This window comes from Nocardia carnea NBRC 14403, from assembly GCF_000308515.1.
Classification (GTDB): Bacteria; Actinomycetota; Actinomycetes; order Mycobacteriales; family Mycobacteriaceae; genus Nocardia; species Nocardia carnea.
This window is the reverse complement of the sequence record NZ_BAFV01000051.1, coordinates 1-56098: the sequence shown is the minus strand read 5'-3', so window position 1 is coordinate 56098 and position 56098 is coordinate 1. Positions and strand designations below refer to the sequence as shown.

Annotated in this window: 58 protein-coding genes (1 of these 58 cut by a window edge); 30 read left to right on the top strand and 28 right to left on the bottom strand. The window is 67.7% G+C overall.

The genetic code is table 11. The features are described 5' to 3' along the window. Positions 1-563, top strand: the 3' portion of a protein-coding gene (locus ON22_RS17540; protein WP_033242208.1) for a phosphatidate cytidylyltransferase. The gene continues 421 nt to the left of window position 1, outside the view; only the last 563 of its 984 coding nucleotides appear in the window; its start codon lies off the left edge, out of view; it ends in the stop codon at positions 561-563. Between the two features lie 15 nt (positions 564-578). Here the strand turns inward: ON22_RS17540 and ON22_RS17535 are convergent, their stop codons facing one another. After that, complete coding sequence (locus tag ON22_RS17535; protein WP_033241388.1) at positions 579-968, bottom strand: LapA family protein; 390 nt, start codon at positions 966-968, stop codon at positions 579-581. A gap of 181 nt (positions 969-1149) precedes the next feature. Between ON22_RS17535 and rlmN the strand changes: the two genes are divergently transcribed. Beyond that, the gene (gene rlmN / locus ON22_RS17530) at positions 1150-2259 is read left to right on the top strand and encodes a dual-specificity RNA methyltransferase RlmN (RefSeq protein ID WP_033241389.1); all 1110 of its coding nucleotides are present in this window, start codon (positions 1150-1152) and stop codon (positions 2257-2259) included. A 277-nt stretch (positions 2260-2536) separates the two neighbouring features. Then, a complete protein-coding gene (gene lhgD / locus ON22_RS17525; RefSeq protein WP_033241390.1) occupies positions 2537-3748 on the top strand; it encodes an L-2-hydroxyglutarate dehydrogenase in 1212 nt (403 codons plus the stop codon). A gap of 51 nt (positions 3749-3799) precedes the next feature. Here the strand turns inward: lhgD and ON22_RS17520 are convergent, their stop codons facing one another. From ON22_RS17520 to dxr, 4 genes are all read right to left on the bottom strand, one after another. Beyond that, positions 3800-4294 (bottom strand): hypothetical protein, encoded by a 495-nt coding sequence (locus ON22_RS17520; RefSeq protein WP_033241391.1) that lies wholly within the window; start codon positions 4292-4294, stop codon positions 3800-3802. A 9-nt stretch (positions 4295-4303) separates the two neighbouring features. Then, entirely contained in the window at positions 4304-4447 is a 144-nt protein-coding gene (locus ON22_RS36740; protein WP_156052188.1) for a hypothetical protein, read from the bottom strand. A 251-nt stretch (positions 4448-4698) separates the two neighbouring features. Next, the gene (locus ON22_RS17510) at positions 4699-5901 is read right to left on the bottom strand and encodes a M50 family metallopeptidase (protein WP_033241393.1); all 1203 of its coding nucleotides are present in this window, start codon (positions 5899-5901) and stop codon (positions 4699-4701) included. Between the two features lie 125 nt (positions 5902-6026). Next, positions 6027-7166, bottom strand: coding sequence for a 1-deoxy-D-xylulose-5-phosphate reductoisomerase (gene dxr, locus ON22_RS17505; protein ID WP_033241394.1), 1140 nt, complete (start codon positions 7164-7166; stop codon positions 6027-6029). A 95-nt stretch (positions 7167-7261) separates the two neighbouring features. On the opposite strand from dxr, the gene ON22_RS17500 reads away from it, so the two are divergent. From ON22_RS17500 to ON22_RS17485, 4 genes are all read left to right on the top strand, one after another. After that, positions 7262-7525: a DUF2631 domain-containing protein gene (locus ON22_RS17500; protein WP_033241395.1), complete on the top strand. Its 264-nt coding sequence runs from the start codon at positions 7262-7264 to the stop codon at positions 7523-7525. Between the two features lie 169 nt (positions 7526-7694). After that, a complete protein-coding gene (gene ispG / locus ON22_RS17495) occupies positions 7695-8852 on the top strand; it encodes a flavodoxin-dependent (E)-4-hydroxy-3-methylbut-2-enyl-diphosphate synthase (RefSeq protein WP_033241396.1) in 1158 nt (385 codons plus the stop codon). 124 nt (positions 8853-8976) lie between these two features. Beyond that, positions 8977-9840: a GNAT family N-acetyltransferase gene (locus ON22_RS17490; protein WP_081595643.1), complete on the top strand. Its 864-nt coding sequence runs from the start codon at positions 8977-8979 to the stop codon at positions 9838-9840. Between the two features lie 85 nt (positions 9841-9925). Then, complete coding sequence (locus ON22_RS17485; protein ID WP_033242210.1) at positions 9926-11716, top strand: penicillin-binding transpeptidase domain-containing protein; 1791 nt, start codon at positions 9926-9928, stop codon at positions 11714-11716. A gap of 16 nt (positions 11717-11732) precedes the next feature. Here the strand turns inward: ON22_RS17485 and ON22_RS17480 are convergent, their stop codons facing one another. The 5 genes from ON22_RS17480 to ON22_RS17460 form a co-directional block, all read right to left on the bottom strand. Next, the gene (locus ON22_RS17480; RefSeq protein WP_033241397.1) at positions 11733-11945 is read right to left on the bottom strand and encodes a hypothetical protein; all 213 of its coding nucleotides are present in this window, start codon (positions 11943-11945) and stop codon (positions 11733-11735) included. A 214-nt stretch (positions 11946-12159) separates the two neighbouring features. Further along, the gene (locus ON22_RS17475) at positions 12160-12657 is read right to left on the bottom strand and encodes a peroxynitrite isomerase (protein WP_033241398.1); all 498 of its coding nucleotides are present in this window, start codon (positions 12655-12657) and stop codon (positions 12160-12162) included. 85 nt (positions 12658-12742) lie between these two features. Beyond that, a complete protein-coding gene (locus ON22_RS17470; protein WP_063820600.1) occupies positions 12743-13270 on the bottom strand; it encodes a hypothetical protein in 528 nt (175 codons plus the stop codon). Positions 13271-13350: 80 nt separating this feature from the next. After that, entirely contained in the window at positions 13351-14739 is a 1389-nt protein-coding gene (locus tag ON22_RS17465; RefSeq protein ID WP_033242211.1) for an APC family permease, read from the bottom strand. 116 nt (positions 14740-14855) lie between these two features. Beyond that, complete coding sequence (locus tag ON22_RS17460) at positions 14856-15716, bottom strand: helix-turn-helix domain-containing protein (protein ID WP_043740282.1); 861 nt, start codon at positions 15714-15716, stop codon at positions 14856-14858. A 905-nt stretch (positions 15717-16621) separates the two neighbouring features. On the opposite strand from ON22_RS17460, the gene ON22_RS17455 reads away from it, so the two are divergent. The 5 genes from ON22_RS17455 to ON22_RS17435 all read left to right on the top strand — a co-directional run bounded on the left by ON22_RS17455 (position 16622) and on the right by ON22_RS17435 (position 21165). Beyond that, positions 16622-16981, top strand: coding sequence for a DUF4254 domain-containing protein (locus ON22_RS17455; protein WP_033242212.1), 360 nt, complete (start codon positions 16622-16624; stop codon positions 16979-16981). 164 nt (positions 16982-17145) lie between these two features. Further along, entirely contained in the window at positions 17146-17913 is a 768-nt protein-coding gene (locus ON22_RS17450; protein ID WP_306306604.1) for a GntR family transcriptional regulator, read from the top strand. A gap of 80 nt (positions 17914-17993) precedes the next feature. Further along, positions 17994-18857 (top strand): type I methionyl aminopeptidase, encoded by an 864-nt coding sequence (gene map, locus ON22_RS17445; protein WP_033241401.1) that lies wholly within the window; start codon positions 17994-17996, stop codon positions 18855-18857. Then, entirely contained in the window at positions 18854-20491 is a 1638-nt protein-coding gene (locus ON22_RS17440) for a cobyric acid synthase (protein ID WP_033241402.1), read from the top strand. The genes map and ON22_RS17440 overlap by 4 nt, the downstream gene beginning before the upstream one ends. 110 nt (positions 20492-20601) lie before the next feature. Continuing rightward, positions 20602-21165, top strand: coding sequence for a hypothetical protein (locus tag ON22_RS17435; protein WP_033241403.1), 564 nt, complete (start codon positions 20602-20604; stop codon positions 21163-21165). Positions 21166-21187: 22 nt separating this feature from the next. Here ON22_RS17435 and ON22_RS17430 read toward each other — a convergent pair whose 3' ends face one another. Further along, positions 21188-22279, bottom strand: a complete 1092-nt coding sequence (locus ON22_RS17430) for an alpha/beta hydrolase (RefSeq protein ID WP_081595641.1) — start codon at positions 22277-22279, stop codon at positions 21188-21190. A 549-nt stretch (positions 22280-22828) separates the two neighbouring features. Here ON22_RS17430 and mqo point away from each other — a divergent pair. The 6 genes from mqo to ON22_RS17400 all read left to right on the top strand — a co-directional run bounded on the left by mqo (position 22829) and on the right by ON22_RS17400 (position 29760). After that, positions 22829-24346 carry a malate dehydrogenase (quinone) gene (mqo, locus tag ON22_RS17425; protein ID WP_033241404.1) on the top strand — a complete coding sequence of 506 codons (1518 nt, stop codon included), beginning with the start codon at positions 22829-22831 and terminating at the stop codon, positions 24344-24346. 134 nt (positions 24347-24480) lie between these two features. Beyond that, on the top strand, positions 24481-24930 hold the full coding sequence (locus tag ON22_RS17420; protein ID WP_033241405.1) for a GNAT family N-acetyltransferase: 450 nt from the start codon (positions 24481-24483) through the stop codon (positions 24928-24930). A 211-nt stretch (positions 24931-25141) separates the two neighbouring features. After that, positions 25142-27178: a magnesium chelatase subunit D family protein gene (locus ON22_RS17415; RefSeq protein ID WP_051157748.1), complete on the top strand. Its 2037-nt coding sequence runs from the start codon at positions 25142-25144 to the stop codon at positions 27176-27178. A 41-nt stretch (positions 27179-27219) separates the two neighbouring features. Continuing rightward, positions 27220-27834 (top strand): cob(I)yrinic acid a,c-diamide adenosyltransferase, encoded by a 615-nt coding sequence (cobO, locus tag ON22_RS17410; RefSeq protein ID WP_033241407.1) that lies wholly within the window; start codon positions 27220-27222, stop codon positions 27832-27834. A 46-nt stretch (positions 27835-27880) separates the two neighbouring features. After that, positions 27881-29371 (top strand): cobyrinic acid a,c-diamide synthase CobB, encoded by a 1491-nt coding sequence (locus ON22_RS17405; protein WP_033241408.1) that lies wholly within the window; start codon positions 27881-27883, stop codon positions 29369-29371. Next, a complete protein-coding gene (locus ON22_RS17400) occupies positions 29368-29760 on the top strand; it encodes a cobalamin biosynthesis protein (protein WP_051157739.1) in 393 nt (130 codons plus the stop codon). Before ON22_RS17405 ends, ON22_RS17400 begins: the two co-directional genes overlap by 4 nt. Position 29761: 1 nt before the next feature. Here ON22_RS17400 and ON22_RS17395 read toward each other — a convergent pair whose 3' ends face one another. The 4 genes from ON22_RS17395 to ON22_RS17380 form a co-directional block, all read right to left on the bottom strand. Then, complete coding sequence (locus tag ON22_RS17395) at positions 29762-30190, bottom strand: TA system VapC family ribonuclease toxin (protein ID WP_033241409.1); 429 nt, start codon at positions 30188-30190, stop codon at positions 29762-29764. Continuing rightward, positions 30187-30429, bottom strand: coding sequence for a CopG family transcriptional regulator (locus ON22_RS17390; RefSeq protein WP_033241410.1), 243 nt, complete (start codon positions 30427-30429; stop codon positions 30187-30189). Before ON22_RS17390 ends, ON22_RS17395 begins: the two co-directional genes overlap by 4 nt. A gap of 82 nt (positions 30430-30511) precedes the next feature. Then, on the bottom strand, positions 30512-31642 hold the full coding sequence (locus ON22_RS17385; RefSeq protein WP_051157738.1) for an Rv3169 family protein: 1131 nt from the start codon (positions 31640-31642) through the stop codon (positions 30512-30514). Beyond that, positions 31639-32775, bottom strand: coding sequence for a phosphotransferase family protein (locus ON22_RS17380; protein ID WP_033242217.1), 1137 nt, complete (start codon positions 32773-32775; stop codon positions 31639-31641). Before ON22_RS17380 ends, ON22_RS17385 begins: the two co-directional genes overlap by 4 nt. A gap of 249 nt (positions 32776-33024) precedes the next feature. Here ON22_RS17380 and ON22_RS17375 point away from each other — a divergent pair, with 249 nt between their 5' ends. Continuing rightward, entirely contained in the window at positions 33025-33711 is a 687-nt protein-coding gene (locus tag ON22_RS17375) for a DUF305 domain-containing protein (protein WP_033241411.1), read from the top strand. Between the two features lie 39 nt (positions 33712-33750). Then, complete coding sequence (locus ON22_RS17370) at positions 33751-34161, top strand: PPOX class F420-dependent oxidoreductase (RefSeq protein WP_033241412.1); 411 nt, start codon at positions 33751-33753, stop codon at positions 34159-34161. Between the two features lie 96 nt (positions 34162-34257). Here the strand turns inward: ON22_RS17370 and ON22_RS17365 are convergent, their stop codons facing one another. The 7 genes from ON22_RS17365 to ehuB all read right to left on the bottom strand — a co-directional run bounded on the left by ON22_RS17365 (position 34258) and on the right by ehuB (position 41163). Beyond that, positions 34258-35739, bottom strand: a complete 1482-nt coding sequence (locus tag ON22_RS17365; RefSeq protein WP_033241413.1) for an MFS transporter — start codon at positions 35737-35739, stop codon at positions 34258-34260. 6 nt (positions 35740-35745) lie between these two features. Further along, positions 35746-37017, bottom strand: a complete 1272-nt coding sequence (gene cobA, locus ON22_RS17360) for a uroporphyrinogen-III C-methyltransferase (RefSeq protein ID WP_033241414.1) — start codon at positions 37015-37017, stop codon at positions 35746-35748. 100 nt (positions 37018-37117) lie between these two features. Then, a complete protein-coding gene (yaaA, locus tag ON22_RS17355) occupies positions 37118-37861 on the bottom strand; it encodes a peroxide stress protein YaaA (RefSeq protein WP_033241415.1) in 744 nt (247 codons plus the stop codon). Between the two features lie 77 nt (positions 37862-37938). Continuing rightward, the gene (ehuA, locus tag ON22_RS17350) at positions 37939-38694 is read right to left on the bottom strand and encodes an ectoine/hydroxyectoine ABC transporter ATP-binding protein EhuA (RefSeq protein WP_033241416.1); all 756 of its coding nucleotides are present in this window, start codon (positions 38692-38694) and stop codon (positions 37939-37941) included. A gap of 46 nt (positions 38695-38740) precedes the next feature. Next, positions 38741-39388 carry an ectoine/hydroxyectoine ABC transporter permease subunit EhuD gene (ehuD, locus tag ON22_RS17345; protein ID WP_033241417.1) on the bottom strand — a complete coding sequence of 216 codons (648 nt, stop codon included), beginning with the start codon at positions 39386-39388 and terminating at the stop codon, positions 38741-38743. A 64-nt stretch (positions 39389-39452) separates the two neighbouring features. Beyond that, entirely contained in the window at positions 39453-40205 is a 753-nt protein-coding gene (gene ehuC / locus ON22_RS17340; RefSeq protein ID WP_051157737.1) for an ectoine/hydroxyectoine ABC transporter permease subunit EhuC, read from the bottom strand. A gap of 73 nt (positions 40206-40278) precedes the next feature. Continuing rightward, positions 40279-41163, bottom strand: a complete 885-nt coding sequence (gene ehuB, locus ON22_RS17335) for an ectoine/hydroxyectoine ABC transporter substrate-binding protein EhuB (RefSeq protein WP_033242219.1) — start codon at positions 41161-41163, stop codon at positions 40279-40281. 355 nt (positions 41164-41518) lie between these two features. Here ehuB and ON22_RS17330 point away from each other — a divergent pair, with 355 nt between their 5' ends. Then, positions 41519-43276 carry a proline--tRNA ligase gene (locus ON22_RS17330; RefSeq protein ID WP_033241418.1) on the top strand — a complete coding sequence of 586 codons (1758 nt, stop codon included), beginning with the start codon at positions 41519-41521 and terminating at the stop codon, positions 43274-43276. Positions 43277-43551: 275 nt separating this feature from the next. Here the strand turns inward: ON22_RS17330 and ON22_RS17325 are convergent, their stop codons facing one another. Then, positions 43552-44142 (bottom strand): TetR/AcrR family transcriptional regulator, encoded by a 591-nt coding sequence (locus tag ON22_RS17325; protein WP_033241419.1) that lies wholly within the window; start codon positions 44140-44142, stop codon positions 43552-43554. An 83-nt stretch (positions 44143-44225) separates the two neighbouring features. Here ON22_RS17325 and ON22_RS36735 point away from each other — a divergent pair, with 83 nt between their 5' ends. Next, positions 44226-44450 (top strand): hypothetical protein, encoded by a 225-nt coding sequence (locus ON22_RS36735; protein WP_156052189.1) that lies wholly within the window; start codon positions 44226-44228, stop codon positions 44448-44450. Here the strand turns inward: ON22_RS36735 and ON22_RS17320 are convergent. After that, positions 44405-45247, bottom strand: coding sequence for an SDR family NAD(P)-dependent oxidoreductase (locus tag ON22_RS17320; RefSeq protein ID WP_033241420.1), 843 nt, complete (start codon positions 45245-45247; stop codon positions 44405-44407). The genes ON22_RS36735 and ON22_RS17320 overlap by 46 nt on opposite strands. 126 nt (positions 45248-45373) lie before the next feature. Between ON22_RS17320 and ON22_RS17315 the strand changes: the two genes are divergently transcribed. Beyond that, the gene (locus ON22_RS17315; RefSeq protein WP_033241421.1) at positions 45374-46006 is read left to right on the top strand and encodes a TetR/AcrR family transcriptional regulator; all 633 of its coding nucleotides are present in this window, start codon (positions 45374-45376) and stop codon (positions 46004-46006) included. A gap of 288 nt (positions 46007-46294) precedes the next feature. On the opposite strand, the gene ON22_RS17310 is transcribed toward ON22_RS17315, so the two are convergent. Next, entirely contained in the window at positions 46295-47029 is a 735-nt protein-coding gene (locus ON22_RS17310; RefSeq protein WP_033241422.1) for a glucose 1-dehydrogenase, read from the bottom strand. A gap of 123 nt (positions 47030-47152) precedes the next feature. Between ON22_RS17310 and ON22_RS17305 the strand changes: the two genes are divergently transcribed. The 3 genes from ON22_RS17305 (at position 47153) to ON22_RS17295 (ending at position 50485) form a co-directional block, all read left to right on the top strand. Beyond that, positions 47153-48229 carry an NAD(P)H-dependent amine dehydrogenase family protein gene (locus tag ON22_RS17305; RefSeq protein WP_033241423.1) on the top strand — a complete coding sequence of 359 codons (1077 nt, stop codon included), beginning with the start codon at positions 47153-47155 and terminating at the stop codon, positions 48227-48229. A gap of 108 nt (positions 48230-48337) precedes the next feature. After that, on the top strand, positions 48338-48541 hold the full coding sequence (locus ON22_RS17300) for a hypothetical protein (protein WP_033241424.1): 204 nt from the start codon (positions 48338-48340) through the stop codon (positions 48539-48541). A gap of 51 nt (positions 48542-48592) precedes the next feature. Then, positions 48593-50485: a hypothetical protein gene (locus ON22_RS17295; RefSeq protein WP_231507914.1), complete on the top strand. Its 1893-nt coding sequence runs from the start codon at positions 48593-48595 to the stop codon at positions 50483-50485. 246 nt (positions 50486-50731) lie between these two features. Here ON22_RS17295 and ON22_RS17290 read toward each other — a convergent pair whose 3' ends face one another. The 3 genes from ON22_RS17290 to ON22_RS17280 form a co-directional block, all read right to left on the bottom strand. Beyond that, positions 50732-50938, bottom strand: coding sequence for a hypothetical protein (locus tag ON22_RS17290; protein ID WP_033241425.1), 207 nt, complete (start codon positions 50936-50938; stop codon positions 50732-50734). A 643-nt stretch (positions 50939-51581) separates the two neighbouring features. Next, the gene (locus ON22_RS17285; RefSeq protein WP_033241426.1) at positions 51582-52016 is read right to left on the bottom strand and encodes a ferritin-like domain-containing protein; all 435 of its coding nucleotides are present in this window, start codon (positions 52014-52016) and stop codon (positions 51582-51584) included. Further along, positions 52013-52579: a hypothetical protein gene (locus ON22_RS17280; RefSeq protein WP_231507915.1), complete on the bottom strand. Its 567-nt coding sequence runs from the start codon at positions 52577-52579 to the stop codon at positions 52013-52015. Before ON22_RS17280 ends, ON22_RS17285 begins: the two co-directional genes overlap by 4 nt. A gap of 439 nt (positions 52580-53018) precedes the next feature. Here ON22_RS17280 and rimP point away from each other — a divergent pair, with 439 nt between their 5' ends. The 4 genes from rimP to ON22_RS35730 form a co-directional block, all read left to right on the top strand. Continuing rightward, entirely contained in the window at positions 53019-53642 is a 624-nt protein-coding gene (gene rimP / locus ON22_RS17275) for a ribosome maturation factor RimP (RefSeq protein WP_033241427.1), read from the top strand. Next, positions 53639-54667: a transcription termination factor NusA gene (gene nusA, locus ON22_RS17270; protein ID WP_033241428.1), complete on the top strand. Its 1029-nt coding sequence runs from the start codon at positions 53639-53641 to the stop codon at positions 54665-54667. Before rimP ends, nusA begins: the two co-directional genes overlap by 4 nt. A gap of 266 nt (positions 54668-54933) precedes the next feature. Further along, positions 54934-55155, top strand: a complete 222-nt coding sequence (locus ON22_RS38015) for a YlxR family protein (protein ID WP_231507916.1) — start codon at positions 54934-54936, stop codon at positions 55153-55155. A 108-nt stretch (positions 55156-55263) separates the two neighbouring features. Beyond that, a partial coding sequence (locus ON22_RS35730) for a translation initiation factor IF-2 N-terminal domain-containing protein (RefSeq protein WP_043740280.1) occupies positions 55264-56098 on the top strand: 835 nt, incomplete at its 3' end.

Below are 56098 nucleotides of genomic sequence, written 5' to 3'. Positions count from 1 at the left end.
TCGCGGCGACAGTTCTGATCTGTATGGTGTGGCGCCTGTTCGACCACGGCCTGAACACCGCGCCACGCAATTTCCTGCGCGATACCGCGATCACGGTGTTCACGCTGGCGTGGATTCCGCTGCTGGCCTCGTTCGCGGTGCTGCTGCTCCTGGAGGATCCCGACGGCAATCTGCGGGTGCTGACCTTCATGATCCTGGTGGTGTGCTCCGATGTGGGCGGCTATGTGGCGGGCGTGCTGTTCGGCCGCCACCCCATGGTGCCCTCCATCAGTCCCAAGAAGTCCTGGGAGGGATTCTGCGGGTCGCTCGTGTTCGCGATCATCGGCGGTCTGCTCACCGTGACCCTGCTGCTGGAAGCCAACTCGATGATCGGGGTGGTGCTCGGTGTGGGCCTGGTGGTCGTCGCGACCCTGGGCGATCTGATCGAATCGCAGATCAAACGCGAACTGGGCATCAAGGATATGGGCACGATGCTGCCGGGGCACGGCGGCATCATGGACCGGCTCGATTCCATGTTGCCGTCGGCTTTCGTGTCCTGGCTGGTGCTCAGCACCCTGCTCTGAGGCCGCGCCGGCCGGTTACTTCTTGTGTACCGCGCGGCGCAACTGCATGATGCGGACACCGCCGACCAGCGCCATCACCAGGGCGCCTGCGATCACCGAGAGCAGAATCGTCACACCCAGCGGTAGCGAGAAGTTCCAGAAGAGCATTTCGACATCCGCGCTCTCCGAATTCTGGATGATGAAGATGAGCAGGATGATGCCGAGGACCGCCGCGATGATCAGCGCGATCCAGGCATTTCCCACTCGGGAACTGTCCGTGCTCTTGCGCCGGGTGGTCTTACCGGTCGATTTCCGGCCGGTGGGTGTGGGTGCGGTCTTACCGCCGAGGGGGTCGGCCATCCCGGGCGGAGACTGCCCGCCGGGCACCGCGCCGGTATCGGGAGTGCGGTCATCTGAGGTCGCCATATGTCGATGATTGCCGACAGCTATCGCCGACGCAGGGATTTCCGGTCGGTCCGTCTGCCGTGCCGTGCTGCGCCGGCCGGCACCCGGTGGCCACTCCCGGATGCGTCCGTACCGGTGTCATCGGCATCCGAGGGCGGCTTGTCGCTGGTCACATCGAGCGAGATGCCACACTGGTAGCACTATGACCGCCCCCTTGCCCTTGGTTTTCGACGCACCCCGCCGCGGGATGCCGCCCCGCCACCTCGCCGATCTCGACGCCGAGGGGCGCCGCGCCGCCATGGCGGAACTGGGTCTGCCGAAGTTCCGGGCCGATCAGATCGCCCGCCAGTACTACGGCCGGCTCCAAGCCGACCCCGCCGCGATGACCGATCTACCCGCCGCTGTGCGGGACACGATCGCCGGTGCACTCTTTCCCCCGCTGCTGACCCCGGTCCGGCATATCGCCTGCGACTCCGGAGAGACCCGGAAAACGCTGTGGCGCGCCGGTGACGGCACCTTGCTGGAGAGCGTGCTCATGCGCTACCCGGACCGCGCCACCTTGTGTATTTCGAGCCAGGCCGGTTGTGGTATGGCCTGCCCGTTCTGTGCCACTGGCCAGGGCGGGCTGGACCGCAACCTGTCGACCGCCGAAATCGTCGACCAGGTCCGCGCCGCCGCGGCCGATCTGCGCGATGGCGCGGTATCGGGCGGGGCCGGCCGCCTGTCCAATATCGTGTTCATGGGTATGGGGGAGCCGCTGGCGAACTACAAACGGGTGGTGAATGCCGTGCGGCGGATCACCTCGCCCGCGCCGGACGGGCTCGGAATCTCACAGCGCAACGTTGTGGTCTCCACGGTGGGCCTGGCCCCGGCGATCCGCAAACTCGCCGACGAGGGCCTGTCGGTGACACTCGCCGTTTCCCTGCACACCCCCGACGACGAACTCCGCGACACCCTCGTCCCGGTGAACAACCGGTGGCCGGTGGCGGAGGTTCTCGATGCTGCCCGCTACTACGCCGACAAGACGGGCCGCCGCATCTCGGTGGAATACGCGCTGATCCGCGATATCAACGATCACCCCTGGCGGGCGGATATGCTCGGCGCGAAACTGCACAAGGCGCTCGGGTCGCGCGTGCATGTGAATGTCATCCCGCTCAACCCGACACCGGGCAGCAAATGGGACGCCAGCCCGAAACCGGTCGAACGCGAGTTCGTGCGCCGGGTCGAGGCGCAGGGCGTCCCCTGCACAGTGCGCGATACCCGCGGCCAGGAAATCGCCGCCGCCTGCGGGCAGCTGGCCGCCGAGGGCTGAGTATTTCGGTCGTCTCCAGTGACGGGGCCGGTAAGCCGCCGACACCGTGACACTGCGGCCCGGACCGTGCCCGACAGGGTCCGGGATGAGCCGCCCGGGCGAGGAACTGTGCCCGACAGCTGTTCAGTTCGCAGGCGACGTCGCCGACTATCTCGGTGAGATCGCGATAGTCGACGGTGCTGTTGCTGAATGACCCCGTCGAGGCGACGATTCCCTTCGAGGCTCTGGGATAACACCGAGCCCACCGAATCGATAGTTCAGGCGTAGCAGGAGCGAGATGGCCGACCGGGTGATTGTCGTGGTGGGGGCCGGGATCGTGGGTCTGGCGGTGGCCCGGGAGATCGGTCGCCGGCGGCCGGGGGACCGGGTTGTGGTGCTGGAGAAGGAAGACCGGGTGGCGGTGCACCAGACCGGTCACAACTCGGGGGTCGTGCATGCCGGGATCTACTACCGGCCCGGGAGTTCGAAAGCGGTGCTGTGCGTGCGCGGGCGGGCCATGCTGCGCGACTACTGTGCGGAGCGCAGCTTGCCGTACGAGGAATGCGGCAAGCTCGTAATCGCCGTGGACGACCAGGAAATGGCTCGCCTGGATGCCCTGGAGGAGCGGGCGGGACACAATGCGGTACCCGGATTGCGTCGAGTCGATGCGGCCGGTATTCGCGATATCGAACCGTTCGCGGAGGGGATCGCGGCGCTGTATTCGCCGCATACCGCGATCACCGATTTCCGCCGAGTCGCCGAGGCGTTCGCCGCGGACGTCGTGGCGGCCGGTGGTGAGGTCAGGACATCGTCGCCGGTGGACCGGATCACCCGGACCGCTTCCGGTATCGAAATCGGTGTGGGAGAGCAGGTCCTGCATGCGGATCGGGTCGTTCTCTGTGCCGGATTGCAGGCGGATACGGTGGCCGGTCTGGCGGGTGGCGATCCCGGTCCGCGCATCGTCCCTTTCCGCGGCGAGTATATGGACGTTGTGCCGGAGAAAAAGGATCTCGTACGCGGCCTCGTCTATCCGGTCCCGGATCCGCGGTACCCGTTTCTGGGCGTACATTTCACGCGGCGCGTATCGGGGACCGTCGAGGTCGGGCCGAACGCGGTCCTGGCCTTTGCCCGGGAAGGATACCGGCGGGCCCATTTCGAACCCCGGGATATGGCGAGAACGCTGGCCTGGCCGGGTTTCCGGCGGATGGCTCGGCAGCATTGGCGCACGGGGCTCGAAGAAATGTACGGCTCGGTATCCGTCGCCGCGTACATGCGTAGGGCGCAGCGCTATATTCCCGCGATCGGGGCCGCGGATGTGGTGCGCGGGGGAGCGGGTGTCCGGGCGCAGGCGCTCGATGCCGACGGCACCCTGGTCGACGATTTCCGGATCGACCGCCTGGGTGCGGTCATCGCTGTCCGCAATGCACCCTCCCCGGCGGCGACGTCATCGCTCGCGATCGCCGAACACGTTGTGGATGTAATAGACAGCAAGCACGAGGACTCCCGCTGAATCACCCGGCACCCGGCTGTTCAACCAAGTCCTGCGGTACCAGGAACAAGCTCAGTGGTCGTGATCGAGCGGTGCGCCTGATGCTCCGCGGGACTGTTGTTCGATCATTTTCCGGAATTCGTCTGCGTGTGGTCCGCTCAGTTCGTAGGTGACCTCGGTGGGGGACGCGGGACCGATATCGTCCGGTGTCGGTCCTGGAACCCAGGCGAGGATCAAATCCCGATACTGCTCGAAGGTCAACGGTACGGTCACCCCTTGCCGAGCCTGCTGCAAAATTCCGTGGCTCAACGGTTTTGCCGCCCCGTCGGCAGTGGCGTACATAATTCGGGAGCTGCCCGGATTGCGGCTGAACCGTGGGCCGTGGGGACGCGGCCACCACAGTGGCGCCGCCTCCTCGCGAGCGATCATCGCCGCATGCAGGTCGTCGATGCCGATCGAACGGCGGCCATGGTCGGCCGCCAGCTGAGCTGCCTTCCGAAGCAGGACAACTACCGAGGGCGCGACCCCGTCGACGATCACGCGACATTCGTCCCGTTCGGCTGCCATGCGGAAAGTCTAAACGTCGAGGCCGACGCAGTGCACCGGCCACGGGGCGCCGCCGACGTCGGCGATATGGGGTCCGAACACCTGCATGCCGTCGTACATCGGATCGTTGCGGCAGGTACACACCGCTCGCGTCGAGTCGTTGGGATCGATCACGATATCTACGAAACCGCCATGCGATTCACACTGCTCAGGCGTCACTGCGGCGGCGGCGCCTGTACCGATGAGCACGCCGGTACAGGCTGCCACGGCAACCGTCCCGAGTCGAAAGAGTAACTGTCGCATGGATTCCCCCTGGTGGCCCTGGCCGATCTGCCCAGTCTATGCCCACGAACATCGGTTCGCCGGAGAATCTGCAGAAGCCGCTCGCGGCTCAGGGGCGCACGAGATCCGGTCTGGGCAACTTGTCAGGGGAAGAGCTGAATCGGGTTCACGATGTCCGCGGCCAGGGTCAGCAGCATATATGCGCCTCCGACGACCACTGCGACGTAGGTGAGTGGGAGTAGCTTCATGTAGTCGACGGGGGCGCCGGGCGCCAGGCCTCGCCGGCCGCGGATGCTGTTGCGGATCTTCTCGTAGAGGACCACTGCGATATGACCGCCATCGAGCGGCAGCAGCGGCAGAATATTGAATGCGCCGAGGAAGAAATTCAGGCTGGCCAGAATCAGGATGAAGGCGTTCCAGTAGCCGCCCTCGGCGGCCTCACCGCCGATCTTGCTGGCGCCGTACACACTGACCGGAGTGTCCACGTCACGCTGCCCGCCGGTCACAGCGTCCCATAGTGAGGCAACCTTCGCCGGCATCTGGGCCAGCGACTGGAAAGTGCGGATGAACATGTCTCCGGTGAATGCAGCCGAGGCAGGAATTGCACCGAGGAAGTCGTACTGGACAGGCTCGTAGTACTCCTGGCCGACCCCGACCACGCCGACTTCCCGGCCCGGACCACCTTCGCTGGGGTAGCGCATCGTCTGCTCGGGCACGACCTCGATATCCATCGTCTGCCCGCCGCGTTCGAGGGTGTAGGTGAACGGGCCGTCCTGCTGCTGGGTGAGGGTCTGGAATTCTTTCCACGTGTCCACGGGCTCGCCGTCGACCGCGGTCACCACGTCACCGCGTTGCAGACCGGCGCGCTGGGCGGGGCCCTCTCCGGTGCAGGTGCCGACGGTGCCGTCGGGGTTCTGCGGCGCGACGCAGCTCATATCACCGAGGGCGGTTTCGGGCGGCTGGTTCAGGTTGGGGAGCCCCCAGCCGACCGCCAGCACCACGATGAGGAGGAAGCCGAGCAGGAAGTTCATCGCGATTCCACCGGACATCACGACGAGGCGTTTCCAGGCGGCCTGCCGGTACATGGCGCGCTCGACTTCCTCGGGTTCGAGTTCGTCGAGCGCGGTCATTCCGGCGATATCGCAGAAACCGCCGAGCGGCAGCCATTTGACCCCGTATTCGGTTTCTCCGCGCCGGAAGGAGAATATTTTCGGGCCGAAACCGATGTAGTACCGGCGGACCTTCATTCCGGTCGCCTGCGCGGTCCACATATGCCCGCATTCGTGCAATGCGATCGAAATCGTGATGCCGAGGGCGAACAGCACGAACCCCAACACGAACAGCATGTGGTCTACAGCCCTCCTGCAGTGCGCAGATCAAATCTCTCGGCCCGCACGGAGACCGGAGCGGCCGCGAGCACGTGTCCACAGTAACCGCCCGCGTGCCGGGCCTCGACCATCTGGGACATGGATTACCGGTGTACCAGTGTGCGGGCGCGGTCACGGGCCCATTCGTCGGCCGCCAGGACTTCGGCGAGTTCGCCCGGTTCGGCGCGCCACTGTCCGGCGTCGCGGACCACCCGGGCGACGGTGCGCACGATATCGGGGAACCGGATCCGTCCGTCGAGAAATGCCTGTACCGCGACCTCGTTGGCCGCGTTGTACACCGCGGTGACGCAACCGCCGGCGGTCCCGGCTTCGCGGGCCAGTTCCACGGCCGGGAACACCGCATCGTCGACGGGCTCGAACGTCCAGGTGGCGGCTGTACCGAAATCACAGGCTGTGGCCGCGCCGGGGACCCGGTCCGGCCAGCCCAGCGCCAGCGCGATGGGCAGTTTCATATCCGGCGGGCTGGCCTGCGCCAGCGTGGAGCCGTCGGTGAAGGTGACCATGGAATGCACGATCGACTGCGGGTGCACCGTGACCTCGATGCGGTCGTAGGGGATCCCGAACAGCAGATGCGTTTCGATCAACTCCAGGCCCTTGTTCACCAGCGAGGCCGAGTTCAACGTGTTCATCGGGCCCATGGACCAGGTGGGATGGGTTTTCGCCTCGGCGGGGTTCACGCCGTCCAGCATTTCGGTGGTCCAGCCCCGGAACGGTCCACCGGAGGCGGTGAGAACCAATCTGTCGACTTCTTCGGCGCGCCCGCCGCGCAGGCACTGGGCCAGGGCGGAATGCTCCGAATCGACCGGCACGATCTGGCCGGGCCGGGCCGCGCGGGTGACCAGCGACCCTCCTGCCACCAGCGATTCTTTGTTCGCCAGCGCGAGCGTGGCCCCCGATTCCAGCGCCGCCAGGGTCGGTTCCAGGCCGAGGGAACCGACGAGCGCGTTGAGTACTACATCGGCTTCGGTGCTGCGGACGAGTTCGGTCGCAGCGGTCGCGCCCGCGAAGGGCACCCCCAGCCGGTCTGCGGCCGCCGGGTCGGCGACGGCCACATTGGTGGTGCCGGTAGCGGCCATCTGCGCGGCCAGCAGTTCGGTGTTCCCGCCGCCCGCGGCCAGGCCGACGATTTCGAATCTGCCGGGGTTGGCGGCGATCACCTCGAGCGCCTGGGTACCGATGGAGCCGGTGCTGCCGAGCAGGAGAACTCTGCGGAGATCTGACACCCGCCCATTGTCACCGACCCCGCCCCTGCTGGCTACGACGGGCAGTCGTATGCCACGATAACGGGCAGTATCCGTTCTCTCGAGGAGGAGCGATCGTGGCCGCCACGGACGTCGAACTCACCACTGACCAGCACGTCACCACGGTGGACCCTGCTGAGGTTCCGTCGGCGGCATTCGGTTGGAGCGGCGAATCGCGCACAACCTTCCGGGTTGCCGCGGTGGTCGTGATCATCGCGCTGCTCGGCATGCTGATCGGCAATCACTCGGGTCAGGTCGAGAACCTGTACCTGATCGGATTCGCGGCCGCGCTCGCCGGGATTCTCGTCTACGACGTGATCCATCGACGCAAACCGCGCTGAACTGCGGTTTCGCCTATGACACCGACTGTGTCGGGTGTCGCTCGGGTGACATCCGGGTGACACCGCGGTGCCGGTTGCCGGTGTAGTCCATGTCTCGGCGGCGAGCCCCCGCGGCGGGACTAGACTCGGCACCGACCGGCCGGACCAGGACGAAAGTAGGCAGCCGAAAGTGACCAGCACAGTCGGATTGGGGATGCCGACCGCACCCGTAGCGGTGCTTGCGCCGCGGCGCAAGACCCGTCAGCTCATGGTGGGTGGTGTCGGTGTGGGCAGTGACCACCCGATCTCCGTGCAGTCGATGACGACGACCAAAACGCACGATGTGAATGCGACCCTGCAGCAGATCGCCGAACTCACGGCATCGGGCTGCGATATCGTGCGGGTGGCGTGCCCGCGGCAGGAAGATGCCGACGCACTGCCCATCATCGCGAAGAAATCCCAGATCCCGGTGATAGCCGATATCCATTTCCAGCCGCGCTATATCTTCGCCGCCATCGATGCGGGGTGCGCTGCGGTGCGGGTGAACCCGGGCAACATCAAGGAATTCGACGGGCGCGTCAAAGAGGTCGCCAAGGCGGCCGGGGATGCGGGTATCCCGATCCGGATCGGTGTGAACGCCGGATCCCTCGACAAGCGGATGATGGACAAATACGGCAAGGCCACCCCGGAGGCGCTGGTCGAGTCGGCGCTGTGGGAGGCGGGCCTGTTCGAGGAGTACGGCTTCGGCGATATCAAGATCTCGGTCAAGCACAACGACCCCGTGGTGATGGTCGAGGCCTACCGGCAGCTGGCCGCGCAGAGCGACTATCCGCTGCATCTCGGCGTCACCGAGGCGGGCCCGGCCTTCCAGGGCACCGTGAAATCCGCTGTCGCGTTCGGCGCGCTGCTGAGCGAGGGGATCGGCGACACGATCCGGGTCTCGCTGTCCGCGCCGCCGGCGGAGGAGGTCAAGGTCGGCGGGCAGATCCTGCAATCGCTGAACCTGCGCCCGCGCAAGCTGGAGATCGTGTCCTGCCCGTCGTGTGGGCGCGCGCAGGTCGACGTGTACACCCTGGCCAACGAGGTCACCGCCGGACTCGACGGTCTGGAGGTCCCGCTGCGGGTCGCGGTCATGGGCTGTGTGGTCAACGGTCCCGGCGAGGCCCGGGAAGCCGATCTGGGCGTGGCCTCGGGTAACGGTAAGGGGCAGATCTTCGTCAAGGGTGAGGTCGTCAAGACCGTGCCGGAGGCGCAGATTGTGGAAACCCTCATCGAGGAGGCCATGCGGATCGCCGAGGAGATGGGTGCGGACGCGGGCACCGGTGAACCGGTCGTCAGCGTGGGCTGATCGGCCCACGGTCTCGGCTCGCTGCCCCGGCGAGCCGAGACGTGCTGCCCGTTCGGCACCGTCACGGCGCGCGCTTTCGAGATATCCGTATCGCGTCGCGGCACTTCATGGCAGGCTGTACTAGGTGCGGAGTCTGCTGGAGCCGGCCCGGCGCGCGAAATACGTTCCCGCGCGTCAGCTCGCCGAGCGGGACCTGGGACAGGTGCTCAGGGTGCTCGACGAGGACCCGGTCGCGGCCTGTATGGTCGCCGCCCGGCTACAGGAATACGGTCTGGACAACCGGTACGGTCAGGGCGAATTGTGGAGCCACGGCGGACCGGCCGAATCGCTGTGTTTCTCCGGCGTGAACCTGATCCCGTTGCGTGGAGACCGCGCGGCCCTGCGCGCCTTCGCGGACCGCGCCCTGCGCTGGCCCCGGATGTGTTCCTCGGTGGTGGGCCGCCGGGAACTCGCGCTCCCCCTGTGGGAGATGCTCGCCGATCACTGGGGCCCGGAGCGGGAGTTGCGTGCAGACCAGCCGCTCCTTGCGCTCACCGGCACTGCTGTCGCGCCCGCCGACCCGGAGGTCCGCCAGGTACGCCCCGACGAACTGGACCGCTATCTGGCGGCCGCTATCGCCATGTTCATCGAAGAGGTGGGGGTGGATCCGCGGGCCGGGGACGGCGGCCGCGGGTACCGGCGCCGGGTCGCCGGGCTGATCGAGGCCGGCCGGGCCTGGGCCCGATTCGTCGACGGTGAGGTCGCCTACAAGGCCGAGGTGGGGGCGATATCCCGGCGTACCGGGCAGATCCAGGGCGTGTGGGTTCATCCGGAGCACCGCGGGCAGGGGCTCGGTACGGCCGGAACGGCGGCCGTAGCGAACGCGGTGGTCGCCACCGGCCGGACGGCGAGCCTGTACGTCAACGACTACAACGAGTTCGCCCGCCGGGCCTATCGTGCGGTCGGGTTCCGCCAGATCGCGACCTTCGCCACGGTGCTGCTGGACTGAGCCGGCCCGATCCTTCCGGACTGAGCCGGCAGGATCCGGTGCGCCGCAAGTGAACACCGGGTCCGGGTCGCTACGATCGGGCTCGATGACGATCCGTCCGGTACTCGTATTCGCGGTCGCGGTGCTCGCTTTCGCCACGACCGCCTGCTTCGGGGGGTCCTCGGGGCCGATCACCGCGGCCGACGGTTTCCTGGAGGCCTTCGCGGCACACGACCTCGACGAAGCCGCCGCGCGTACGACCCGTCCCGAGAAAGCCGGGCCCGCACTCGTTTCCGTCTGGGAGGAACTGGGCGCCGAGGAGCTGCATGCCCGGTCCGGTGCGGCCCGGATCTCCGGTGATACCGCCACCGTCGACTACTCCTACGAATGGCGGCTGGCCGGTGGGCGCAGCTGGTCCTATACCGGGCAGCTGCCGCTGGTGCGCAGCGGTGGCGGCTGGACGGTGCGGTGGAGCGGTTCTGCCTTGCATCCCCGGCTCGGTGACACGCAGACCATGGCGTTGTCGGTGCGCCAGGCGCCGGGTGCCCGGGTGAACGAGCAGTCCGGTAGTGATGTGCTGATACCGGGCACGGTTTCGCGGGTGACCTTCGACGCCGCCGAAAGCGGCGAACCGCAGGAGGTGGCGGCGGCGGTCTCGCGGGCGCTGATCGATATCGACGACCGGCTGACCCCGCAGCGCATCCTGGATTCCGCCCGCGCCGCCGACGGCGTCTACACGGTGATCGTGCTGAACGACACCGAGTTCGGCCGGGCCGGGCCGCGGCTCATCGGTCTGCCCGGGGTGCGGGTCACCCAGGAATGGGATCTGACTCCGGCCGATCGGAAGTTCGCTCCCGATCTGATGGCCCAGGTCCGGCAGGCTGTGATCGACGATGTGCACGGCCGGGCCGGTTGGCGCGTGGTCGCCCGGAACGAGGGCGGTGCGGAAACCGGCGTGCTGCACGAGGTGGCGGCGCAGCCGGTGCCGTCGTTCACGTTGAGCGTGGACCGGCGGGTACAGAACGCTGCCCAGCGGGCGGTCGACGGGCGCCGGGAGCAGACCATGATGGTGGTGATCGAACCATCCACCGGCGGCATCCTCGCGGTCGCGCAGAACGCTGCCGCCGATCGGGACGGCCCGGTGGCCACCATCGGTCAGTATCCGCCCGGGTCGGTGTTCAAAACCGTGACCGCCGCCGCCGCGATTTCCGGCGGCGTGGCCACGCCGGAGACCGTCGTGGCGTGCCCGAGCGCAATCACCATCGGTGAGCGCCTGATTCCGAACTACAACGGTTTCACGGTCGGTAATGTCGCATTGTCGACCGCCTATGCGCGCTCCTGCAATACATCCTTCGCGAAATTGGCCAGCGAATTGCCGGCCGCCGCGCTTTCGGAGGCAGCGGCGACTTTCGGGATCGGCCCTGATTACGTGATTCCCGGCTTGCCGACCTATTCCGGTTCTGTACCCGTTTCCGAAGACCGTATACAACGCACCGAGGACGGAATCGGGCAGGGCCGGGTGGTGGTCAGTCCTTTCGGTATGGCGATGCTGGCCGCGGCGATCGCCCACGGCAGCGCGCCGACCCCGTATCTGATCGCCGGCCGCGAGACTGCCGTCGACGGGCCGCGGCCGGTACCGGATCCGGCGGTCGTGCGCGGTCTGCGGGCGATGATGCGTGAGGTGGTCCTGACCGGTACCGCCAACCGGATCGCAGACCAGGGGGAGGTGTTCGGCAAAACCGGTGAGGCGGAAGTGGAGGGCGGTTCACATTCCTGGTTCGTCGGCTACCGCGGTGACCTCGCGTTCGCGACGTTACTGGTCAAGGGTGGTAGTTCCGATAACGCCGTCGGGGTGACACGCGATATGCTGGCGGCTCTCCCCGACGGCTACCGATGACGTGGCCGTGATCCGATCACGGCCCGGTCGCGACGGCGCCGGTGCCGGTTGCGTAACGGTGACCGGTATGGGTATCGACCGGATCGCTGACCCGGGCGGGCGCGACAACCGAAACGGCCCGGTCGGAGACCGGGGCCGACGCGGCGGTATCGGTGCCGAGGATTTCGACCACCCCGGTACCGCCGAGAATCAGTCCGGCGGTGATGAGAGCAACGGTGGAACGCTTCATATCCGGCTCCCTCCGATTCAGAGGTTCGACTGCTGGCGAGCTCGGGTGGAACCTGCGCGACCGAGCCCCGCATAAGAGTTTTCTGAAGATTTGCTGCTCAGGTCAACCTAAGCCGGAATCCCGCATCGAGACAAGATGGAAAGCTGCGGAAAATCGGCGATGGGCAAATCGTGACCCGCGCCCGGAAATCCGTGATGTTTTCGTTATGCCCAGTTCAGATCTTCTGCAAACTTGCGGCGAGATGATCCTGTAGAGGAAGACCCACAGCGCCCATCTGCAATGTGTAGTCGATGACACCGCCGTGCATATGAATGGTTCGGCTGAGTGCGGTCACCGTTTTTGCGGTACTGCTCAGGCCGATCGCGGTGGACTCGAGCTCCAGGCGGATCTCCGCGTCGGCCAGGGTGAGCTTGCCCTCGCAGATCTCGGTGATACCGGTGGGGTGGGACAGGATGAGTTCCACCCGGTCCGGGCCCGGACAGCGCAGGTAGCCGGTCTCCACATGCAGGGGGCGGTTGTCGTCGGCATGCCGGGTGCGCTGCCGGTAGGTCAGGAAGGGGCGCCCGAGATGACCGAAGGTGATCTCCTCCAGATAGCCGAACGGCTCGATGGTGGGATAGTCACCCTGTCCGGCGCCGCGCCAGGTCCCGAGGAGGCCGGCCAGCGGCGCAATAGCGGGATGCGGGGCAGCGGGTGTCTGCGGTTCGGCCACGGCGCACAAGAATAGCCCCTCACCATCCGATCGGATACATCCGATCGGCCCCTCCGCGTGCCGCCCGGAAGTATCCCGGTGGACGTTACTTGTTCTTGCGGCGGCCGAAGGGCCAGAACGAGCGGGTGCGGCGCCTCGGCAGTGCCGCGTAAACCATGGTCATCTCGGCGAAAACGCCCGCTTCCCGTTCCCGGTCGTCGCCGAAATCGTCACGGCCCAGGATCTGGGTGATCGACCCCGGGGCGATGGTTGCCAGTGCGTCCAGCAACGCCGGGTTGAGGGCGCCGATCGAGATCCGGGTGATATCGGCGTCCTCGGAGCCCGGGCCGCCGTGGCCGAGCAGCATATGGCCGATGGCATGCAGCACGATATGGTCGGCGTTGCGGCCGGACGCCGAGGCGTCGTAGACGATGATGTCGTCGTGTTTACGCGCGATCCACAGTCCGTTGCCGTTGCACCCCAGTTCGGCCAGTGCCGAGCGATGTGCCGGCTGCAATGAGATCGGCCGCTTGCGATACGCGGCCACATCGGCGAGGTAGGTGTTGAGATCCCACGGGCTGGGGAGGGGCACCGACCCAGCCGCATCGCCGAATCTGGCGTCCATGCTTGTCATCGGCGAATACGTTACCGATCGCACGCGCGCTCGTCACTTCAGCGATTTCCGGCCTCTATTGCCTCGCTCGCCGGCCGAGGTTACCGGATATCGACCCCGGGCCCCATGGGTTTCACATTGTGCGGTTTGTTCCACAACGCCGTCAGCGCCCACAGCACCACACCCACCGCCAGCAGAATCCCGGCGATCACGTACTGCTGCGGATTGCGGTCGGTGAAGGGCGTGGCCAGATAGGCACAGCACACCGCGCCGAGTACCGGGAGCGGTGTCGGGGTGCGGAAGTGCTTGTGGCCGACCCGGTCGCGGCGCAGCACCAGGACCGCGATGTTGACGATGGTGAAAACCACGAGCAACAACAGCGCGGTGGTACCGCCGAGTTCTGGTACCTCGCCGACGAACAGCAGCAGCCCGAGCGCCACGAGGGTGGTGAAGATGATCGCGATGTACGGAGTGCGGCGGGTCGGATGCACCCGGCCCAGCGAGCGGGGTACGACTTTGTGCTTGGCCATACCGTATAGCAGGCGACTGGCCATCAGCATGTTGATCAGCGCCGAATTGGCGACGGCGAACATGGTGATGAAGGCGAAGATCTGGGTGGGAAAACCGGGCGCACCGATCTCCACCACCTGCAGCAGCGGCGTATCGCCTTCGGAGAGTTTGTCCGGCGGTACCAGGGCCACCGCGGTGATCGAAACCAGTACATAGATGGCGCCGGTGATCAACAGGCCGGTGAGCAGGATTTTCGGGAAGATCCGGCTCGGCTCCTTGGTCTCCTCGGCCATATTCACCGAATCCTCGAAGCCGACCATGGCGTAGAAGGCCAGGGTCGTCGCGGCGATCACCCCACCGAACGCGGAGCGGTCACCGGTGTCGAATTCGATGATCCGCCCGAAGTCGCCGTTGCCGAAACCGAGCGCCCACAGTCCGATACAGATCACGATCAGCAGCCCCGAGAGCTCCACGCAGGTGAGCAGGACATTGGCCTTCACGCTCTCGCCGACCCCGCGCAGGTTGATCGCCGCGACCAGGGCCATGAAGGCGAGCGCGATGACGGTGAGGACCAGACCGTTCGCGCTGTCGAATTCGAAGGCCTCGGCGAAATTCGCCGCGAACGCCTTGGCTGCGGTGGCGGCCGAGGTGATCCCGGAACTCATCACGGCGAAGGTCACCATGAAGGTCAGGAAATGGATGCCGAACGCCTTGTGCGTATACAGCGCGGCGCCCGCGGCCTGCGGATACTTGGTGACCAGTTCCAGATAGCTGAATCCGGTGATCATGGCGACCCCGAAGGCGACCAGGAACGGTACCCAGACCGCGCCGCCGACCTCGCCGGCGACGCGGCCGGTCAGGGCATAGATACCGGTGCCGAGAATATCGCCCACGATGAACAGCAACAGCAGCCACGGGCCGATGACACGCTTCAGTTCGGGTTGCTGCTCCGGATCGGTTCGGGCGGTGACGTCTGCCAAGGTCGCCTCGCTCCCGCAGTGACCGGTATGCACCGGTGATCGGACAGGTGCGCTTTGTATACCCGTTCACCCGGCCCGCGATGCCCGTACCGCGCCGATACGCGCGAAATGACCGGTCAGCTCATGGATTCGGCGGCCTCGGCGATCAGCACCGCGGAATCCCGGGGGCTCAGTGCCATCGCGCGCAGCTGGTCGAACATGACACCGAAGCGGCGGATCTCGGAATGGCCTTCGATCAGTTCGTCACCGGAAATGCGTTCGACATAGACCAATTCGGGGTCGGTGGGGTCCGGGAAATCGAGAATTGTGAAGGATCCGGCCATACCCGGGTGTGCGCCCGCATCGAACGGCAGGATCTGCAGGATCACGTTCTTGCGTTTGGTCGCCTCGGAGAGGCGGCGCAACTGGCCGCTCATGACGTCCGAGCCACCGACGACGCCGCGGATGGCGGCTTCGTCCAGCACGACCCACAGTTCGAGTGGTTCGTCCTTGGCCAGCACCGCTGCCCGGTCCATCCGGGCCCGCGCCCGGCGTTCCAGGTCGGAGGCCTCCAGTTTCGGCATGTAGGTGTCGATCACCGCCATGGCGTACTGCTCGGTCTGTAGCAGCCCGGGAATGAACGAGGTCTGGTAGTGCCGGGCCGACAGCGCCACCGATTCGAAATTGATGTACGCGGCATAGACCTCGGAGAGGCTGGCTTCGTACGGCCGCGACATTCCGGGCTTCTGTGCGTCGGAGAGTAGTTCCAGTGCGTCCTGGCGCCGCTCCGCGTCGATACCGTAGAGATCCAGCATCGTCATCAGCGTGCGGCGTTGCGGGCGGGCCTGGGCGGTTTCGATCCGGTACAGGGTGGTCACGTTGATCCCGGTGCGGGCGCTGACCTCCTCTTTGCTGAGCTCGGCGTCTTCCCGCATCTCCAGCAACAGCACCGAGAGCCGGCGCAACCCCGCCGTGAGTACGGTGCGTTTGCCTGCCATGTCATCCCTTTCGACCAGCGCCATGTGTGATGGGCGGTGCCCCCGGTTCGCGGCGGCCGTATGCCCTGTGCTGCCACCATAACGAGCCGCCGGAACCGATGTGATCGGCAGTGTCGTACGGCGCGGGTGGGCCGGCGTCTTCACCGGCTACTTCCGAAATACGGTCCCCACCGGCCGGGGCCGGATCCGTTCGGCGGTCGGCCGATTGGTGGCGGTAGTCGGGCGGGGAGGGCACCGGATGTCGGATCCTTCGAGAACGGACAACTTCCGGTGGCGATGGCAAATATATGGCAATCTTTCACCTGTGTGTGCCGGTATCTCCGCATGACTTGGCAACGCCGAAGTGTGTATGCGTGAAACGGTCTGGGTTTAGGTGGAGTTCGTGGAGGCTCTGCGGGTGGTCGCCACGGTCGGGTGCCTGCGTGTGGGCGCCATAGGGGTGGGTATGGTGCCGGGGGCGTGGCGCGGATAGGTCTCGGCACGGTTGCGATGTGGTCGCGTAACGCGTTGTCCCGGCGGGTATCGCGGTGTCGGCCGGTATCGTTCGGCGCGCCGGGGATTTTCGGGCCGTCGGCGGGAACGGGATTGGCGGGTAAGCGTTTTCGGTGGGACCGCGGTGAACTTCCGTGGAGAGGATCGTTAGGCTTGCGCACAACGCTGTTCGCAACATTGCATACCGAAATCTTGTGTTCTTGCATCTGTAAGAGCATGATCCAGCTAGCCTTGTTGTGAACAACGATCCGATGTCCGGGAATACCGAATCGAGAGTCGATCATGTTGGTACAGAGTGTGATGGTGCCGGGTGAGTCCCAGGGGTGCAGATGAGTGCGCCCACACTGGGGACCCTGCCGACAGCGCCACAGTTGCTGTGCGCCTTTCAAGGGCGGCGGGCCCAGGATCGGGTGCTGCTACGTTTCGCACATGCGCTCGTAGAACTACACAAGCGCCGGGCGCATGTCCGGGATCTGGCGGAAATCGCCGAAATCGACGGCCGCCGAAGCGAACTCGTGAACGATATCAACGACTGGATCGTCCGCAAGATGCCGCAGCATCGCCACGGCGCCTCGCTGCACACCGAAAGCCTGGGTGCGGTGATCGATCGCATGGCGCATAGCTGGGTCGCGGCCAATCAGGCCATCGAAGCCGACGGCGTGCGCAGTGACCGCACCCACCGGCACTGGTACCACCTGGCCGAACTCGTGGACGGGTACACGGATTTGATCGCCGAGGTGGCCGGTGGCCGCCGCCGCCTACCGGTGCAGTAGCGGGCGCTGCGGACCGCCCGGCTGTCCAGTCCGATGAATGCGAATCCCCTCGCGGTGGGTCCGGGAACCGCCGCGAAAAGTCGAATGGCCTAGACCCAACGGTGAGTCGGTGGCGAATACTCGGTTAACCGGGTGGTGTAGGTCAATTGGAGGTAGGTTCTGCCATGATTCACACGGATGGCGTCGCAACCGTATCGGCGCCGGAAGACCTCCGTACCGAGGTGCGGATGCCCGGCGGCGTGGCACTGTCGAAGGTCTATCGGGTACGCGCCGAAATCGACACGATGCTCGACGAGCTACGCCCCGGCGACCGGGTGCCCGCCGAACGCGAACTGGCGGGCCGGTTCGGCGTCGCGCGCGAAACCGTCCGGCACGCCCTGCGTGACCTCGCTGTCGAAGGCCGTATCCGCAGGCAGGGTCGCGGAACGGTGCTGGCCCGGCCGAAGGTCGTCCGGCCACTGGCCCCCGAATCCGCCGGTGAAGAGGCCGCCGGAGTGGTGCGCCGGCTGCTGTCGTGGGAGGACGGTGTCGCCGATGCCGAGGTCGCACGCGATCTCGACCTGGCGCCGCAGACCCCCATCATGACCCTCGAACGTCTGCTTTTCGCCGACGGCGATCCGATCGCGCTCGAACGTATCGATCTGTCGCTGGACCGGTTCGGCTGGTTACGTGCGGCATTCGACCCGCTGAGTTCACTCGCGACCACCATCGGCGATTCGGGCGTGGAATACGCGGGCGCCACCGAGCGGATCGAAACGGTCCTCGCCGCGCCCCGGGAGGCCGGGTTGCTCCGGTGCCGGCCCGCGGTGCCGTTGTTCCGGGTGGTCCGGCGCGGTATCGATACCCAAGGCCGGCCGATCGAACGGGTGGCCGCGCTCTACCGCGGTGACCGGGTCGCCTTCGAGGTCCGTACGGGCGGCCGGGGTCGCTGAACACCAGGCTCCCGCGGCGGCGGTGTGCGACCGGGACCGTTCCCGGCGACCCGCCGGCCGGCGCCTACTACTCTTGAACCATGTCCGTGCGTACCCGACAGCCGCTGCTCCCCGGAACCCCCACCCCGATACGCGAGGTTCCCCGCGCCATAGAACGGCCGGAGTACGTGTGGAAAGAAACGGCCCGCGAAGGTTCCGAACCGTGGGTGCAGACCCCCGAGACCATCGAGAAGATGCGTATAGCGGGCAAGATCGCGGCCCAAGCCCTCGTGGAGGCCGGTAAAGCGGTTGCGCCGGGGGTCACCACCGACGAACTGGACCGGATCGCGCACGAGTACATGTGCGATCACGGGGCCTATCCCTCCACGCTCGGCTACAAGGGGTTCCCCAAATCGTGCTGCACCTCGCTCAACGAGGTGATCTGCCACGGAATCCCCGACAGCACCGTCGTCGAGGACGGCGATATCGTCAACATCGACGTCACCGCCTATATCCACGGGGTCCACGGCGATACCAATGCGACCTTCCTCGCCGGTGACGTGGACGAGGAGGTGAAACTCCTGGTGGAGCGCACCGAAGAGGCCACTATGCGGGCCATCAAGGCGGTGCGCCCGGGCCGGGCGCTCAATGTGATCGGCCGGGTGATCGAGTCCTACGCCAACCGCTTCGGCTACGGCGTGGTCCGCGATTTCACCGGGCACGGGGTCGGGCCCACCTTCCACAGCGGCCTGGTGATCCTGCACTACGACCAGCCCGCCGTCGATTCCGTTATCGAACCCGGGATGACCTTCACCATCGAACCGATGATCAACCTGGGCGGAATCGACTACGACATCTGGGACGACGGCTGGACCGTCGTCACCAAGGACCGCAAGTGGACGGCGCAGTTCGAGCACACACTGGTCGTCACCGATACCGGAACCGAAATCCTGACGCTGCCGTGAGCGGCCCCGGCGGGGCGCTGCTGGTCGCCGGGACCACTTCCGATGCCGGTAAGAGCGTGCTGGTCGCCGGGATCTGCCGGATGTTGCGGCGTCGCGGGGTACGGGTGGCGCCGTTCAAGGCCCAGAACATGTCGAACAATTCCGTCGTCACCCTGGACGGCGGCGAAATCGGCCGGGCCCAGGCGTTGCAGGCGCAGGCCTGCGGCCTCGAACCGAGTGTGCGGTTCAACCCGGTGCTGCTGAAACCCGGAAGCGACCGGCGGTCGCAACTGGTGGTGCGCGGACAGGCCACCGGTACCGTGAGCGCGGCCGACTACATCACCCATCGCACCCGGCTGCGTGCGGTGGTGGCCGCCGAGCTCGCGGCGCTGCGGGCGGAATTCGATGTGGTGATCTGCGAAGGAGCGGGATCGCCGGCCGAGATCAATCTGCGGGCCACCGATCTGGCGAATATGGGTCTGGCGCGGGCGGGTGAGCTGCCGGTGCTGGTGGTCGGTGATATCGACCGCGGGGGTGTGCTGGCGCATCTGTTCGGCACCCTGGCCGTCCTCGAACCCGAGGATCAGCGGCTGATCGCGGGTTTCGTGATCAACAAGTTTCGTGGCGACGTGGATCTGCTGCGGCCTGGTCTGAACCAGTTGGCCGCACTGACGGGCCGGCCGACGTTCGGTGTGCTGCCGTATCGGGACGACCTCTGGCTCGATGCCGAGGATTCGCTGGGCAGCGTTTCCGGGGCACAGATCGGTCGTCCCGGGCCGGCTGTCGGCAGTGAATGGCTCAGTGTGGCCGCGGTCCGGCTGCCCCGCATCTCCAACTCGACCGATGTGGAAGCGCTGGCCTGCGAACCGGGGGTCGCGGTCCGCTGGGTGACCGACGTATCGCAGATCGTGGCCGCCGACCTGGTGGTCGTCCCCGGGAGCAAGGCCACCGTCGATGATCTGGACTGGTTGCGGCGCACCGGGATCGCCGAGGAACTGCGGCGGCGTGCGGCCGCCGGCCGTCCGGTACTCGGAATCTGCGGCGGCTATCAGATGCTCGGGTACCGCATCATCGATCCGGTGGAATCCGGGGCCGGCGCGGTCGCCGGACTGGGGCTGCTCGATATGGAGGTCGAGTTCGCACCCGCAAAGGTGCTGTGCCGGACCGCCGCCGTGGGCGAGCCGATGCAACGGGATCGGGAACCGGCCGGTACGACGGGGGTCGTCGCGACCGGATATGAGATCCATCACGGACGTATCCGGCGTACCGCCGAGACCCCGTGGCTGCACGTCACCGGCCGGACCGCCCCCGGTGACGACCCCGGCGGCGTGGGCAGTGAGCTCGCCCGGGAGCCGTCGGCCGAGGGCGCCGTGCGGGGCGCGGTATGGGGCACCCACCTGCACGGTCTCCTCGAATCCGACGAATTCCGCCGAGCCTGGCTGACCCAGGTCGCGCGGGCGGCCGGCCGTACCGGCTTCACCGTCGCGCCCGGGACACGGGTGGCTGCGGTGCGGGCCGCGCAGCTGGACCTCCTCGCCGACCTCGTCGCCGAAAACCTGGAGGTCTCCCGGCTGGAGCGACTCCTGTCCGAGGGGGTGCCGCCCGGTCTGCCGGTCGTCGAATCCACCGTGGGTGCACTCTCGCGAATCGGCTGATTCCGGCCGGCGGACGGCCCGAGATCGCGGTGAGATCACGCGTTACGATCCTCGCGCTCTTTACGGGGAGTACTCCAACGGCGCCGGGCGGCGGTGTAGCGTCAAGCGTCATGGAATCTCGGCGCATCGCGGTCGGTGACCGGGACTGGACGGTGCGGGTGGACGGCCCGGTGACCCAGCACAGTGTGCTGCTGTTCCCCGACTCCGGCGATCCGCCGGAGGTCTACGACCGGGTCTGCGCCCGGCTGCACAGTTCCGATCTGCGGACCATCGTGTTCGAAACCGCCACCGGCCTGGACCTCACCGGTGTATACGCGGTCCTGGACGAACTCGGGGTGCCCTGGGCGAATGTCGCAGGACGCGGGACGGGCGCCAGTGTGGCGTGGCAGGTCTGCGCGAAGGGGTTCGGGCGGTTCGTGAGCCTGATCGTTGCCGATCGCGGGCATCCGGCCGTACCGGACGAGTCCGGCGCGGTATTGGAGGCCGGGTGCCCGGCCGTCGAACTGCCGACCACCGTCCTGGTGACCAAAGGGCTACCGCGCTCGGTCGCCGACAGTTCCGGCCGCCACGTATACGGCGAGTTCCGCGTGGTGGACCTCGATGTCGACAATGTGGCCGCCGAAGCGGACCAGGAATTCGCCACCGAGATCGTGCTGCGCACCAGTATGTGGTGAGGCCCGGCGGGGCGTACGACCGCTACTCGGATGTTCCCGGGCGGTAGGTTGCGAGCCAGTCCAGCCAGCCGTCCAGTTCGCGGAACGCCTCGGTACGTGGCGCTTCGGCGGACAGGAAAACATCGTGGCGTGCCCCGTCGATCGGGACGATTGTGGTGCGATCGCCCAGGCACCCGGCCCAGCGCTGGATCTGGGCCACGTCCAGGACCGCGTCGGCCACATCGACGGCGGGTCCGTATTCGCGGGCGAACTGGGTGAGCTTGGACCGCAACAGCAGGGCGGGCACCCCGATATCCAGGCCCCGGTGCAACCGCGCCTGTCCCAGCCGGATCGCGCGCAACCAGCCGGCCCGCACCGGGAAGCCGTGCCGCGGCTTCCAGTCCAGGTCGTAGTCCCATTCACCGGCGACGCTGTGGTGCAAACTGTCGCCGTAAGCACTGGATTTGCTCAGCGGCAGCGCCGACTTCGCCCGGAACCGGCCCACGGTGTTGATGAGCTGTGTCCCGACGGTGCGTACGTACGCCGGACCCTGCAGATCGAACCAGGGACTGTTCAGGACCAGCCCGCTGATTCCGGCCGCCGCCGTGCCACCCGCGCGCTGTAGCCGGTCCAGCCACAGCGACGCCACCAGGCCGCCGGTCGAATGTCCCATGACCAAGACCTCGCCCTGTGTTTCCTCGGCGATCAGGCGGAGCGATTCGTTCAGTTCCCGGTCGTAGAGCGCGAGATCGCCGATGAAGTGCGGAGTCTGGTTCGCGCGCAGGGAGCGACCGCATTTGCGCAGGTCCAGCGCGTAGAACCGGTGGCCGCGCGCGGTCAGGTGCTCGGCTACATGCCGCTGGAAAAAGTAGTCGGTGAACCCGTGCAGGTAGAGGACGGCCGCGGCCGTGCCGGTGGCGCCGGAATCGACCGTGGCCGGGACACCGGAATCGGCACCGCCGAAGGTAACGGGCTCCGGCAGATGGCGTACCAGGGTGGCAACGACCTCGCCCTCGCCATCGGGGTCGGTGCCCAGGTCCAATGTGCGGTATTCGTACCCGTCACCGAGTACATCCGGCTGCCAGGTATCGGCCGGTCCCAGCGTGCTGCCGGCGGCCGGGGATTCATTCGTCACGCGTCCAATCTAGGCGCACCTGCAACGCGCTCCGATCGTGTGCGTCGATAATTCCGGCATCCGGCGCCGTACCCGCGCTGATCACGACGAGCGCACCGTTTCCGTCCGCGGCCGGCGCCCTGCTCGGAAGCGGCCTCGCTCCGGCTGTGCGCCGCGATTTGTTCGGTCCGCGGCAGTGCGGTCGGTGACGTCGGGTCCGCGGCGGCACCGGCCCGGGGACCGGTGTACCTCGGCGTTCGTTCCCGGCCGTGGTGGCCCGCGAATGACCGTGCGCGACGGTGTTAGTTGCGCCACTGAGCCCCGGTGACGGCGCCGCTCGGGGCGATGGGGCAGAGGAATCTAGGTCACAATCGCCGCCCTGGCTGCGGATTCCGCGCGTGTCGAGGTGCACAATTAGCAGTAGTGAACGGCGGGTAACCTACATTCGGCCGCGCCCGAAGAGACTCGTCGCCGTCCGTGAACAACTGCATAATGCGCCCGTGCCCCAGCGGACCACATCCCGGTCGGGAATGTGTGCCCCGCGCACCAGGACAAGGAAGTCGAACACCCGTGCCGAACGTTGCCCAGACTGAAAAGACCGATGTAGTCCTCATCGGTGCCGGCATCATGAGCGCCACTCTCGGCGCGCTGCTGCGTCAGCTGCAGCCGGACTGGTCGATCACGGTGTTCGAACGGCTGGATGCCGCTGCGGCCGAGAGCAGCGACCCGTGGAACAACGCCGGCACCGGGCATTCCGCGCTGTGCGAACTCAACTACAGCCCGCAGAAACCGGACGGCTCGGTCGATATCGGCAAGGCCGTCGATATCAATGAGCGGTTCCAGGTATCGCGGCAGTTCTGGGCCTACGCGGTCGAGAACGGGATCCTCGGCGACCCGTCCCGGTTCATCAACCCCATCCCGCACGTGAGCTTCGTCCACGGCGCCGACGATGTCGAATACCTGCGCAAACGCTACGAGGCGCTGGCCCGGCATCCGCTGTTCGCCGGAATGGAGTACATCGACAGCCCCGACGAGTTCGCCCGCCGGCTGCCGCTGATGGCCCGGGGCCGCGATTTCTCCGATCCGATCGCCCTCAACTGGACCGACGGCGGCACCGATATCAACTTCGGTTCGCTGACCAAGGAACTGCTGGCCCATATCGGCGCCACCGGCGGGGAGATCGCGTTCGGTAACGAGGTTCGGAACCTCAGCAAACAGCGCGACGGCAGCTGGAAAGTATCGGTGCGCAATACCCGCACCGGCCGCCGCCGCACGCTGATCAGCAAATTCGTATTCGTCGGCGCGGGTGGCGGGGCGCTGCCGCTGCTGCAGAAATCGGGGATCAAGGAAATCAGCGGGTTCGCCGGATTTCCGGTGTCGGGGCAGTTCCTGCGCTGCACCAACCCCGAACTGGTCGGCAAGCACGAGGCCAAGGTGTACGGCAAGGCCGCCGTCGGCGCACCGCCGATGTCGGTTCCGCACCTGGACACCCGCGTCATCAACGGTAAGCCCGGCCTGCTGTTCGGCCCGTACGCCGGTTGGACCCCGAAATTCCTCAAGGACGGCAGCAATGCCGACCTGTTCAAATCGATCAAACCGGGCAACCTGGCCCCGATGCTCGGCGTCGGTGTCACCGAGCTGGGCCTGGTGAAGTACCTGGTCACCGAGCTGATGAAATCGCAGGCCGGCCGGGTGTACACGATGGAGGAGTTCATCCCGCGCGCCGAGGGCAGCGATTGGGAACTCATCACCGCCGGGCAGCGGGTGCAGACGATCCGGCGTAAGGGGGCCGGCGGTGTGCTCGAACTCGGAACCGCCGTGATCACCGCGCAGGACGGGTCCATCGCAGGCCTGCTGGGCGCCTCGCCGGGCGCCTCGACCTGTGTGACCGCGATGCTGGACGTGCTCGAGCGGTGTTTCCCGACGGAGTATGCGTCCTGGACACCCAAGCTGAAGGAAATGGTCCCCTCGCTCGGCGTCAAGCTCTCGGAGAACCAGGCACTGTTCGGTGAGGTCTGGGACTGGACCGGGAAAGCCCTGCAGCTCACCGGAAGCGGAGCACACGCGGTGGTTCCCGCCGGAGCCTGACCAGGTCCGCACTAGCTTTCGCCACGGCCCACGGGGCCCGATCCCGTGGGCCGTCCTCGGTGCGCTGTATGCCGGATTCGTCCGGCCGGGGGCATTCGCGTGCATCTTGCGCCGAGGTGTGATAGCAAGGCGCGATGATGTCAACGGTTGCACTCCGACGGTCTTGGGCGCAGGATCTCGATACCGCCACCCTGTACGAGCTGCTGAAGCTGCGTGTCGAAGTGTTCGTCGTCGAGCAGAAATGCGCATACCCGGAACTGGACGGCCAGGATCTGCTGCCGGAGACCCGGCACCTGTGGCTGGACGACGAGGGCGAGGTCATCGCGACCCTGCGGCTGCTCGAGGAGCACGACGACGGAGTGAAATCCTTCCGGATCGGACGTCTGTGCACGGCCGTGGAGGCCCGCGGGCACGGATACACCACTCGGCTGCTGCAGGCAGCACTCGCCGAGACCGGTTCGCATACGGTCCGGTTGAACGCGCAGACCTACCTGATCGACCTGTACACCAAGCACGGTTTCGAGGTCGCGGGTGAGGAATTCATCGAGGACGGCGTTGCGCACGTACCGATGCGCCGCGGGTAGCGACGGCTCGACGCGGTCGGGTTTCCCCGTTCGGCGGACGGTCGGTAGGTGTCCGAATCGGGACCGCGCCCCACACCGAGGCCGGTCGGCAAGGTGTTCTCCGGACGGTGGAACAACATGTCGTCGGCCGTCGGCGCCCGCAGAGCCCGAGCGGGGCAGGCCGAGAGCGTTATCCGCCACGATTTAGAGTGGGGCCGTGTCCTCTACCGAAATCGCCCGGCCCGCACCCCACTCCTTCGCAGCTGCCAATGGAGAGAGTGAGGCCGGGTTCCCGTTCTCGGCGGTGATCGGCCAGGAGCGACTGCAGCTCGCGCTGATCCTGTGCGCGGTGCACCCGGGCATCGGTGGTGTGCTGGTGCGCGGCGAAAAGGGGACCGCGAAGTCGACAGTGGTGCGGGCGCTGGCCCGGCTGCTGCCGCCGGTGGTGGACGAATCGGGTGCGCGGCCCGCGCGGCTGGTGGAACTTCCGGTGGGCGCCACCGAGGACCGGGTGGTCGGCTCGCTCGATCTGGAGCGGGTGCTGCGCGACGGCGAACAGGCGTTCCGCCCCGGTCTGCTGGCCGCCGCCCACCACGGCGTGCTGTATGTGGACGAGGTCAACCTGCTGCACGATCACCTGGTCGATGTGCTGCTCGATGCGGCGGCGATGGGCCGGGTGCATATCGAACGCGACGGGGTCTCCCATTCCCATCCGGCCCGGTTCGTATTGGTCGGCACCATGAACCCGGAAGAGGGCGAGCTGCGTCCGCAACTGCTGGACCGCTTCGGCCTCACCGTGGACGTGACCGCCTCCCGTGACGTGGACGTCCGGATGTCGGTGGTGCGGCGGCGCCTGGATTACGAGGCCGACCCGGCCGGTTTCGCGGCCGCCTACTCGCCCGCGGATGCCGAGATCGCCGACCGGATCCTCACCGCGCGCGATCGGCTCCCCGGTACCGCGCTCGACGATGTGGAACTGCGCCGGATCGCGGCCGTATGCGCCTCCTTCGACGTGGACGGAATGCGCGGGGACCTGGTGGTCGCCCGCACTGCCACCGCCCATGCCGCCTGGTGCGGTCGCGACGCCGTGACTGCGGACGATGTGCGGATCGCGGCCGAATTGGCGCTACCGCATCGGCGTCGCCGGGATCCCTTCGACGAACCGGGGATCACGCCCGAACAGCTCGACGAAGCGATGAACGAGGCCGCCGACCAGGCCGACCGGCCCGAACCCACCGAGGAGCAGCGCGGCGAATCGGATGCCGGGTCGCCGGAAGACGGCCCCGGCGGCGGAGATCGGCCCGACGACGACCCCGACGGTCCCGGCGGCGGCGCCGGGCAGCCGGAGGACGATCCCGACGGACCGGGCGGCGGACAGCCGTCTGCCGAAACCGGCGAAGATCCGGGGAAGCCGGGTGGTCCGGCGGGTACCGGACAGGCCTCGCCCCCGGTCGCGGCGCCGGTGCGGCCACCGCGCTGGGAAGTTCCCGGGCTGGGGGAGGGCGCCCCCGGACGCCGCTCCCGCGCCCGCACCCGGCAGGGCCGCGTCGTCAATGCGATCCCCGAACTCACCGGCGGCCTGCATCTGCTCGGCACACTGCAGGCCGCGGCACCGCAGCAGTGGGCGCGCGGCCGCCGGACCGGACCGTTGCGGCTGGCCACGCCCGACCTGCGCGGCGCCTATCGGGAGGGGCGGGAAGGCAATCTGGTGGTGTTCGTGGTGGACACCTCCGGTTCCATGGCCGCCCGGGACCGGCTGTCGGCGGTGACCGGGGCGGTCGTCACCCTGCTGCGCGACGCCTACCAGCGACGCGACAAGGTCGCGGTGATCGCGGTGCGGGGTAGCGTTGCCGAACTCGTCCTGCCCCCGACCTCGTCGACCGATATCGCGGTACGCCGCCTCGCCGGCCTGCGCACCGGCGGGAAAACCCCACTCGCCGCGGGACTGCGGAAAGCCCATGAGGTGGTGCGCCGGGAACGGGTGCGCGACCCGCGCCGCCGGCCGATGCTGGTACTGCTCACCGACGGCCGTGCCACCGGCGGAACCGACCCGGTGCCGCGGGCTCGGGCGAGCGCGGCCCGGCTGGCGCGCGACGGTATCGCTTCGATCGTCATCGACTGCGAACGCGGCATGGTGCGGCTCGGCCTGGCGGCCGAACTGGCGGCGGTACTGCGCGGCACTGTTGTCCGGTTGACCGAGCTGACCGGTTCGGCAGTCGCCGACACCGTCCGTGCGGGTGCGTCCGGGACCGGTGCCCGAGCGGCGTGATCGCCCAAACCTGCGAAACCCGATGAGACCGAGGAGATCACATGCCCAAAGGGGTGCCGGAAAATGTGCCCGACGACGGGCTGACCACACGCCAGCGGCGTAATCGGCCGGTGCTCGCCGTCCACACCGGTCCGGGCAAGGGAAAATCCACTGCGGCGTTCGGGATGGCGTTGCGGGCCTGGAACCAGGGCTTCGATCTCGCGGTCTTCCAGTTCGTGAAAAGCGCCAAATGGAAGGTCGGGGAAGAGGCGGTCTTCCGTGAGCTGGGCCGGTTGCACGAGGAGACCGGGGCCGGGGCACCGGTGCAGTGGCACAAGATGGGCGAGGGCTGGTCGTGGAGTCGTAAGGCCGGGACCGAAACCGATCACGCCGCCGCCGCACTGGCCGGATGGCGCGAGATCGCGCGCCGGTTGCAGGCCGAGGAACACCGCTTCTATGTATTGGACGAATTCACCTACCCGCTGAAATGGGGGTGGGTCGACGTGGACGAGGTCGTGGACACCCTGCGGCAGCGGTCCGGCCACCAGCATGTGGTGGTGACCGGGCGGGACGCCCCCGCGGCCTTGATCGAGGCCGCGGACCTGGTCACCGAGATGACGAAGGTACGCCATCCGATGGACGCGGGGCGCAAAGGGCAGCGAGGGATCGAATGGTGAGCTGTACCGGCGGCCGGGTGGCGCCGTTGCGCACGGGTTCGCCACGATGACCACCGGCGCCGCCGGAATCGTCCTTGCCGCACCGGCTTCCGGTAGCGGTAAGACCACCGTTGCGACCGGTCTCATCGGTGCGTTGCGCCGGGCCGGGCATCGCGTCGCGCCGTTCAAGGTGGGGCCGGACTATATCGACCCCGGCTATCACGGCCTGGCCGCCGGCCGTCCCGGCCGCAATCTCGATCCGGTGCTGGTCGGCCGGGACCGGATCGCGCCGCTGTACCGCCACGGCTCCCGCGACTGCGATCTCGCGGTCGTCGAAGGGGTGATGGGGCTGTTCGACGGCCGGATCGACGACCGGTCCGCGGACCCGGTCGCAGAAGGATCCACCGCACAGGTCGCGAGCCTGCTCGGCCTGCCGGTGATCCTCGTCGTGGATGCGCGCGGGCACAGCCAGAGCCTGGCCGCGCTGCTGCACGGGTTCGCAACGTTCGATTCCGGAGTCCGGCTGGGCGGGGTGATCCTGAATCGGGTCGGCAGCGAACGACATGAGCAGGTTCTGCGGGCCGCCTGTGACCGGGTCGGGTTGCCGGTGCTCGGTGCTCTGCCCAGATCGGCCGAGCTCGAGGTGCCGTCCAGGCACTTGGGCCTGATCCCTGCGGTCGAACACGGCAGCGCGGCCCTGCGCGCGGTGGACGCGATGACTGACTTGGTCGCCCGCCACATCGACTTGTCCGCAGCCGCCGCCCTCGCTGTCGCCCCGGGCCGCGGCGGAATATGGGATCCGGTGCAGGAAGTCACAGTAGCGAACCCTGCCGAGGCAGGTGCCACTGGTGAATCGTCGCGATTCCTTGCGGCAGAAGGTGCGGCCGGGGCGGTGACCGTAACAAATGTCGTTGCGGGAGAGCGCGGCCCGGTGATCGCCATGGCGGGTGGTCCGGCGTTCACCTTCGGTTACGCCGAGCACCGGGAACTGCTCATCGCCGCCGGAGCGGAGGTCGCGGTGTTCGATCCGCTGCACGATCCGCTGCCCGCCGATACCGCCGGTCTGGTTCTACCGGGCGGCTTCCCGGAGGAACATGCGGAAGCGCTCGCCGCCAATACCGTGCTCAAAGCCGCGGTGGCCGAACAGGCGCGGCGTGGGCTGCCGGTCCATGCCGAATGTGCAGGTCTGCTCTACCTCGCCGCATCGTTGGACGGTCACCCGATGGCGGGTGTCCTCGATGCGGTCGCCGAATTCGGTCCGCGCCTGACCCTCGGTTACCGAGAGGCCGTCGCCCTGGCCGATTCTCCGCTGTGGCGGGCGGGCGAACGGGTGCTCGGCCATGAATTCCACCGCACCCGCCTCGTCGCCACCAGCACCCCGGCGTCCGCTTGGGCCTGGCGCTCCGGCCGAGACCAGATCAGGGAAGGGGCCCTGGTGCACCGGGTGCATGCCTCCTATCTGCACACCCACCCGGCAGGAAACCCGGCCGCCGTGTGTCGCTTCGTTTCCGCCGCGCGCGCTCACCAGGATGCGGGTACCGCCGCGATCACCCGGTGACCTCCGAGGACACCGCGGCGCCGGCATCCCGCCTCGCAGTCGGGTTGGGACTGCGCCCCGGCCGGTCCGCTGATCAGATCCTGACGGCGCTGGATACCGCATTTCCTGGCGCGCGGATCGCCTGTCTCGCCACTGTCGACCGGCGCGCCGCCGAACCGGGCGTCCGTCTGGCCGCTGAGATGCTGGGGGTTCCGGTTCGTGGTTTCACCGCCGCTGCGCTCGCGAATGTCCAGGTCCCGAACCCGTCCGGCACAGTGATGCGAGTATTCGGCATTCCCGGTGTCGCCGAAGCCGCAGCGTTGCTGGCCGGCTGCGGCCCTCTGCTGGTACCGCGGCGAGTGGTACAGGGTGTGGTGATCGCTGCGGCTGGCACCCGCGGCGAGGAGTAGATCACCGGTGCAGTGGGTTGATCCATTCCACCTCGGGGAACCGTGCGAAGTCGGTGTCGAACGAACACACAGCCACACCGTGTTCGATCGCCAGCGCCGCCAGGTGTGCCTCGGGCACCAGGTTCCCCGTCGCATAGTGATCGTCGACGAGCCGGCCGAGGACCCGGTGATGCCGGTCGGTCGGGAGCGGGATCCAGGCCATATCGTGATCCAGCCATTCGTCCACGTAGCCCCATGCTTCCCGGCCGGTCATCGGCGCGGTGAATATTTTCGGGTGTGTGGCGATTCGGACGAAGCCGACGAGGCTGTGCCACGGAAATCCGACTCGGACGTCACCGTTCATCGCGTCCTCGAACCAGGTATGCGCAATCTGGTGGTGGGGACTGCTCTCGTCGACCGCGTACAGCAGTACGTTGACGTCGATGATCACGATTGCCCGGGGTAGGGCTCGTCGAGCAGATCGAGCACTTCCGAGTTCCGGGACAGGTCGACCCGGGCTCCCAGCGCACGGGTCCGCTGCCGGAACGAGCGCGGGGGCACAGTCGGCCGGTGATGGATTCCAGCACGGACCAGCTCGTTGACCGCCTCGCCGAGGCCGATACCGCGTTCGCGGCGGAGACGCTCCGCGGCGGCGAGTACATCGCTGTCGAGGCGAATGGTAGTGCGCATAGCGCAGGCTACATCACTGAGTCACTACCTGTGCATCAGTGATGCAGGGGTTCTGCCGGTGCGTCGAGCCGGCTTGCCGGCCTCAGGGTGCGACCGACAGCAGGTCCGCGAAACCGGTGGGGTCGTGGCGGCCCACGCTGGCGTGTTCGAACAGGCCCCAGCCTTCGGCGTCGCCGCAGCGGGCGTGGGCGATATGGTCGGTGACGCCCCACGGGATCCGTCCGGCGATCGCCGGATCGGTGAGGTCGTAGCGGTTCGCCCACGACCAGTCGCGACCCTTCCATTGACCGTGCAGCCAGTCCGGATCGCCGCCGTAACCGCACCCGATGTGCAGAGGGATCCCGGTGACCGTACGGATATCGATGGTCAGCGGTTTCCCTTCGGGGGTCCGCAGTTCCAGGGTCGCGGTCTCCGGGTGGCGGGTCCCGGATCGGTAGTCGATGGTGATGTGTGGCCAGCCCAGCTGTTCGACCGAACCGTCCGGGAACACCCGGACCGCGTCGTTGAGGGTGCGGTATCCGTCCGGGTTCTCCTGCAGGATCACGACCACCGCGAAATCTTCGAACCGCAGCGGTACGTAGAGCCACCAGAATCCGCCGGTGCCTTCGGTGGCGGCGCGCCCCGGGGGTTCGGCCTCGCCGACCGGGCGGATACCCCACGAGCGGTCGCGGGTGCCCATCCACAGGTCCGGGTCGACCGCGATATCTTCGCCGCCCAGCGAGATCGTGCCGGCCCATGAACCGACCTGCGCGAACCGGGAGGCGTCCAGTGTCGGGCGGTTCCCGGCGAGCATCACATGGGGCTGTTCCTGGACGGCGGGGAACGAGCCCGTCCACGTGAGGTCCAGGCCGAGTTCGTCGTGGTCGCAGAGCACCCGGATCTTGTGCAGCGGTTCGATCACTTCGATCCGGTACCCGCCGACCGTCAGGTCCAGGCTGCGGTCGCTGCGGGCGTCGGAGAAGCGCAGGGAGGTGATCTCGTCACCGCGGCGCACCGCCGCGTAGGCGTCGACGACGCCCAGATTGGGATAGACACCGAAGCCGGTGACCAGCATGGTCGCACCGTCCCGGTTGTGTGCGTTGAAATAGCTGCGATCGTAGAAGTTGCGGTCGCTGGTGGCTGCGCGCGCGATCGGCAGCGGCGTCTGGTGGATCGGGTATTCGTCCAGTGGGCCCGGGGCCGAAGCGGGTGTGCGGGCGATGTTCTCGCTCATTTCAGGTCCCATCCGTAGGTGCCGTCGAGCATGGCCTCCAGGGTGGCCCGATGCATGATGTAGTCGTCGCGGTCGGCGGGGGCGGTGTCCTCACCCATATGGATCATCCGGCGTTTGATGCGAGCCATCACGATCGCATGCCGTAGCGCGGCGTAGGTGAGGTGGAAATCCAGGTCGCGTACGGTGTGGCCGGTCAGGTTCTCGTACTGTGCGACCACTTCGTCGCGGCGCAGGAAATCGGGCAGCCCGGGCATATCGAAGCCGGTGGCGATGTCCTGGAAGAACCTGTGCAGGAAGATCATCCAGGCCAGGTCCATTTCCCGCGGGCCCAGTGCTACCATTTCCCAGTCCAGCACCGCGATCGGTGTGCAACCGTCGTAGATGATATTGCCGGGCCGGGCATCGCCCCAGCTCAGGACATCCGGACCCGGATCGTCCGGGAAATTGCGTTCCAGCCAATCGAAGGCCCGCTCGATCAACGGGATCTCGAAGCCGTCGTCCACCAGCGCCCACCGGTACCAGTCCCGCTGGGCGGCGAGATGGCGGCGCAACGCCGGCCCGGGCCCGTCCAGTTCCGGGAAACGCCGGGCCGGTTCGGTGATTGCGTGGATCCGGGCGAGGATGTCGAGGGTGTTGCGGGTCAGTTCGGCCCGCTCGGCGGGTGTGGCGTCGTACAACCAGCCTGCGAACACGTACGGCGGGTTGTCGCCGGGGATACGGCCGTCGACGCGGTCCATGACGAAGAATGGTGCGCCGCAGACGGTGTCGTCGGTTTCCAGCCAGCGCAGTGGCGGTACCGGTACGTCGGTGTGGGCGGCGATCTCGCCGATGATCCGGTATTGGAGCGGCAGGTCGTAGTCCCGGAACACCGGGAACGCACCCGCTTCCGGCACCATCCGTGCGACGTAGGACCCTTCCCGCGTTTCGCCAGCGGATTTCCACCGGGCGTCGAACAGGACCGATGCGCTGGACAGCCCACCGGAAAGAGGCCGGTGCAGCGATTCGATCAGCGGCGGTTCGTCGGCGGCCACCCGTGCCTGCAGCCAGGCGGTGAGCTGGACGGCGAGGCTGTCCAGATCGCGTTCGCTGGTGGTGAGCTGCAGATGCTCGGTGGGGTCTATCTCATCGGGCATCATCGTCCTCCTGACGCCATCGGCCACAGTGCGCGGACCGGCTCGGATCGGCACTCGAGCGCTGGTGGCATCGGGGATTCCGGCCGCCCGCGTGCCGCAGACTGTAACGCGTTTCAGTCCGGTGCGGAGGGGATTCGTGCCGACCGCCGAGCCGCCGGATCACCGGTATCGCCGCGCGTGCGGGCCGCGCCGACCATAATCCCCAGCACGGTCCGGAAAACGCAGGCCGGTCCGTGCAGGAGGTGGTGAATGGCCGAGACGACCCGGCGCCTGCGCGAGGCCGCAGCCTATTCCGTTGCCGCCGTGCTACTGCTGGTACTCGGTGCAGCGATACGTCCACTGTTCACCGACGATCCCGCGCCTCCGGAAATATTGTCGGCCGTCGAACTGGGATTCGTGCAGGATATGGCCGCACACCACCACCAGGCATTGATCATGGTGCAGCGGCTCGACCCCGGCGCCGACCCCGCTGTCCGGGGTTTGGCCCAGCAGATCGACGATATCCAGCGAGCCGAAATCGGCATGCTGCTGGGCTGGGTGCGAATGGCCGGTGCACCGGCGGCCAACTCCGATCCGATGGGCTGGATGCCCGACGAGTCGCACGACAGCCACCGCGTGCACGACGGGAACCGCGCGCATAACGGCCACGGCGGGGACGACCGGAACAGTGGGCCCGCAACGTCCATGCCCGGTATGGCCACCCAGGAGCAGCTCGACGCCCTGTCCGCGGCGCGCGGCCGCGCCGCTTCGGTGTTGTTCCTGCAGCTCATGCAGGCCCACCATGAGGGCGGTGTCGCCATGGCCCGGGTCGCCGACGCAATGCTTGCCGGCGGCGTGGTGAAACAGGTCGCCCGGGAAATGATCGGCGGTCAGACCCAGGAGTCCGGGCTGATCGCCCTGTTGCTGAACCGACTCGAGGCCGCACCACTCGGCTGATCCGGAATGATCATGAGGCGCAGGCGGTTACTCGTTGCTATGAGCACACTTCCGCTGCCGGATACCTTGAAAAAGCATATCGACGAGAACCGGTTGTTCGTCACCGTGGCGACCGTCGGCCGGGACGGACATCCGCATCTCACCGTCACCTGGCTGATCCGCGACGGCGATGATCTGCTCTACTCCACCACCACCGATCGCGTGCAGGGCAAGAACCTCGCCCGTGATCCGCGGATTTCGGTGCTGATCACCGCGCCGGACAACCCGTACCTCTACGCCGAGGTCAAAGGCACCGCTTCCCTGACGCCCGATCCCGAATTGCTTGTCGGCAACCGGATCTCCCGGAAATACACCGGTAAGGACTATGCCGATTTCAACCCCGATGCCGTGAACGACGGTCCTCGAGTGGTCGTCCGCATCACGCCGAAAAAGATCACCGGACGCCTGTAGAACGGAACGCCGCAGAGCTGTGCCGCTCCCAGCTCGTCCAGGGGGGAACAGGCAAAAATGGTCCGACGCGAGCGGCGCCGAGCGGCGAGCGTTGGGTCAGGCGGCCTGGGCTTCGTCCTGGGCGTGCTGGGCGCGGGCCACTTCCGCGGCGGTATAGCGCAAGGTCAGTGCGATCAGGCCGACGAGCAGCGCACCGCAGGCGGCCACGAACATGGCCAGGGTGTACCCGTCGCCGAGTGCGGTGATCTCCGCGGGCGTCATATGGGCCGGTTTGCCGTTGGTTCCGCCCTCGGAGAGGGTCCGGGAGGCAGCGAGGGGAGTAAGGACGCCGATGGCGATGGGGGTGCCGAGATTGAGGAACATCTGACCGATCGCCGACAGCGGCCCGATCTCGTCCGGTGGCACTCCCACCAGGACGCACAGCGGAATGAGCACCATCGCGATACCGATCCCGAATCCGATCACCAGGAACAGTGGCAGCAGAGTGGTCCAGTAGCCGACGCCGCCGTCCAGCGTCGACCCGTAGCCCAGCCCGGCCACCAGCACCACGGCAGCGCCGACCAGTAGCCACCGCGGCGAGATATGCAGTGCCAGCTTGGTGGCGATCGCGCTGCCGGCACCGACCCCGAGGGTGAACGGGATGAACGAGATGCCCGCCACCAGCGGGCTGTAACCGACCACGTTCTGCACGAACAACCCGGCGAAGTAGGTGGTGGCGCCGAGCACGCCGCTGGCCAGCAGGATCACCACGAACGTGGCGACCCGGTCGCGACTGTCGAACAGCGACCACGGCAGCAGCGGGTTGTCGACATAGCGTTCCGCGAAGACGAATACCGGCAGCAGGACCGCGCCGGCGATCAGTGCACCGTAGACATAGGGGCTGTCCCAGCCGAGCTCCGGTCCTTCGGTGGCGCCGAAAACGATCAGGGCGCAGGCCAGTGTGCCGAGGAACGCACCCCGCACATCGAGTGTCAGCCGCTGATGGCCGGTATCCCGCAGCGCGGCCAGTGCACCGACGACGATCAACGCGCCGATCGGCACATTGATGAGGAAGATCCAGCGCCAGCTGGCCTGAGTGAGCGCACCGCCGATCACCAGCCCGCCGACCGAGCCCAGCGCCACCATCGATCCGAAGATCGCGAAGGCCTGGTTGCGCACCTTGCCCGGTGCGAAGGTACTGGCGACCAGGGCGAACGCGGTGGGCGCGGCCAGCGCGGCGCCGGTGCCCTGGATTGCGCGCGCGATGATCAGCCACAGTTCGTTCTGCGCCAGGCCGCACAGCAGCGAGGCGAGGGTGAACAGGCCGACACCGGCGATGAACATGCGCCGGCGTCCGAACGAATCACCGATCCGGCCGCCGAGCAGCATCAGCCCCGCGAACGGCAGGCCGTAGGCGGTGATGGTCCAGGCACTGCCCGAACTGGACAGGCCCATCTCCTCCTGGAGCCGCGGCAGGGCCAGAATCACGACCGTGCCGTCCAGCACCACCATCAGCTGCAAACCGCTCAAGACGAGGATGGCGAGACCGAAGGCTCGCTTCGTCACCGGGTACTTCGCGGCTGGGGGGTTATCGAGCACAGTGGGTCACTGTAACCGACCGGTAGCATCGGCGATCGGGGCGGCGCTGAACCCGGCGGTGGGCCCGATCACAATGATCGCCGGCGGCCGGATCTCCTCCGCCCGGACCCGTTCGGCCACATCCGCGAGCGTCGCCCGCAGCACCCGCTGGCCCCGCAGCGTGCCCTCCTGGATCACGGTGGCGGGGGTATCGGCCGGCCGGCCGCCGTCGCGCAGGACCGCGGCGAACTGCTCGATCCGTTCCACCGCCATCATCAGCACCAGCGTGCCGCGCAGGCGGGCCAGCGCCGGCCAATCCACCAGGGAATCGGGGTGATCCGGCGGGATATGGCCGCTCACCACCACGAACTCGTGCGTTACGCCCCGGTGGGTGACCGGGATACCGGCCGCCGCCGGGACCGAGATGGGACTGGTCACACCCGGAACCACCGTCACCGGGACCCCGGCGTCGGCACAGGCCTCGAGTTCTTCGTAACCGCGGCCGAAGACGTAGGGGTCCCCGCCCTTGAGCCGGACCACGAACTTGCCCGCCCGCGCGCCCTCGACGAGCGCCGCATTGATCGCATCCTGCGCCATCGCGCGCCCGTAGGGGATCTTGGCGGCGTCCACGACCTCGACGTCCGGTCCGAGTTCGGCGAGCAGCTCGGGCGGCGCGAGCCGGTCGGCGACCACCAGATCGGCGCGGGCCAGCAGGCGCCGGCCGCGGACGGTGATCAGGTCCGGATCACCGGGTCCGCCGCCGACCAGCGCGACCCCCGGCGTCATCGGGGTCGCATCGTCGGTCACCATCCCTGATTGCAGGGCCTCCAGCAGCGCGGTCCGCACCGCCGCCGAACGCCGGTGCCGGCCACCGGCGAGAACGCCCAGAGTCATTCCGTCGTAGCGGGCGGTGGCTGGGGTGACCGCCGTACCGGACTGGGCATGATCGGCGCGCACACAGAAGATCCGCCGCCGTGTCGCCTCCGCGACGACCGCGGCATTGGTCTCCGGTTCGTCGGTGCAGGCGATCGCGTACCAGGCACCGTCGAGGTCCCCGTCGATGTAATCGCGCAGAGTGAGCGTGATCTGGCCGGCGGTCGCCATACCCTCCACCGCGGGCGTGGCCTCCCGGGAGATCACTTCCACCACGGCGCCGGACGCGATGAGCAGTCCCAGCCGGCGCTGTGCCACGGTGCCGCCGCCGACGACGACAACCCGCCGTCCGTTCAGATCGAGTCCCACCAGGTAGTTCGAGTCCCCGGAGGCATTGTGGTCGGTATCGGCTGACGTATTCGGCACAAGGTGCGAGCCTACTTCCGGGCACCCGGCCCGCCGCAGCCACCCGCCGGACCCGTCCGCCGTCGCTGCGCCGATTCCGGCGAACCGTGCGGCCGTTGCCTCAGGTCAGAACGACCAACTCGGTTTCCGAGGAGACCTCGATGCGCAGGCCGGCCTTCCGGGCGACCCGGGCCAGCCCCTGGACATCTGACGGCTCGGCGCGGGTCAGGACCAGCGCGCGAGCCAGCAGACCTTTGTGATGTTTGTTGAAATGGCTGACCACCGTGCGTGACCCGTCCTCGTGTTCGGTGAGCACTGTGGCCGTGACGGCTCCGGGGACCCGGCCGAGCTGCTGGTAGGTGCCCGACCGCAGGTCGACCACCAGCTCGCCGGCCGCCGCGTCGCGCAGTGCCGGTCCGAGATGATCACGCCAGACCGCCGACAGCGTCGGGCGACCGGGAAGTTTGGATCCGCCGGACAGCCGGTAGGACGGGATCGGGTCGCCCGCGCGGACCGCGCCGAACAGCGCCGAACCGATAGCGAGCCGCGTGTAGGCCTTGGCGCGCTGGGCCTTGGTGAACGACCCGGCGTCCAGAGCGTCGTACAGCACACCGGTATAGCGCTCCAGCGCCGGCCGGGTGGGGGAGCTGCGCAGCGCGGCATTGCGGGCCAGTTCCGCGCCGGCGTTCTTGCCCAGCCCCAGCGCCACCCGGGCGGCGTCGGGATCAGCGGCCAGTTTCACGAGGTCGTCGATCAATCCGTCGCGGACCTCGGTCAGCGTGTCGAAGGCCAGCTCGCTCAGGTCGAGCGGTCCGCCGGTACCGCCGTCGGATTTCGTCTCGGAAGGAGGTAGGAGCACCAGCACGAGCGGTTACGGTACCGGGCGTGCGGACGAACCCCGGACTTGCGGCCGGTGTTCGTCTGCACGCCCGGCCCGGCGGCTCACCGCACGGCTTTGAGGAATTCCCGGGTGCGGTCGTTCTCGGGTGCGTTGAAGATCTGCTCGGGCGTTCCTTCCTCGATGATCCGGCCGTGGTCGAACATCAGCACCCGGTCGGAGACATCGCGGGCGAAACCCATCTCATGGGTGACGATGAGCATCGTGATATCGGTGCTCTCCGCGAGTTCGCGCAGGACATCGAGCACCCCGCCGACCAGTTCGGGGTCGAGCGCGGAGGTCACCTCGTCCAGCAGCATGACCTTCGGGTCCATGGCGCAGCAGCGCGCGATCGCCACCCGCTGCTGCTGTCCGCCGGACAGCTGGGACGGGTGCGCGGTCGCCTTGTCCGACAGGCCGACCAGCTCGAGGAGATCGAGGGCACGTTTGCGCGCCTCGTCCCGGGATTTGCCCAGCACATGGATCGGTGCCTCGGTGATGTTCTCCAGAACATTCATATTGGGGAACAGATTGAACTGCTGGAACACCATCCCGACCTTCTTGCGCACCTCCCGGAGATGTTTCTCCCGGGCGGCCACGAGTTTGCCGCCGCGCTGTTCGTGGGACAGCAGTTCCCCGTCGACCCGGATGGTTCCGCTGCTCACCGCCTCCAGTGTCATGAGCAGCCGGAGGATGGTGGTTTTCCCGGACCCCGAGGGCCCGATCAGCGTGACCTTCTCCCCGCGCCGGACGGTGAAATCGAGCTGGTCGAGCACCACCAGATCGCCGAAGCGTTTGACCACGCCGTCGAATTCGATCATCGGCTGCGCTTCGGCCGCGCCGCCGGCCGGGGTGCCGGAGACCGGTTCAGTAGTAGGCAAGTCGCTTCTCCAGTCGTCTGATCAGCACCGAGGTCGGGTAACTGGCCACCAGGAAGAACACGCCGGCCAGGGTCATCGCCTCGAGATATGCGTAGTGACGGGCCCCGAACTGCTGTGCGGCCGTCACCAGTTCGACGACGGTGATGGCGAACAGGAACGGGGTGTCCTTGAACATCGACACCGCGTTGGTGCCGAGGGCGGGCACACTGGCCCGGATGGCCTGCGGCAGGATCACGGCCCGCCAGGTGCGCACCGGTGGCAGCGACAGCGCCCGCGCCGCCTCCCACTGGCCCGGCGGAACCGATTCGATTCCCGCCCGGTACACCTCCGCCAGATATCCGGCGTAATGGATACCGAGCACCACGATCCCGATCTGCAGGGCCGAGAACTGCGGGAGCAGCGTGTAGGCGAACAGCAGCTGCACCACCAGCGGGGTGAACCGGATGAACTCGCTCAGCGCGTGCACCGGCCATGCGATCCAGCGGGGGAGTGAACGCCGGGTGATCGCAATCATCAGCCCGAGTGCCGCGGCGATCACGAACCCGAGCACCGTCGCCAGCAGGGTGATCTTGAACCCGTCCCACAGTACGGGGAGTGCGTCGGCGGCGCGTTCCCAGCTCCAGTCGACGGTCATAGCGCCTCCTTCCCGGCGGATACAGGCAGTCCGCGGAGGCCGGAGTGCCGGCGGAGGTAGCGCATCACGGCGTCACCTTCTTCCGGGCCGGCGCGGTGCCGGAGACCGAGTCCAGTGAAGTGTCGGGCGCAAGGCGCAGCACATCACGCAGGGAAGGCCCGCGGCCGAGTGTGTGTTTGGCCCGCGCTTCCAGCAGGTTCATCCCCAGGCTGAGCAGATAGGCGATCACGAAGTAGATCAGCAGGCCGATACCGTAGGCGAACAGGGTGTCGCCGGTGCTGTCCCGCAGTTTCTCGATCTCGAAGGTCAGATCCTGCAGGGTGATGTAGGAGGCGACCGCAGTGCCTTTCAGCAGATGCACCAGCAGGTTGGCCAGCGGCGGGATCATCAGCGCCCACGCCTGCGGGAACAATACCCGGCGTAGCCGCAGCCACGGGCTGAATCCCAGCGCGACCGAGGCCTCGACCTGCGCTTTCGGCACCGAGTTCAATGCGCCCCGAACGACTTCCGCGCCGTAGGCGCCGTAATTCAGGCCCAGCGCGAGGATTCCGCAGAACACGGGATCGAGCTGATATCCCAGCAGCGGCAGCACATAGTAGAACCAGAACAGCTGCACCAGCAGTGAGGTGCCGCGGAAGAACTCGATCGAGATCCGGGCGGGGCCGCGCACCAGAATGCTGCGTGCCCGGGCCGTCGTTCCCAGCGTGAGGGCCAGGACGAAGGCCAGCGCCGCCCCGCCGACCGTCAGTTGGAGGGTGATGAGTATGCCTTCACCGATACGCGGCAGCGCATCGGTGAAGGCGTCGAGATTGTTCACCGGCCACCTCTCCCTTCCGGGCCCGGCGGGCCGGAGCGGAGAGGTGCCGGTGTGTAGTTGTCGACCGGCACGATCAGATATCGCCCGCGCACAGCTTGGCGGTGGTCAGCTCGGGATCGGGCAGTTCGGCTTCGGTGAAACCGAATTCGCCGACGATCGACAGGTACTTGTCCTTGTCCGAGGTGATCTTGCGCAACTCCGCGTTGTAAGCGTCGAGCAGCTCCTCGTTATCGGTACGGAAGACCGTACCGCCCGCACCGACCTGCGGTTTCCCGTCGATTTCGGCGACGAACGATTCGGTGACCTCCACCGGTGCGTCCGGGTTGTGGTCGGCCAGCCAGTTCAGCGAGATCGCGGTGAGCGCGAAAACATCCGAGCGGCCCGAGGTCACCGCGTCCATACCGTCCTGCGGGCTCCCGACCTGAGTGGCGTCGATACCCAGCGAGGTGGCGTAATCGGATTCGATGGCGCCCGTCATCACCGTCATCTTGGCGCCCTTGTCCTTGACCGACTGCATATCGGTGAGTCCGAGCGGATTGCCCTGCTTCACCATCAACGCCGTGGTGTACATGAACTCGGGCTCACTGAACGCGGCCTGTTCGCACCGCTCGGGCAGGATCGACATCCCCGCGCTCACCGCATCGAAACGCTGCGCCTGCAACCCCGGGATCAGGGCGCCGAAATCGGTTTGCACGCCCTCGACCGTCTCGATTCCGAGATTGCGGAAGATCTCGCGGTGCAGGGCCACCGTCGCCCCGGTGAGCTGCCCGTTCTCCTCGAACGAATACGGTGCCTCGCCGGCGAACCCGACTGTGACAGCGCCCTTGTCCTTCAACGACTGCAGCAGGTCACCACCGGCCGTCGTCTCGGTCTTGGTGCACCCCGACAGCGTTGCCGCCGTCAGCACCGCACCCGCGACGAGTGCGATTGCGCGCGCCCTTGATTTCTTGGTTCCCATCACGGCCGACCTTTCCACGGGGCGCTGACGCAGGCTCTCCGGTTATCGATATGCGGGGCATACAGGTCAGCGACCATTTTCAGTTTGTGCGGGACATTTCACCGAAATCCCGGTGGAACGAACCCTAGCGGCGTCCGGTTCCGACTCTCGGCGCCGCAATGAAGCTGCAAAGAAAAGTTCAAAATATGTATATCACAAAGTTATTCAAAAGTGTTTCAAATGTTATTTGCCGTGCGGGTTCGAGTGGTTCGGAAACCTGTCACGACCGGCGCGGACCCGCCCGGGCGCGCCCCCCGGCCGGGCAGCAGGGAATAGGGTGTCGGCCGGGATCGGACAGGGTCTACGCTGAGCAACCGTGATCACCCGCCTCTCCCGACTCTTCCTTCGTACGTTGCGCGACAACCCCGCCGACGCCGAGGTGCCCAGCCACAAGCTGCTGGTGCGCGCCGGCTATGTGCGCCGGGTCGCGCCGGGTGTGTACTCGTGGCTGCCGCTGGGCCTGCGGGTACTGCACAAGGTCGAGGAGGTGGTGCGCGAGGAGATGAACGCTATCGGCGGGCAGGAGATCTCACTACCTGCGTTGCTGCCGCGTGATCCCTATGAGGCCACCAACCGCTGGACCGAATACGGGGACAGCCTGTTCCGGCTGCAGGACCGCAAGGGCGCCGACTACCTACTCGGCCCCACCCACGAGGAACTGTTCACGCTCACCGTGAAGGGTGAGTACAACTCCTACAAGGATCTGCCCGTCACTCTGTACCAGATCCAGGCCAAATACCGCGACGAGGAACGTCCCCGCGCCGGCATTTTGCGCGGTCGCGAATTCATCATGAAGGACTCCTACTCCTTCGACCTCGACGAGGCCGGCCTGAAGGCGAGCTACAACGCGCACCGCGAGGCCTACCAGCGGATCTTCGAACGCCTCGGGGTCGAGTACGTGATCGTCGCCGCGACCTCGGGCGCGATGGGCGGAAGCGCGTCCGAAGAATTCCTCGCCGACAGCCCCGTCGGCGAGGACACCTACGTTGTCTGCCGCGAATCGGGTTACGCCGCGAACGTGGAGGCCGTGGTCACCCCCGCGCCCGAGCCGCTGTCGCTCGAGGGGCAACCGGAGGCGGTCGTGCACGACACCCCGGACACCCCCACCATCGCCACCCTCGTCGACTGGGCCAACGCGGCCGGTATCGGTGAGCGCCTCGGCCGGCCGGTCACGGCCGCCGACACCCTCAAGAACGTGATGGTGAAACTGCGGCATCCGGACGGCAAAACCGAGATCGTCGGCATCGGTGTCCCGGGTGACCGTGAGGTCGACGACAAACGGCTCGGCGCCTCGGTGGAACCCGCTGAGGTGGAACTGCTCACCGACGCCGATTTCGCCGCCAACCCGTTCCTGGTCAAGGGGTATATCGGCCCGAAGGGGCTGCAGGCCAACGGTATCCGCTACCTGGTCGATCCGCGGGTGGTCACCGGAACGTCCTGGATCACCGGTGCGGATGCCCCCGGCAAGCATGTGGTCGGCCTGGTCGCCGGTCGTGACTTCACGCCCGACGGCACCATCGAGGCCGCGCAAGTACGCGACGGCGACCCCTCACCCGACGGCCGCGGCACCCTGGTCGCCGCCCGCGGTATCGAGATAGGCCATATCTTCCAGCTCGGCTACAAATACACTGACGCCTTCGAGGTCGACGTCCTCGGCGAGAACGGCAAACCGGTGCGGCTCGTCATGGGCTCCTACGGTGTCGGGGTCTCCCGGCTGGTGGCGGTTATCGCCGAACAGCAGCACGACGACAAGGGGCTGCGCTGGCCGAGCGAGGTTGCGCCCTACGACGTACACGTGGTGATCGCGAACAAGGACGATGCCGCCCGTGCGGGCGCCGAACAGGTTGTGGCCGAACTGAACACCCAGGGGGTGGACGTTCTCTTCGACGATCGCACCGCTTCACCCGGTGTGAAGTTCAAGGACGCCGAACTGCTCGGTATGCCCTATGTCCTGGTGATCGGCCGAGGCTGGGCCGAAGGCAAGGTCGAACTGCGCGACCGGTTCACCGGTGAAACCCTCGATATCCCGGCGGATTCCGCGGTGTCGGCGGTACTGGAGCGCATTCGGAGCTGACCCCGGATCGCGCCGGGGCGTTCGTTGCGGGGTGGCAGGAATTCACCTGTCCGCTCGCCTCGCCATGGGTAGGGCCGTCGTGTGTGGTCCCGCCCAGTGTGATGGGAGCCTGTCTTCTCCCTGTGTCAGGGGTGGTCGGGGTGGGCGATACTACTGCCCACCAACTCCGGCCGGGGGTGACTCCGACCGGAGGCGACCTCTGTTTCGTCCTGCCGTCCGGACCTCGTATTGCCGGGAACGTCCGGTGGTGCTCGCGCCGTCGAATTCGATACGTCTCACCGGGTGGTTGCGGCGCGTATCAACTGCACCGCGGCTGTGCGCACGGCCGCGGCGGCATCGCGCCGCTCGGTGATGGAATAGCTGATGATTGCGCCCTCGTGCAGGCTCAGTAGCTGCACCGCGACGGTTTCGTGGTCGGCGGCCCCGGCTTCGGCGAGTAGCTGATCGAACAGTTCGTACAGCCATGTCTTCTCGGCGACGATCACCTGCCGGCCCGGATGGTCGGGTTCGGGAAGTTCGGCGAAGGCATTGATGAAACTGCAGCCCCGGCTGTTGTCGGGGAGCCATTCGGGCATGACGTCGAACGGTGTCAGGATGCGTTCGACGGGGTCGGTGCGGTCGGCGAGGCGGGTCTCGATCAAGGTGCGCCAGCGGCGGTCGCGCTGTTCGAGGTAGGTGACCAGCAGGCCGTCCTTCGAGCCGAAGCGGTCGTAGAGGGTTCGTTTGGTGACGCCTGATTCGGCGGCGATGGTGTCGACCCCGACCGCGTGGATACCGCGTGTGTAGAAGAGTTCGGCGGCCGTATCGAGTATCCGTTGCGCCGCCGGTGTCAGGGTCGTATTCGCGTTGTGCGCGGGTGTGGACATATCCGGATCCCTTGCATTCACAGGTCTGTGAACCTAGTCTATCGGTAGCAGCAACTTCACAGACCTGTGTAGTGGAGGTAGTTATGAGACGAGCAGTGCAGACGGTGACACGTGCGTTCCGGGATTTCGCCCTCGGGATTCATCTCGCCAACGGCATCCGGCACGGCGTACCGCAGCGCACCGAGAAGTCGCGCTGCCCTGCGTCGCGGCAATCCGGCGCCGAACGGGCGGCGCCGGATGGGCCGGTAGCCCCCGTGTTCACTCAGTTGTTCGTGGGTCCGGCCGTGGTGAGTAGTTCCCGGGTGTGATCCCGCAGTCGCCGGGCCGCCCCGAGGTCGAACGCCGCCCCCTCGGTGTCGACGGCGTTGTCCTGCATGTACGCCGACAGCGGCACCTTCGGTGGGTTGTCCAGATGGCGCATGATGCGGGCGACCGCGGCTTCGGCCGGTTGGCCCCTCCGGCGCATATCGTCGACGAGGGTCCGGTCGGCGGCGGAGTATTCGCCGGTGAAGCCGGTGGCGGTGAGTCCGGGGTGCAGCAGTAGATAGCGGATAGTGCTGTGTGGATGGTCGTCGGTGAAGGCGACAGCCAGTAGATCGCTCAGTTTGCCGCACTGGTGCATTACCGCGTCGGGATCGTAGGCTTTCGCGAATTGCAGGTCATCCCAGTGGATTCGGGAGAGATCGCCCCCCGGGCCGGACAGGTCCAGGATTACCGGAGCCGCCGCCCGTCCCAAACTTTCGGCCAGTCCGTAGGTCAGCAGGTGGCGGCTCAGATAGAACAGTGCGAAGGATGCTTCGAACCCTTCCGGTGTCACGCTCCGGGTGGACCGGTAGAAGCGGGCGCCGAGGACGAGGGTGTCGACGACGGGGTAAGCGGTGCGCAACCGTTGGAGAACGCGATGGTTCTCGGTCACCAGCGCGAGGTCGGCGGGGAGGAATTCGATGCGGTCGGTGGCCTCGAGCCGGGCCGCCGCGTCGATGATCGTGCGCGCTTTGTCCGTGCTCCGCCCGATGATCACCACCTTGTCGCCGCGTTCGAGATAGGTGAGGGCGAGGGATCGGCCTATTCCATCCGTTCCACCGGTGATTACCACGGTCTTCATACAGGCTCCCTGGGTGAGAAAACACTACCGACTCGACTCTGTTTCTGGACTCATGAGTCTAGATCGGTTATGGCTAGCTGCACCAGTGGGTCTGGAAAACATGCCGCGTGGGTCTAGAATCTGCTCGTGACAGCAGCCGGAATTCCCGCTCGGCCACGTGGCCGCGTCGACAAACAGCAGGCGATCCTGGCCGCGGCGTTCACGGTTTTCGCGCGCACCGGCTACACCCAAACCCGGATGGATCAGATCGCTGCCGAGGCCGGAGTGGCCAAGGCGACCGTGTACAGCCACTTCGGTGACAAGGAGCAGGTATTCCGGCATGCGGTGCGGGCGCTGTCGGAAGCGGCGCGGCAGGCGAATCTGGCCGTCGTCGACAGGATTGCCGAGCCCGGTGCGGATATCGCGGCGACTCTCCGCGCTGCCGGAGGTGATCTGGTCCGGTGCTATTGCAGTCCCGAATCGCGCGCGCTGCGGCGCCTGGTGTGCGCCGAGGCCGGGCAATTCCCGGACCTCACCGAAATCGTCGACGAGGTGTCCGGTCAGGTTCTGCGCGCGCTGGCCGACCGATTCGCCCGGCTCGCGCTGGCCGGCGTGCTACGGCTGGACGATCCGGACCTGGCGGCATCACAGTGGGCCGCCTTGCTCACCGGTGCGCTCCCGGTGCGGTACCAGTTCGGCGTCGAACCACTGCCCGAAACAGAAGTGGACGCCGTCGCCGTAGCGGCGACGGCGACCTTCCTTGCGGCTTTCGGTCGCTGAGTGCCACCGGGCGGTCGACGGTCGATCGCAACACTCGGGTTCGGCTGGTCGGCCCGGGTCCTGGCTGTGGTCGTGCACCAGTGCCTGGCGCCGCTGGATGCCGTGCTCGGCGAGCGAGGGACTTCACATGTGCGTGGTCCGAGCCGAACTTTCCTGTCGGCCGGCGGCACACCGATCGAACGCTCGACCGCTTTCGAGCGCCGGCTGAGCGAGGCCTGCGGAACACCCAACCGCTGTGCGGCCTGGGTGAGCGACGGGATGCTCACCCAGGCCGAGGGGCGTCCCGGGCTACTTGTGTGGCACCCCGGTGACGAGTCCGCCGTCCACCACGAATTCACTGCCGGTGGCGTAGGACGATTCGTCGCTGGCCAGGAACAGAATGAATGTGGCGACCTCGGCCGATTCCGCCGGGCGGCCCAGCGGGATCGTGACCAGATCGTCGGGGATGCCCTCGGTCATCGGGGTGCGGATCAGGCCGGGGTGTACCGAGTTGACCCGGATGTTGTGCGGGGCCAATTCGAGGGCCGCCGATTTGGCGAGGCCGCGTACGCCCCATTTCGAGGCCACGTAGCCATGTGCGAAGGGGGCGCCGCGCAGGCCTTCGATGGAGGAGACGTTGATGATCGAGCCGCCACCGGCGGTGATCATCGGTTCGACCGCGGCACGCATCCCGAGGAAGGTGCCGACCAGGTTGACGTCGATGACGGCGCGGAACTTCTCCAGTGAGAGTTTCTGCAGCGGTGCGCCGTTGACGATGCCCGCGTTGTTCACCAGTACGTCCAGCTTGCCGAATTCGGTGGTGGCGGTGGCGACGGCGGTATCCCACTGGTCGGGTTCGGTGACGTCGAGCGGGACGTAGCGGGCGGCGGGGCCGATCTCGTCGGCCAGGGCCTTGCCCTCCTCGTGCAGAACATCGCCGATGACCACCTGCGCGCCCTCGGCCACCAGTAGCTTCGCATGAGCGGCGCCCATACCCCGTGCGCCCCCGCTGATCAGGGCGACTTTGCCGTCTACACGTCCCATGGCGGTGACGCTACCATGAAACTGGAACCCATTCCAGACACTGTTCCGGTAATGTGCCCAGGGCTGGAATACCGCGGTGGAACCGTATTTTCGCCGTCTCGCCGCTCGTAGGTAGGAGAATCCATGGCCCTTCGCGTCGTCCTCGTCGGTACCGGTAATGCCGGCCGGATCGCCCTGACCCAACTCATTACCGACCCGCGGTTCGAACTCGTCGGTGTGGGTGTGTCGACTCCGGAGAAAATCGGCAGGGATGCCGGAGAACTGGCCGGTCTGGACGTCGTCACCGGCATCACGGCTGTCGGCGATATCGGCGACTTGCTGGCGACCCGCCCGGACTGCGCGGTGTACTGCGCGATGGGTGATACCCGGCTGGTGGAGGCGATGGGCGATATCGCGCGGATCCTGTCGGCCGGTGTGAACGTGGTCGGGACGGCACCGGGCCTGCTCATGTATCCGTGGGGAACACTGCCGGACAAACTGTTCGCGGCCGTCGAGTCGGCGGCCACCGCCGGAGGCGCCAGCGTCTTCGTCAACGGCGTCGACCCTGGTTTCGTCAACGATCTGGTGCCCTTCGCGCTGGCCTCCACCTGTCAGCGGGTGGAACAGGTGCGCTGCCTGGAGATCGCGGACTACGCCACCTACGACGGGTCCACCGTCATGTTCGATGTGATGGGATTCGGCAAACCGCTCGACGAAACCCCCATGCTGCTGCAACCCGGCGTCCTCGGTATCGCCTGGGGTGCGGGGATGCGGGCCCTGGCCGCCGGGCTCGGCGTCCGCATCGACGAGATCACCGAAACCTATGAACGTGAACCTGCACCCGAGAACTTCCGGATCGCCGTGGGGGAGGTGCCCGAGGGGAGTCAGGCGGCGCTGCGGTTCGAGATCACCGGCTGGGTTGCCGGGCATCCGGCCATCGTCGTCGAACACATCACCCGCCTGCGCGACGATCTGCGACCCGACTGGGCGCGCCCCGCGCAAGCAGGGGGTTCGTACCGGGTGGAGATCACCGGCGAGCCCTCCTATGCCGTCGACATCAGTCCGTCGAGCCGCCGGGGCGATCACAACTACGCCGCGATCCTGGCCGGAGTGGGTCGGGTGGTCAACGCCATACCTGCCGTCGTGGCGGCCGAGCCGGGCATCCGGACCACCGGTGACCTGCCGATGTACACCGGACCCGGTCTCACCCCGCCCGCCTGACGCGGTACGCCCGGCCGGCGGATTCGGCGGCGATCCACCGTCGCGCCTAAGCTCGGATACCTGGGGCGAGCCGGTGGCTCGTCGCCGACACCAGGAAGGTTGCGCTGAATGTATGAGCCCGACCGGTCCGGCCCACGTGAGCCGAACCTGTCCGAACTGCGGGAGCGCGCCGCGCACGGTGATTCCGACGCCGTCGCACAGTTGCTCGATATCGGGGACGAACGTACCGATGCCGTCGACCTGAGCGAATACGATATCGATGTGGAAGAACTCGGGGTGGAAACCGCCGAGGACGTCGGCAACGACAGGTAACCCGGTGGACCGGCCCGCCCGCGGGCCGGTCCGCTTGTAGGGTGGGGGGCCATGGGAAGCGCTCCGGCCGTCGTACCGCAGCGACCCCCTGCTCCGGATACCTCTCCGGTATCCGTGCGATTCGGCCGGATACGGGCGGATATGCGGCGGTGGATATCGTCGCCCGGGAACATGGTGCTCGCTGCGGCATTCTGCCTGATTGCGTTTCAGCTCATCGTCCGTGGCGCGGTCCTCGCACACAGCTACTTCTACTGGGACGATCTCATCCTCACCGGCCGGGCCGGCAGCTATTCGCTGTGGTCGGCCGAACTGCTGCTGCACGACCACGACGGCCATTTCATGCCACTGGCCTTCGCCGTTTCCTGGCTGGTCACCGCCTCGGCGCCACTGAACTGGACGGCCGCCGCCGCGGTATCGCTGCTGCTGCAGGTGGCTGCCGCGGGCGCGGTACTGCGGCTGCTGCTGGTATTGCTCGGCCGGCGGCCGGCGCTGCTGATCCCGCTGGCCTTCTATCTGTTCGGCCCGCTCACCCTGCCCGCGTTCGCCTGGTGGTCGGCCGCGCTCAACGCCCTGCCGTTGCAGTTCGCGCTCGCCTGGGGCGCCGCGGACGCGGTCCTGCTGGATCGCACGGGGCGGCGCCGGTACGCGATATCCGGGGTGGTGGTGGCGGCCGTAGCGCTGTTGTTCTTCGAGAAAGCGGTCGTGGTCCCGTTCGTCGCCTTCGCGGTGGTGGTCCTGCGCCGATATGTCGACGGCCGGGGGTTCGCCTTCGGTGCGGTCCTGCGCCGCGGCCGGGCCCTGTGGGCCGGTGCCGCGACAGTCCTGCTGGCCTGGGGTCTCGTGTACTTCGCGGTGGTGGGGTTGTCGGCCGGTGACGCCGGATCCGCCGATATGGCCCAGATGCTGCCCCGGGCCGCATGGGCGGGGGTGGTGACCGCTCTGCTCGGCGGGCCGTGGGGCTGGGAACGCTGGATACCGTCTGCGCCCTGGGCGGTGGCGCCCGATTGGGCTGCCTGGGTGGCGGTGGGTCTACTGGCGGTGGCGGTCATCGCGACGATCCGGGCCCGTCCCCTGGCCTGGCCCGTCTGGGTGGCGGCGGTGGTGTACCTCCCGGCGGTACAGATACCGGTGGCGCTGATGCGGGCCGGCCCCAATACCGTCGACGAACTCATGATGTCGCTGCGCTACCTGGCCGACGCCGCGGTGGTGCTCACGATCGCCGGCGCGCTGCTGCTGCGCGCCTTCACCCGGCGTCGGCAACGGACCGCCGGGCCGAACCGTGACAGGAGCCGAGCCCGGTGGCGTGGGCCGATCCCCGCGACGGCGGTGGTCGTCGTGTTCGCGGCGAGCAGCCTGTGGTCGACGTACACGTTCACTCGGAGCTGGTCGGAGGGGTCGACGGAAAGCTATGTGACGACCGCGAAACAGGAGTTCGCCGAGTGGGACGGGATACCGCTGCTGGAGCAGGAGGTCCCATGGAATGTGCTGAACCCGACCGCCTATCCGCAGAACGAGGCGAGCCGCGTGCTGTCGCCGATCGCCCCACCGGGTGCCTTCGCCGACGCCACCGAACACCTGCGCATGATCACCGATACCGGCGAGTTCGCCGACGCGCGAGTCTGGTGGAACCGTGGTGTCGTACCCGGTCCGGTGCCCGGGTGCGGTTACCGCATCGACGATCGTCTGCCCGTCCGGGTGCCGCTGGACGGCCCCATGATCGCCCACGAATGGACCGCCCAGCTCAACTACTTCGCCGACCGCGACGCAACGATCACGGTGGGTTTCGAAGCCGGAAAGAAGGTCGAAGTCCCGGTGCGGGCCGGAATGCACACCGTCTACGCGCGCATCGTCGGTCAAGGGGCGGCGCTGCTGGTGCAGAGCCGGACCCCGGGCTCGGCGTTGTGCCTCGGTACCGGACCAGTGGGGGTCGCGTCCTATACGTGATATTCCCAGCTGCGGCAATACCCGGGCGGTCCGCGCGGGGGGATGGCATGTCACGGTGGTGGATGGCGTCCGGGAACCCCCGGCGGGCCGGACGGTGCCACCGTCCGGCCTGCGATCGTCGACGCACGCGGATCGGTGTGCGTCGACCTGCCGGAACGCTGGACCGGGACGAACGCCGAAGGGGAACCGATGACCGAGGACGGCGGTCGTGGTCCAGAGGGCGCAACCGTCGATTCGGTCACCGGCCTACTGGCCAGCCGGCTCGGCGCGGTGGGCGAATCCGCAGGTGAGGTGGTGCGCCGGGATGTCCGTACCGCAGCCGGTGGTGCGGAGTCGATCGCGCTCTTGGTTCAGGCCGATGCCGACGGTGCCGGTCAGTTCCCCGATGCCCTCGGGCATCTCACCGGTGGCGCCGATATCGGCCCGGTGCCGGACGCTTCCTTGAATCCACAACGGATTCCACCGGATCGGCTGCCGGCCGGAGACGATCCGCCCCTGCCGCCGAGACCGGCCGGTCCGGACACTTTGTCCGGCACATCGCAGGCCGGGCCTCCGGATGTTCGGCAGGCACCGGAGGGGGACGGCGGTAGACAAGACAGGGATACCAGGACGCTCGAGCCCGGCCCGGCTGTTGGCCCGGGGTCCGAACCGGCCGGAAGAACGCCGGCCGGGACGGCGGACACGCAGCCTGTGCCGGAGCAGGAAGCACCTGTCGAAGCTGCCGCGGCGGATCCGGTGCCGCACCGCGATGTCCCGCCGCCTGCCCTCGGCGAGGCCCCGCCTTCCGGCACGCCGAGCCAGACGCCGTGGACCTCCGGCCACTCCGGCAGCAGTCCCGAGCCGAGCCGGAACGAGGTGACCGGGACCACCCCATGGAACTCCGGGACCCACCCCGCGATGCCTCATATGCCAGGCATGCCCGGCGGTCTCCCGAGTCTGCCGACGCCGCAGGAAAGGCCATCGCGGGGTAATCCGCCCTGGTCACGGGGTCGTGGTGGCGGAACCGTCTTCCCGAGGGCCCAGCCGGAGGGGCACCCGTCGGGCGGGGCGGACCGACCGGACGGGGCCGCCTGGTACGGGCCCGGGCACCGGTAGCTCAGGGTCGGCCCGGAAAAGCGGTGGTGGCCGGATCCGCGCCGCGGACGGATTGCCAGACCGCGAGCCGGCCGGCGCTCTCGGTGAGCGCCTCGATCGCGATCCGGCGAGTGATCTCGGTTCCCGCCTGCTCCACGACCGCCCGCCAGGCCACCGCGGTATCGGTTTCGACGACGACCGCCAGCTGCGCCGCGGTATCCGGATCGGTTACCGCGAGCGGCATCGTGTACGCCGCCTCGGGCGCGGGCACAGTGCCCTGTCGATCCGACAGGATATCGACAGTCGCGTCCCTGCGGGCGCGGTGCGCGGCGGTGTATTGCGCGACCGTCCGTTGCTGATCGGCGCCCGCGTGGGAGGCGATCATCCCGTAGGCGTAGACCGCGGCGTACTCGGCGCCGAGCGCATCGGCCAGCGCCTGCTGTTCGGTACCGCTCATCCCAGCAGAACCCCCACCTGTACAGCGCACGCGGCGCTGATCGAGGCCAGGGGCCCCGCGCGGTACCCGGACTGGGTGACCGCCAGGTCGGCGGCCGCGCGCTGGGAGGCACCGAGCTGGTCGCGCAGCGCATCGATACTCGGCGGGGTGGAGGGCGCCGGCGTGGTTGTCGGAGACGGGGTCTGTACAGCCGGTGTGGTGCCGTCGCCGTACACACCGATTGCGCGGTCGATCTCGGTGCGCAGGGCATCGGCGTGGGCGGTGCGTTCATTCGCGATGGTGGTCAGCGCCGCCGTACGGGCGGGGTCGATGGCGATGGCGGCGGTCGCGGCGGTCGCATCGGTACGGGCCGAGAACTCCTGGGCGGCCAGTACATCCGGCTCGGTGATCGGGTCCTCGGCGCACGAAACGAGCGCGGGCACCATCAGCAGGCCGGCCGTGCCACCACCGGCCACTCGCAGTGCGGCCCGGCGACTGAAACGGCGGGATGCGCTGAAGTCCCCGGTATTCGCAGGTCCGCGAGGAAACCCGGCCGCGGGCCGGTCGGTCACACGCTCGGTCACCGGACCATCGTGCCAGATTCGCGCCCGGCCTCCGAATGGGCTCATCCGCCGCGTTCCGGTCGTGCTCCGGCGCTCGCCGGACGCCGGCGGTACGAGCCCGAGTCGTTGTGCGCTGGGGTGAATGAGTCGCCCCGCAGTGATCGCTGACGGCCGCCGTCTCGAACCACCGTGGGCCCGGCGCGTTGGAAGTCGTGCCGGTCGATCAGGGCCCGCGCGGGGCACGTAGATCTTCGCCTTCGTGCCGGTCGTGCGGTTGCGGCAAGGCGCTGCTCGCCGGCTGCGGTCGTGCCTGTGCCGCGTATGTGTGTGAGCCGCGGGTAGGTGTCCGGCGGCGGACTTACCGCCGACCGCTGGTCCTTTACCTTCTCGTGGCGCGTTACGCTAGGTCACCGGCACAGAACTTTCCGTCCGCGTAACAACTGAACCAGGAGCTGCCCATATGCCGATGCCGACCGAGGAAGGGGTGAGCCGGCTCGTAGCCGGACTCGTCGCCGGTCGAGGATTCGATCTCGAGGGAGTCGAGGTTTCCACCGCGGCGGGACAGACCCGGGTGCGGGTGATCGTGGACAGCGACGAAACCGCAGACCTGGACAGCATCGCCGAACTCAGCTCCGAGGTTTCGGCGCGGCTGGACGAAGCGGACGACGAATTCGGTGCCGTCCGGTACCTGCTCGAGGTGACCACGCCGGGCGTGGACCGCCCGCTCACCGCCGACCGGCACTGGCGCCGGGCGCGAGGGCGCAAGGTCCGGATCCGGCTGCGTCCCGGGGTGACACCACCGGAGCCGGGCCTGCCGACGACGTTCGAGGCCAGAGCCGGTGCCCTCGAGAGTGACCGCATCGCGCTGGTGCTGGGGGGTAAACGCGCGCCGCGCCTGGTCACCGTCGGACTGGGGGATATCGAACACGCTGTGGTGGAGGTCGAGTTCGCCCCGCCCAGCGCACGTGAACTGGAACTCACCGGAGGTGTCGCCTCCGGTCGTCCACCCGCGGGAGCGGACGCCGCGGAGCACACCGCCACCACCGTCGACGCGTCCGATTCGACCGAAGGGACCATGGAATGAATATCGAAATCGAAGCCCTGCGCGCTATCGTCGCGGATAAGGGGATCTCGATCGAAACCGTGATCTCCGCGATCGAATCCGCGTTGCTGACCGCCTATAAGCACACCGAGGGCCATCAGCCCAACGCTCGGGTCGAAATCGATCAGCGCACCGGTCTGGTCCGGGTGCTGGCCACCGAACTCGACGCCGACGGGCAGGTGATCTCCGAATGGGACGACACCCCCGAAGGTTTCGGCCGGATCGCCGCCACCACCGCCCGCCAGGTCGTACTGCAGCGGTTACGCGATGCGGAGAACGAGAAATCCTTCGGCGAATTCTCCACCCACGAGGGCGATATCGTCGGCGGTGTGGTGCAGCGCGATGCGCGTGCCAATGCCCGCGGCACCGTGGTGGTCCGGATCGGCAGCGAACTGCACGGCACCGAGGGGCTGATCCCGTCGGCGGAGCAGGTGCCGGGGGAGACCTACGAGCACGGCGACCGGATCAAGTGCTATGTGGTCGGCGTGTCCCGCGGGCCCCGCGGTCCGCAGATCACCCTCTCGCGGACCCACCCCAATCTGGTGCGGCGCCTGTTCGCGCTCGAAGTGCCCGAGATCGCGGACGGGTCCGTGGAGATCGTGGCGGTCGCCCGCGAGGCCGGGCACCGGTCCAAGATCGCGGTCCGGTCCACGGTGTCCGGTGTCAACGCCAAGGGCGCCTGTATCGGCCCGATGGGGCAGCGGGTGCGCAATGTGATGAGCGAACTGGCCGGCGAGAAGATCGACATCATCGACTACGCCGACGATCCGGCGACCTTCGTGGGCAACGCGCTGTCGCCGTCGAAGGTGGTTTCGGTCACAGTTGTCGATCCCGATGCCCGCGCAGCGCGGGTGATCGTGCCCGATTTCCAGCTGTCGCTGGCCATCGGCAAGGAAGGCCAGAACGCGCGGCTCGCCGCCCGGCTCACCGGGTGGCGTATCGATATCCGCAGTGATGCCGCACCGGATTCCGGTGGTTCGGTGCGGACGGAGGCTCAGCGCCGTTGACCGCTATCCCGCGCCCGGCGCGCCCTTCGTCCGCCGGTTCACCGGACCGGCGCTCGAGCCGTGCCGACCTGCCCGCGGCGCCCTCGCCGGGGGCGGGGTTGGAGAGTGCCGACCGGTCAGCGGTAGAGTGGTGTCAGGTTCGGTCCGAGTCTTCGGTTCCCGCCCACGAACGTGGTGAATCCGCGGCGCCTCGGCGCCCGGAATATCCGGTACGTACGTGTGTCGGATGCCGGAAACGCGAACCGGCTGCCGGACTGCTGCGGATCGTGGCGCGTGGGCTCGGCACCGGCAACGGTGCAGAGGCCGTCGTGATCGTTCCCGACCCGCAGCGCAGACTTCCCGGACGGGGTGCCTGGCTGCACCCCTTTTCGTCTTGTCTGCGCACCGCGGTCCGGCGCCGAGCGATCGGCAGAGCACTACGAGTGTCCGGAAATCTGGATATCTCAGCCCTGGAGCAACACCTCGAGAACAGGCACGAGCACTCATGAGCACACCGTGAAGTACCAACGATGAACGTCCATCGGAGTTAACCCGAGGTCGTGCGGGGCCCCGCCAGCAGGCGGGCGGCGCTGCTCGACCTCTCAGTGAGGAGAGCAGTGGCAGGCAAGGCCCGCGTGCACGAGTTGGCAAAAGAACTCGGTGTCACGAGTAAAGAACTACTCGCGAAGCTCAAGGAGCAAGGCGAGTTCGTGAAGTCGGCATCGTCGACGGTGGAGGCACCCGTCGCGCGCCGGCTGCGCGAATCATTCGCGGCGAAATCCGCGCCGGCGAAATCCGACAGGTCGAACGGGTCCAAACCGTCGCCGGCCCGTCCCGGTCCTGCAACCGGCGCCAAACCCGCGGCTCCCGGTCCGCGGCCCGGTCCGCGCACCCCGGCCCCCACGGGGCAACAGGGTCCCGCCGAATCCGCCCCGGCCGCCGAGACCGCACCGGCCCCGGCCGCCGACAGCGGGCCGAAGCCGGCCGCTGCTCCGCGGCCCGGCCCGGCGGTGAAGCCGGGTCCCGCACCGGCACCCAGCCGGGAAGCGGCGCAGGCTCCGGCGGCCAAACCGGCTACCCCTGCCGCGCGCCCGGGTGCCCAGCAGCAGCGTCCGGCCGCGCCCGGCCAGGCTCCGGCCCGGCCCGGCCCGAAACCCGGTCCGAAACCGCCTCGGGTCGGCAACAACCCGTACTCTTCGGCGCCCGAACGTGAGCGTCCGACACCGCGTCCGCAGCCGGGCCCCCGTCCGACTCCGGGCCAGGGTGGCCCGCGTCCGGGTCCCGCCCAGGGCGGCCCGCGTCCGGGCCAGGGCGGTCCCCGTCCCGGTCAGAACGCTCCGCGCCCCGGCCCCGGCGGCCAGCGGCCCGCGGCTGCTCAGGGCGGTCCGCGTCCCGGCGGTCCGCGGCCGAGCCCGGCCTCCATGCCGCCCCGCCCGACTCCCGGCGCCATGC

Bases quoted from the DNA above. Each gene is read 5' to 3' on its own strand.
- ehuB (WP_033242219.1), bottom strand. From the start codon at position 41,163: ATGGGAACCAAGAAATCAAGGGCGCGCGCAATCGCACTCGTCGCGGGT.
- ON22_RS17370 (WP_033241412.1), top strand. From the start codon at position 33,751: ATGAGCACACTTCCGCTGCCGGATACCTTGAAAAAGCATATCGACGAG.
- ON22_RS17300 (WP_033241424.1), top strand. From the start codon at position 48,338: ATGTATGAGCCCGACCGGTCCGGCCCACGTGAGCCGAACCTGTCCGAA.
- ON22_RS17310 (WP_033241422.1), bottom strand. From the start codon at position 47,029: ATGGGACGTGTAGACGGCAAAGTCGCCCTGATCAGCGGGGGCGCACGG.
- rlmN (WP_033241389.1), top strand. From the start codon at position 1,150: ATGACCGCCCCCTTGCCCTTGGTTTTCGACGCACCCCGCCGCGGGATG.
- cobO (WP_033241407.1), top strand. From the start codon at position 27,220: ATGCCCAAAGGGGTGCCGGAAAATGTGCCCGACGACGGGCTGACCACA.
- ON22_RS17405 (WP_033241408.1), top strand. From the start codon at position 27,881: ATGACCACCGGCGCCGCCGGAATCGTCCTTGCCGCACCGGCTTCCGGT.
- rimP (WP_033241427.1), top strand. From the start codon at position 53,019: ATGCCGATGCCGACCGAGGAAGGGGTGAGCCGGCTCGTAGCCGGACTC.
- nusA (WP_033241428.1), top strand. From the start codon at position 53,639: ATGAATATCGAAATCGAAGCCCTGCGCGCTATCGTCGCGGATAAGGGG.
- ON22_RS17385 (WP_051157738.1), bottom strand. From the start codon at position 31,642: ATGAGCGAGAACATCGCCCGCACACCCGCTTCGGCCCCGGGCCCACTG.
- lhgD (WP_033241390.1), top strand. From the start codon at position 2,537: ATGGCCGACCGGGTGATTGTCGTGGTGGGGGCCGGGATCGTGGGTCTG.
- ON22_RS17510 (WP_033241393.1), bottom strand. From the start codon at position 5,901: ATGCTGTTCGTGTTGGGGTTCGTGCTGTTCGCCCTCGGCATCACGATT.
- ON22_RS17295 (WP_231507914.1), top strand. From the start codon at position 48,593: ATGGGAAGCGCTCCGGCCGTCGTACCGCAGCGACCCCCTGCTCCGGAT.
- ON22_RS17390 (WP_033241410.1), bottom strand. From the start codon at position 30,429: ATGCGCACTACCATTCGCCTCGACAGCGATGTACTCGCCGCCGCGGAG.
- ON22_RS17470 (WP_063820600.1), bottom strand. From the start codon at position 13,270: ATGACAAGCATGGACGCCAGATTCGGCGATGCGGCTGGGTCGGTGCCC.
- ON22_RS17435 (WP_033241403.1), top strand. From the start codon at position 20,602: ATGGAATCTCGGCGCATCGCGGTCGGTGACCGGGACTGGACGGTGCGG.
- ON22_RS17450 (WP_306306604.1), top strand. From the start codon at position 17,146: ATGATTCACACGGATGGCGTCGCAACCGTATCGGCGCCGGAAGACCTC.
- ON22_RS17375 (WP_033241411.1), top strand. From the start codon at position 33,025: ATGGCCGAGACGACCCGGCGCCTGCGCGAGGCCGCAGCCTATTCCGTT.
- ON22_RS17320 (WP_033241420.1), bottom strand. From the start codon at position 45,247: ATGAAGACCGTGGTAATCACCGGTGGAACGGATGGAATAGGCCGATCC.
- ON22_RS17420 (WP_033241405.1), top strand. From the start codon at position 24,481: ATGATGTCAACGGTTGCACTCCGACGGTCTTGGGCGCAGGATCTCGAT.
- ON22_RS17485 (WP_033242210.1), top strand. From the start codon at position 9,926: ATGACGATCCGTCCGGTACTCGTATTCGCGGTCGCGGTGCTCGCTTTC.
- ON22_RS17460 (WP_043740282.1), bottom strand. From the start codon at position 15,716: ATGGCAGGCAAACGCACCGTACTCACGGCGGGGTTGCGCCGGCTCTCG.
- ehuD (WP_033241417.1), bottom strand. From the start codon at position 39,388: ATGACCGTCGACTGGAGCTGGGAACGCGCCGCCGACGCACTCCCCGTA.
- ehuA (WP_033241416.1), bottom strand. From the start codon at position 38,694: ATGATCGAATTCGACGGCGTGGTCAAACGCTTCGGCGATCTGGTGGTG.
- ON22_RS17325 (WP_033241419.1), bottom strand. From the start codon at position 44,142: ATGTCCACACCCGCGCACAACGCGAATACGACCCTGACACCGGCGGCG.
- ON22_RS17480 (WP_033241397.1), bottom strand. From the start codon at position 11,945: ATGAAGCGTTCCACCGTTGCTCTCATCACCGCCGGACTGATTCTCGGC.
- ON22_RS17520 (WP_033241391.1), bottom strand. From the start codon at position 4,294: ATGGCAGCCGAACGGGACGAATGTCGCGTGATCGTCGACGGGGTCGCG.
- ON22_RS17380 (WP_033242217.1), bottom strand. From the start codon at position 32,775: ATGCCCGATGAGATAGACCCCACCGAGCATCTGCAGCTCACCACCAGC.
- ON22_RS17535 (WP_033241388.1), bottom strand. From the start codon at position 968: ATGGCGACCTCAGATGACCGCACTCCCGATACCGGCGCGGTGCCCGGC.
- map (WP_033241401.1), top strand. From the start codon at position 17,994: ATGTCCGTGCGTACCCGACAGCCGCTGCTCCCCGGAACCCCCACCCCG.
- ON22_RS17285 (WP_033241426.1), bottom strand. From the start codon at position 52,016: ATGAGCGGTACCGAACAGCAGGCGCTGGCCGATGCGCTCGGCGCCGAG.
- ON22_RS36735 (WP_156052189.1), top strand. From the start codon at position 44,226: ATGAGACGAGCAGTGCAGACGGTGACACGTGCGTTCCGGGATTTCGCC.
- ON22_RS17305 (WP_033241423.1), top strand. From the start codon at position 47,153: ATGGCCCTTCGCGTCGTCCTCGTCGGTACCGGTAATGCCGGCCGGATC.